General features: G+C 59.6%; 52 protein-coding genes and 1 pseudogene. 31 read left to right on the top strand and 22 right to left on the bottom strand.

Going from position 1 to position 56,943, the window contains the following annotated elements:
• Positions 1 to 88 precede the first annotated feature (88 nt).
• The 16 genes from mraZ (at position 89) to lpxC (ending at position 17,887) form a co-directional block, all read left to right on the top strand.
• Positions 89 to 544, top strand: coding sequence for a division/cell wall cluster transcriptional repressor MraZ (gene mraZ / locus ACCC96_RS14380; protein ID WP_003205355.1), 456 nt, complete (start codon positions 89 to 91; stop codon positions 542 to 544).
• Positions 541 to 1,488, top strand: a complete 948-nt coding sequence (gene rsmH, locus ACCC96_RS14375) for a 16S rRNA (cytosine(1402)-N(4))-methyltransferase RsmH (protein ID WP_007939834.1) — start codon at positions 541 to 543, stop codon at positions 1,486 to 1,488. The genes mraZ and rsmH overlap by 4 nt, the downstream gene beginning before the upstream one ends.
• Positions 1,485 to 1,778: a cell division protein FtsL gene (gene ftsL, locus ACCC96_RS14370; RefSeq protein WP_003205353.1), complete on the top strand. Its 294-nt coding sequence runs from the start codon at positions 1,485 to 1,487 to the stop codon at positions 1,776 to 1,778. The genes rsmH and ftsL overlap by 4 nt, the downstream gene beginning before the upstream one ends.
• Positions 1,778 to 3,517 (top strand): peptidoglycan D,D-transpeptidase FtsI family protein, encoded by a 1,740-nt coding sequence (locus ACCC96_RS14365; RefSeq protein ID WP_019651807.1) that lies wholly within the window; start codon positions 1,778 to 1,780, stop codon positions 3,515 to 3,517. Before ftsL ends, ACCC96_RS14365 begins: the two co-directional genes overlap by 1 nt.
• Positions 3,517 to 4,980: a UDP-N-acetylmuramoyl-L-alanyl-D-glutamate--2,6-diaminopimelate ligase gene (locus ACCC96_RS14360; RefSeq protein ID WP_413696168.1), complete on the top strand. Its 1,464-nt coding sequence runs from the start codon at positions 3,517 to 3,519 to the stop codon at positions 4,978 to 4,980. Before ACCC96_RS14365 ends, ACCC96_RS14360 begins: the two co-directional genes overlap by 1 nt.
• Entirely contained in the window at positions 4,973 to 6,340 is a 1,368-nt protein-coding gene (locus tag ACCC96_RS14355; protein ID WP_413696167.1) for a UDP-N-acetylmuramoyl-tripeptide--D-alanyl-D-alanine ligase, read from the top strand. The genes ACCC96_RS14360 and ACCC96_RS14355 overlap by 8 nt, the downstream gene beginning before the upstream one ends.
• Positions 6,340 to 7,422, top strand: a complete 1,083-nt coding sequence (mraY, locus tag ACCC96_RS14350; protein WP_008016698.1) for a phospho-N-acetylmuramoyl-pentapeptide-transferase — start codon at positions 6,340 to 6,342, stop codon at positions 7,420 to 7,422. Before ACCC96_RS14355 ends, mraY begins: the two co-directional genes overlap by 1 nt.
• Positions 7,423 to 7,427: 5 nt before the next feature.
• Entirely contained in the window at positions 7,428 to 8,774 is a 1,347-nt protein-coding gene (gene murD, locus ACCC96_RS14345; RefSeq protein WP_258672398.1) for a UDP-N-acetylmuramoyl-L-alanine--D-glutamate ligase, read from the top strand.
• Positions 8,771 to 9,988 (top strand): putative lipid II flippase FtsW, encoded by a 1,218-nt coding sequence (ftsW, locus tag ACCC96_RS14340; protein WP_019651803.1) that lies wholly within the window; start codon positions 8,771 to 8,773, stop codon positions 9,986 to 9,988. Before murD ends, ftsW begins: the two co-directional genes overlap by 4 nt.
• Positions 9,978 to 11,048 carry an undecaprenyldiphospho-muramoylpentapeptide beta-N-acetylglucosaminyltransferase gene (gene murG / locus ACCC96_RS14335; protein ID WP_018930134.1) on the top strand — a complete coding sequence of 357 codons (1,071 nt, stop codon included), beginning with the start codon at positions 9,978 to 9,980 and terminating at the stop codon, positions 11,046 to 11,048. The genes ftsW and murG overlap by 11 nt, the downstream gene beginning before the upstream one ends.
• Positions 11,041 to 12,501 carry a UDP-N-acetylmuramate--L-alanine ligase gene (gene murC, locus ACCC96_RS14330; protein WP_018930135.1) on the top strand — a complete coding sequence of 487 codons (1,461 nt, stop codon included), beginning with the start codon at positions 11,041 to 11,043 and terminating at the stop codon, positions 12,499 to 12,501. The genes murG and murC overlap by 8 nt, the downstream gene beginning before the upstream one ends.
• Complete coding sequence (locus tag ACCC96_RS14325; protein ID WP_413696166.1) at positions 12,498 to 13,454, top strand: D-alanine--D-alanine ligase; 957 nt, start codon at positions 12,498 to 12,500, stop codon at positions 13,452 to 13,454. Before murC ends, ACCC96_RS14325 begins: the two co-directional genes overlap by 4 nt.
• Positions 13,455 to 13,458: 4 nt before the next feature.
• On the top strand, positions 13,459 to 14,328 hold the full coding sequence (locus ACCC96_RS14320; protein ID WP_007939848.1) for a cell division protein FtsQ/DivIB: 870 nt from the start codon (positions 13,459 to 13,461) through the stop codon (positions 14,326 to 14,328).
• Between the two features lie 15 nt (positions 14,329 to 14,343).
• The gene (gene ftsA / locus ACCC96_RS14315; protein ID WP_007939849.1) at positions 14,344 to 15,603 is read left to right on the top strand and encodes a cell division protein FtsA; all 1,260 of its coding nucleotides are present in this window, start codon (positions 14,344 to 14,346) and stop codon (positions 15,601 to 15,603) included.
• A 66-nt stretch (positions 15,604 to 15,669) separates the two neighbouring features.
• Positions 15,670 to 16,863: a cell division protein FtsZ gene (ftsZ, locus tag ACCC96_RS14310; protein ID WP_413696165.1), complete on the top strand. Its 1,194-nt coding sequence runs from the start codon at positions 15,670 to 15,672 to the stop codon at positions 16,861 to 16,863.
• A gap of 112 nt (positions 16,864 to 16,975) precedes the next feature.
• Positions 16,976 to 17,887, top strand: a complete 912-nt coding sequence (gene lpxC / locus ACCC96_RS14305; RefSeq protein ID WP_007939852.1) for a UDP-3-O-acyl-N-acetylglucosamine deacetylase — start codon at positions 16,976 to 16,978, stop codon at positions 17,885 to 17,887.
• Positions 17,888 to 18,083: 196 nt separating this feature from the next.
• Here lpxC and ACCC96_RS14300 read toward each other — a convergent pair whose 3' ends face one another.
• The 7 genes from ACCC96_RS14300 to ACCC96_RS14270 all read right to left on the bottom strand — a co-directional run bounded on the left by ACCC96_RS14300 (position 18,084) and on the right by ACCC96_RS14270 (position 28,064).
• A complete protein-coding gene (locus ACCC96_RS14300) occupies positions 18,084 to 19,580 on the bottom strand; it encodes a diguanylate cyclase (RefSeq protein WP_413696164.1) in 1,497 nt (498 codons plus the stop codon).
• 149 nt (positions 19,581 to 19,729) lie between these two features.
• Positions 19,730 to 21,049, bottom strand: a complete 1,320-nt coding sequence (locus ACCC96_RS14295; protein WP_413696163.1) for an OprD family porin — start codon at positions 21,047 to 21,049, stop codon at positions 19,730 to 19,732.
• Positions 21,050 to 21,243: 194 nt separating this feature from the next.
• Entirely contained in the window at positions 21,244 to 21,468 is a 225-nt protein-coding gene (locus ACCC96_RS14290; RefSeq protein WP_413696192.1) for a hypothetical protein, read from the bottom strand.
• Positions 21,469 to 21,764: 296 nt separating this feature from the next.
• Positions 21,765 to 23,129, bottom strand: coding sequence for a heavy metal sensor histidine kinase (locus ACCC96_RS14285; protein WP_413696162.1), 1,365 nt, complete (start codon positions 23,127 to 23,129; stop codon positions 21,765 to 21,767).
• On the bottom strand, positions 23,119 to 23,796 hold the full coding sequence (locus ACCC96_RS14280) for a heavy metal response regulator transcription factor (protein ID WP_007943491.1): 678 nt from the start codon (positions 23,794 to 23,796) through the stop codon (positions 23,119 to 23,121). Before ACCC96_RS14280 ends, ACCC96_RS14285 begins: the two co-directional genes overlap by 11 nt.
• 9 nt (positions 23,797 to 23,805) lie before the next feature.
• Positions 23,806 to 26,907 carry a multidrug efflux RND transporter permease subunit gene (locus tag ACCC96_RS14275; protein ID WP_413696161.1) on the bottom strand — a complete coding sequence of 1,034 codons (3,102 nt, stop codon included), beginning with the start codon at positions 26,905 to 26,907 and terminating at the stop codon, positions 23,806 to 23,808.
• Positions 26,904 to 28,064 carry an efflux RND transporter periplasmic adaptor subunit gene (locus ACCC96_RS14270; RefSeq protein ID WP_413696160.1) on the bottom strand — a complete coding sequence of 387 codons (1,161 nt, stop codon included), beginning with the start codon at positions 28,062 to 28,064 and terminating at the stop codon, positions 26,904 to 26,906. The genes ACCC96_RS14275 and ACCC96_RS14270 overlap by 4 nt, the downstream gene beginning before the upstream one ends.
• A 427-nt stretch (positions 28,065 to 28,491) precedes the next feature.
• Between ACCC96_RS14270 and ACCC96_RS14265 the strand changes: the two genes are divergently transcribed.
• The 3 genes and pseudogenes from ACCC96_RS14265 to ACCC96_RS14255 form a co-directional block, all read left to right on the top strand.
• Positions 28,492 to 28,860, top strand: coding sequence for a DUF6124 family protein (locus ACCC96_RS14265; RefSeq protein WP_413696159.1), 369 nt, complete (start codon positions 28,492 to 28,494; stop codon positions 28,858 to 28,860).
• Positions 28,861 to 29,021: 161 nt separating this feature from the next.
• Positions 29,022 to 29,279, top strand: coding sequence for a hypothetical protein (locus ACCC96_RS14260; protein ID WP_018930146.1), 258 nt, complete (start codon positions 29,022 to 29,024; stop codon positions 29,277 to 29,279).
• Positions 29,280 to 29,418: 139 nt separating this feature from the next.
• A pseudogene (locus tag ACCC96_RS14255) lies at positions 29,419 to 30,174 on the top strand (transporter substrate-binding domain-containing protein); the annotation flags it as partial.
• A gap of 55 nt (positions 30,175 to 30,229) precedes the next feature.
• Here the strand turns inward: ACCC96_RS14255 and ACCC96_RS14250 are convergent.
• The 5 genes from ACCC96_RS14250 to norR all read right to left on the bottom strand — a co-directional run bounded on the left by ACCC96_RS14250 (position 30,230) and on the right by norR (position 34,689).
• Complete coding sequence (locus ACCC96_RS14250) at positions 30,230 to 30,979, bottom strand: YkgJ family cysteine cluster protein (protein ID WP_413696158.1); 750 nt, start codon at positions 30,977 to 30,979, stop codon at positions 30,230 to 30,232.
• Positions 30,980 to 31,062: 83 nt separating this feature from the next.
• Positions 31,063 to 31,389: a hypothetical protein gene (locus tag ACCC96_RS14245; RefSeq protein ID WP_413696157.1), complete on the bottom strand. Its 327-nt coding sequence runs from the start codon at positions 31,387 to 31,389 to the stop codon at positions 31,063 to 31,065.
• Positions 31,390 to 31,460: 71 nt separating this feature from the next.
• A complete protein-coding gene (locus tag ACCC96_RS14240) occupies positions 31,461 to 31,919 on the bottom strand; it encodes a GNAT family N-acetyltransferase (protein WP_026346085.1) in 459 nt (152 codons plus the stop codon).
• Between the two features lie 27 nt (positions 31,920 to 31,946).
• Positions 31,947 to 32,849 (bottom strand): chemotaxis protein CheV, encoded by a 903-nt coding sequence (locus ACCC96_RS14235; protein WP_018930150.1) that lies wholly within the window; start codon positions 32,847 to 32,849, stop codon positions 31,947 to 31,949.
• 286 nt (positions 32,850 to 33,135) lie between these two features.
• Positions 33,136 to 34,689, bottom strand: coding sequence for a nitric oxide reductase transcriptional regulator NorR (norR, locus tag ACCC96_RS14230; RefSeq protein ID WP_413696156.1), 1,554 nt, complete (start codon positions 34,687 to 34,689; stop codon positions 33,136 to 33,138).
• 147 nt (positions 34,690 to 34,836) lie between these two features.
• On the opposite strand from norR, the gene hmpA reads away from it, so the two are divergent.
• From hmpA to cyoE, 8 genes are all read left to right on the top strand, one after another.
• Positions 34,837 to 36,018, top strand: coding sequence for an NO-inducible flavohemoprotein (hmpA, locus tag ACCC96_RS14225; RefSeq protein ID WP_413696155.1), 1,182 nt, complete (start codon positions 34,837 to 34,839; stop codon positions 36,016 to 36,018).
• Between the two features lie 249 nt (positions 36,019 to 36,267).
• Complete coding sequence (locus ACCC96_RS14220) at positions 36,268 to 36,828, top strand: ester cyclase (protein WP_019651788.1); 561 nt, start codon at positions 36,268 to 36,270, stop codon at positions 36,826 to 36,828.
• A 25-nt stretch (positions 36,829 to 36,853) separates the two neighbouring features.
• Entirely contained in the window at positions 36,854 to 37,363 is a 510-nt protein-coding gene (locus ACCC96_RS14215; RefSeq protein ID WP_019582334.1) for a disulfide bond formation protein B, read from the top strand.
• Between the two features lie 827 nt (positions 37,364 to 38,190).
• The gene (cyoA, locus tag ACCC96_RS14210; RefSeq protein WP_026286728.1) at positions 38,191 to 39,135 is read left to right on the top strand and encodes a ubiquinol oxidase subunit II; all 945 of its coding nucleotides are present in this window, start codon (positions 38,191 to 38,193) and stop codon (positions 39,133 to 39,135) included.
• 3 nt (positions 39,136 to 39,138) lie between these two features.
• On the top strand, positions 39,139 to 41,169 hold the full coding sequence (cyoB, locus tag ACCC96_RS14205) for a cytochrome o ubiquinol oxidase subunit I (protein ID WP_018930157.1): 2,031 nt from the start codon (positions 39,139 to 39,141) through the stop codon (positions 41,167 to 41,169).
• Positions 41,170 to 41,172: 3 nt separating this feature from the next.
• Positions 41,173 to 41,799, top strand: coding sequence for a cytochrome o ubiquinol oxidase subunit III (locus tag ACCC96_RS14200; protein WP_258672415.1), 627 nt, complete (start codon positions 41,173 to 41,175; stop codon positions 41,797 to 41,799).
• On the top strand, positions 41,800 to 42,129 hold the full coding sequence (gene cyoD, locus ACCC96_RS14195) for a cytochrome o ubiquinol oxidase subunit IV (protein WP_007941629.1): 330 nt from the start codon (positions 41,800 to 41,802) through the stop codon (positions 42,127 to 42,129). It begins immediately after the preceding gene.
• A gap of 11 nt (positions 42,130 to 42,140) precedes the next feature.
• A complete protein-coding gene (gene cyoE, locus ACCC96_RS14190) occupies positions 42,141 to 43,028 on the top strand; it encodes a heme o synthase (protein ID WP_007941628.1) in 888 nt (295 codons plus the stop codon).
• Positions 43,029 to 43,160: 132 nt separating this feature from the next.
• Here cyoE and ACCC96_RS14185 read toward each other — a convergent pair whose 3' ends face one another.
• The 4 genes from ACCC96_RS14185 to ACCC96_RS14170 form a co-directional block, all read right to left on the bottom strand.
• Positions 43,161 to 43,865 carry a hypothetical protein gene (locus ACCC96_RS14185; RefSeq protein ID WP_258672416.1) on the bottom strand — a complete coding sequence of 235 codons (705 nt, stop codon included), beginning with the start codon at positions 43,863 to 43,865 and terminating at the stop codon, positions 43,161 to 43,163.
• Between the two features lie 136 nt (positions 43,866 to 44,001).
• Positions 44,002 to 44,517, bottom strand: coding sequence for a hypothetical protein (locus tag ACCC96_RS14180; protein WP_258672417.1), 516 nt, complete (start codon positions 44,515 to 44,517; stop codon positions 44,002 to 44,004).
• A gap of 66 nt (positions 44,518 to 44,583) precedes the next feature.
• On the bottom strand, positions 44,584 to 46,107 hold the full coding sequence (locus ACCC96_RS14175) for a sensor histidine kinase (protein ID WP_413696154.1): 1,524 nt from the start codon (positions 46,105 to 46,107) through the stop codon (positions 44,584 to 44,586).
• Positions 46,104 to 46,820, bottom strand: a complete 717-nt coding sequence (locus ACCC96_RS14170) for a response regulator transcription factor (protein WP_018930163.1) — start codon at positions 46,818 to 46,820, stop codon at positions 46,104 to 46,106. Before ACCC96_RS14170 ends, ACCC96_RS14175 begins: the two co-directional genes overlap by 4 nt.
• Before the next feature lie 152 nt (positions 46,821 to 46,972).
• Here ACCC96_RS14170 and msrB point away from each other — a divergent pair, with 152 nt between their 5' ends.
• From msrB to msrA, 3 genes are read left to right on the top strand one after another with little or no spacing between them, the layout of a single operon-like run.
• The gene (gene msrB, locus ACCC96_RS14165) at positions 46,973 to 47,488 is read left to right on the top strand and encodes a peptide-methionine (R)-S-oxide reductase MsrB (protein ID WP_019651784.1); all 516 of its coding nucleotides are present in this window, start codon (positions 46,973 to 46,975) and stop codon (positions 47,486 to 47,488) included.
• Positions 47,489 to 47,531: 43 nt separating this feature from the next.
• The gene (locus tag ACCC96_RS14160; RefSeq protein ID WP_413696153.1) at positions 47,532 to 49,340 is read left to right on the top strand and encodes a cytochrome c biogenesis protein DipZ; all 1,809 of its coding nucleotides are present in this window, start codon (positions 47,532 to 47,534) and stop codon (positions 49,338 to 49,340) included.
• 28 nt (positions 49,341 to 49,368) lie between these two features.
• On the top strand, positions 49,369 to 50,085 hold the full coding sequence (gene msrA / locus ACCC96_RS14155) for a peptide-methionine (S)-S-oxide reductase MsrA (RefSeq protein ID WP_413696152.1): 717 nt from the start codon (positions 49,369 to 49,371) through the stop codon (positions 50,083 to 50,085).
• A gap of 15 nt (positions 50,086 to 50,100) precedes the next feature.
• Here the strand turns inward: msrA and ACCC96_RS14150 are convergent, their stop codons facing one another.
• Entirely contained in the window at positions 50,101 to 51,114 is a 1,014-nt protein-coding gene (locus ACCC96_RS14150) for a sensor domain-containing diguanylate cyclase (protein WP_064616222.1), read from the bottom strand.
• 75 nt (positions 51,115 to 51,189) lie between these two features.
• A complete protein-coding gene (locus ACCC96_RS14145; RefSeq protein ID WP_138866847.1) occupies positions 51,190 to 52,095 on the bottom strand; it encodes a LysR family transcriptional regulator in 906 nt (301 codons plus the stop codon).
• A gap of 102 nt (positions 52,096 to 52,197) precedes the next feature.
• Here ACCC96_RS14145 and ACCC96_RS14140 point away from each other — a divergent pair, with 102 nt between their 5' ends.
• A complete protein-coding gene (locus ACCC96_RS14140) occupies positions 52,198 to 53,373 on the top strand; it encodes an aspartate aminotransferase family protein (protein ID WP_413696151.1) in 1,176 nt (391 codons plus the stop codon).
• 6 nt (positions 53,374 to 53,379) lie between these two features.
• On the opposite strand, the gene ACCC96_RS14135 is transcribed toward ACCC96_RS14140, so the two are convergent.
• The 4 genes from ACCC96_RS14135 to ACCC96_RS14120 all read right to left on the bottom strand — a co-directional run bounded on the left by ACCC96_RS14135 (position 53,380) and on the right by ACCC96_RS14120 (position 56,595).
• A complete protein-coding gene (locus tag ACCC96_RS14135; RefSeq protein ID WP_007940443.1) occupies positions 53,380 to 53,634 on the bottom strand; it encodes a Txe/YoeB family addiction module toxin in 255 nt (84 codons plus the stop codon).
• Complete coding sequence (locus ACCC96_RS14130) at positions 53,631 to 53,885, bottom strand: type II toxin-antitoxin system prevent-host-death family antitoxin (protein ID WP_007940444.1); 255 nt, start codon at positions 53,883 to 53,885, stop codon at positions 53,631 to 53,633. The genes ACCC96_RS14135 and ACCC96_RS14130 overlap by 4 nt, the downstream gene beginning before the upstream one ends.
• Positions 53,886 to 54,113: 228 nt before the next feature.
• Complete coding sequence (locus ACCC96_RS14125) at positions 54,114 to 54,641, bottom strand: adenylate kinase (RefSeq protein ID WP_413696150.1); 528 nt, start codon at positions 54,639 to 54,641, stop codon at positions 54,114 to 54,116.
• A gap of 16 nt (positions 54,642 to 54,657) precedes the next feature.
• A complete protein-coding gene (locus tag ACCC96_RS14120; protein WP_413696149.1) occupies positions 54,658 to 56,595 on the bottom strand; it encodes an alkaline phosphatase D family protein in 1,938 nt (645 codons plus the stop codon).
• Positions 56,596 to 56,943: the final 348 nt, after the last annotated feature.

Genomic DNA, 56,943 nt, shown 5'->3' with positions numbered 1-56,943 from the left:
CGCATTCCTATAGTGTGCGCAAGTGGCGGAAAGTGGCATGAAGTGGGTTTTTTGAGCGCAAAACGCTAATATTTGGAGAAACGCTGACGTGTTTCGCGGAGCTAACGCTATCAGTCTCGATGCAAAGGGCCGTCTCGCCATGCCGAGCCGGTACCGTGACGAGCTCGTTTCGCGTAGTTCCGGTCAATTAATCGTCACCATCGATGCCGTTGATCCGTGTTTGTGTGTTTATCCCCTCGATGAGTGGGAAATTATCGAAACCAAACTGCGCGCACTGCCTTCGCTTCGCGAAGAAAACCGCCGCCTGCAACGTTTACTGATTGGTAATGCCGTCGACCTCGAGCTCGATGGCAGTGGTCGTTTTCTGGTCCCGCCGCGTCTTCGCGAATATGCCAAGTTGGATAAGCGCGCAATGTTGGTAGGCCAACTGAACAAGTTCCAATTGTGGGACGAGGATGCCTGGAATGCGGTTTCTGCCGCTGACCTGGCTGCTATTCAACAACCGGGCGCCATGCCTGATGAACTGCGTGATTTGATCCTGTGACTATTGATAGCGGCTTTAACCACATCACCGTACTGCTTGACGAAGCCGTCGAGGCTCTCGCCGTACGTCCTGATGGCTGCTATCTGGACGGCACGTTCGGACGCGGCGGACATAGCCGGTTGATCCTCAGCAAGCTCGGGCCCGATGGTCGGTTGCTCGGGTTCGACAAAGATCCTCAAGCGATTGCCACCGGGCAAACGCTAGCGGCCGAAGACGGCCGCTTTGTCGTTGTACAGCGCAGCTTTGCCGAGCTCGGTTCGGAAGTCGCCGAACGCGGTCTGGCCGGCAAGGTCAGCGGTGTTCTGCTTGACCTGGGCGTGTCTTCGCCTCAGCTCGACGACCCTGAGCGCGGCTTCAGTTTTCTCAACGACGGCCCGTTGGACATGCGCATGGATCCGTCCCGCGGGATCAGCGCCGCCGAGTTCGTCAATACCGCGCCGGTGGAAGAAATCGCCCGGGTGTTCAAGGAATACGGCGAAGAGCGTTTCTCCGGCCGCATGGCGCGTGCCGTGGCCGAACGTCGTGACATCAAGCCGTTCGAGCGCACTGCCGATCTGGCAGAAGTGCTGAAAGTCGCCAACCCTGCATGGGAAAAGGGCAAGAACCCGGCGACCCGTGCATTCCAGGGGCTGCGTATTCACGTCAACAACGAACTGGGCGATCTGGAAACCGGTCTCGAAGCCGCGCTGGAGTGCCTGGAAGTCGGCGGTCGTCTGGTAGTGATCAGCTTCCACTCGCTGGAAGACCGCATCGTCAAACTGTTCATGCGCAAACTGGTGAAAGGCGAGGCTGATAACCTGCCGCGCAATTTGCCGGTCCGTCACGTCGCCTTCGAACCGAAAATCAAAGTCCATGGCAAAGCGCAGTCCGCCTCCGAGGCCGAACTCAAAGCCAACCCACGTTCTCGTAGCGCCATCATGCGCGTCGCGGAGAAGTTGCGGTGAGCAAGCTTTTCGCCAAACCACTTCCCGGCGGAAGCTTTTTCATGCTGCTGCTGTTTATCGGTGTGCTCGTATCGGCCATCGGCGTGTCCTATAGCGCCCACTGGAACCGTCAGCTGTTGAATTCGCTGTACAACGAATTGAGCGTGCGCGACAAGGCGCAGGCGGAGTGGGGCCGGTTGATTCTCGAACAAAGCACCTGGACCGCCCACAGCCGTATCGAAGTGTTGGCGACCGAGCAGCTGAAGATGCGCATTCCTGGCGCTGCTGAAGTGCAGATGGTGGCGCCATGATGAAACTCGAAGGCGCACTCTTCCCGTGGCGGTTCCGTCTGGTGCTGGGCTTGCTCGGCATCATGGTGGCGGCGATTTCCTGGCGCATCATTGATCTGCAAGTGGTCGACCGTGACTTCCTTAAAGGTCAGGGCGACGCGCGCAGTGTTCGTCATATTCCGATTCCGGCTCACCGTGGTCTGATCACCGACCGTAACGGCGAGCCGTTGGCCGTGAGTACCCCGGTCACCACCCTGTGGGCCAACGCCAAGGAAATGCAGCTGGCCAAAGAGAAATGGCCGGCACTGGCGGCTGCCCTGGGGCAGGACCCCAAAGCCCTGGCCGAACGTCTCGAAGCCCAGGCCAACAAAGAATTCATTTACCTGGTGCGCGGGCTGACCCCCGAGCAGGGCCAGGCTGTGCTCGATCTGAAAGTGCCGGGCGTCTATGGCATCGAAGAGTTCCGGCGTTTCTACCCGGCCGGTGAAGTCACTGCCCACATGGTCGGCTTTACCGACATCGACGATCACGGGCGCGAAGGCGTCGAGCTGGCCTACGACGAATGGCTGGCCGGGGTGCCCGGCAAGCGACAGGTCATCAAGGACCGGCGCGGCCGGCTGATCAAAGATGTCCAGGTCACCAAAAACGCCAAGGCCGGCAAGCCCTTGGCGTTGTCCATTGACCTGCGCCTGCAATACCTGGCCAACCGCGAGCTGCGCAACGCGATCATCGAGAACGGCGCCAAGGCCGGTAGCCTGGTGATCATGGACGTGAAGACCGGCGAGATTCTCGCCATGGTCAACCAGCCGACCTACAACCCGAACAACCGTCGCAACCTGCAACCGGCGATGATGCGCAACCGCGCAATGATCGACGTGTTCGAGCCGGGTTCGACCATGAAAGCGATCTCCATGAGCGCCGCGATCGAAACCGGGCGCTGGAAACCGAGCGACACCGTCGAGGTGTACCCGGGCAGCTTGCAGATTGGTAAATACACCATCAAGGACGTATCCAAGACCGAAGGTCCGGTGCTCGACCTGACCGGTATCCTGATCAATTCCAGTAACGTCGGCATGAGTAAGGTCGCGTTCGATATCGGTGGCGAAACGATTTTCCGTCTGGCACAGAAAGTTGGCCTCGGCCAGGACACCGGCTTGGGTTTCCCGGGTGAGCGCGTCGGCAACCTGCCGAACTACCGCGAATGGCGCAAGGCTGAAACCGCCACGCTGTCCTACGGCTACGGTATTTCCGTGACCGCGATCCAGTTGGTCCACGCCTTCTCGGCCCTGGCCAACAATGGTCGCCTCGCGCCGTTGACCCTGATCAAAACCGACAAGGCGCCGCAAACCACTCAGGTGCTGCCGGAAGCCGTCGCGAAAACCATGCAAGGCATGCTGCAACAAGTGATCGAAGCCCCGCGCGGCGTATTCCGTGCGCAGGTGCCGGCGTATCACGTGGGCGGCAAGTCGGGTACTGCGCGTAAGACGTCGGTCGGAACCAAAGGCTACGCCGAGAACTCCTACCGCTCGCTGTTCGCCGGTTTCGGCCCGATGAGCGACCCGCGTTACGCGATCGTGGTGGTGATCGACGAACCGACCAAGGCCGGTTACTTCGGTGGTCTGGTATCGGCGCCGGTGTTCAGCAAAGTGATGTCCGGGACCTTGCGCCTGATGAACATCACCCCGGACAACCTGCCAGCCACTCAACAAGCGAACGCCGCACCGGTCGTTCCGCTGAAAGCTAATGGAGGGCGCGGCTGATGTCGCTGAGCCTGAACAAGATTTTCGCCCACGCCGGCCATGATCTATTGATCCGCGAATTGGCGCTGGACAGCCGTAACGTACGGGCAGGTGATTTGTTCCTTGCGGTCCCTGGTGGCAAGTTCGACGGTCGTGCGCACATCGCCGACGCCTTGCAGCGCGGTGCTGCCGCCGTGGCTTATGAAGTCGAAGGCGCGACCGTGCTGCCGATTACCGACGTGCCGCTGATTCCGGTCAAAGGCCTGGCGGCGCAGCTCTCGGATATCGCCGGGCGCTTTTACGGCGACCCGAGCCGTCACATGAACCTGATCGGCGTGACCGGCACCAACGGTAAAACCAGCGTGACCCAATTGGTCGCGCAAGCCCTCGATTTGCTCGGTCAACACTGCGGTATCGTTGGCACTCTGGGCTCCGGTTTCCATGGCGCGCTGGAAAGCGGCTTGCACACCACGCCGAACCCGATTGCGCTGCAAGCAACCCTCGCCGACCTGAAAAAGGCCGGTGCCAAAGCCGTGGCCATGGAAGTCTCTTCCCATGGGCTGGATCAGGGTCGTGTAACCGCGCTGGCCTTCGATGTGGCGGTGATGACCAACCTGTCGCGCGATCATCTGGATTACCACGGCACCATGCAGGCCTATGGCGAAACAAAGGCCAGGTTGTTTGCCTGGAATGATCTGAAGTGCCGGGTGGTCAACCTCGACGACGATTTTGGCCGGCAACTGGCGGCTGATGAGGGTGAGTCGCGGCTGATCACTTACAGCCTGGAAGACTCCCGCGCTTACCTGTATTGCCGCGAAGCGCAGTTCAGTGACGAAGGCGTGCGCGCCACGCTGGTTACGCCGCAGGGCGAACACCATTTGCGCAGCACCTTGCTCGGCCGTTTCAACCTGAGCAACGTGTTGGCCGCGGTCGGTGCCTTACTCGGTCTCGACTACGCGCTGGACGAAATCCTCAACGTGCTGCCGAAACTCGAAGGCCCGGCCGGTCGCATGCAGCGTCTGGGCGGCGGCACTCAGCCGTTGGTGGTGGTCGATTACGCCCACACACCGGATGCGCTGGAAAAAGTCTTGATGGCCCTGCGTCCTCACGCCAAAGGCCGGTTGCTGTGCCTGTTCGGTTGCGGCGGTGATCGCGATCGCGGCAAGCGTCCGCTGATGGCTGAAGTGGTCGAGCGTCTGGCCGATGGTGTGCTGGTCACCGACGACAACCCGCGCACCGAAGACCCCGCCGCGATTTTCGACGACATCCGTGCCGGTTTCACCGCTGTGGATAAAGTCACCTTCGTCGCCGGTCGTGGCCAGGCGATTGCCCGGTTGATCGCCAGCGCTTCGGCGGATGACGTGATTGTCCTGGCTGGTAAAGGTCATGAGGACTATCAGGAAATCAATGGCGAACGCCTCGCTTTCTCCGATTTGGTCGAGGCCGATCATGCCCTGACCGCGTGGGAGGTAGCCCATGCTTAAAGCCTTGAAACTGAGCGAACTGACCGGCGCACTGAATGCTCGTTTGATTGCCGGTGATGCCAGCTTCGACGGCGTCAGCATCGACAGCCGGGCGATCAAGCCCGGCCAATTGTTTATTGCTCTGGCCGGCCCGCGTTTCGATGGCCATGACTACCTGAATGACGTCGCCGCCAAAGGCGCCGTGGCTGCCCTGGTCGAACGCGAAGTTGCCGACAGCTCGCTGCCGCAACTGCTGGTTAAAGACACCCGCCAGGCCCTCGGCCAGTTGGGTGCGATCAACCGTGCCGCGTTCACTCAGCCGGTCGCGGCCGTTACCGGTTCCAGCGGCAAGACCACGGTCAAGGAAATGCTGGCAAGCATCCTGCGCACGCGCGGTCCGGTGCTGGCGACCCGTGGCAACCTGAACAATGACCTCGGTGCTCCGCTGACCCTGCTCGAACTGGCGCCGGAACACACCGCCGCCGTGATCGAACTCGGCGCTTCGCGCATTGGCGAGATTGCCTACACCGTCGCCATGACCAAACCCCACGTGGCCATCATCAACAACGCCGGGACCGCCCACGTTGGTGAGTTCGGCGGGCCGGAAAAAATCGTCGAAGCCAAGGGCGAGATTCTCGAAGGGCTGGATGCCGATGGCATCGCCGTGCTGAATCTCGACGACAAGGCCTTCGACATCTGGAAGACCCGTGCCGCCGGTCGAAAAGTGCTGACTTTTGCCCTGAGCAACGTCAACGCCGATTTCCATGCCAGCGACCTGGACCGCGATGCCCGCGGTTGCCCGGCGTTCAACCTGCACAGCCCTGAAGGTGTGGAGCGGGTTCAGCTGAATCTGCTCGGCACCCATAACGTCGCCAATGCCATGGCCGCTGCCGCTGCCGCGCATGCTTTGGGTGTGTCGCTGTTCGGCATCGCCACCGGCCTTGGCGCGGTGCAACCGGTCAAGGGACGCACCGTCGCGCAACTGGCGCCTAACGGCATGCGCGTAATCGATGACACATACAACGCGAACCCCACCTCTATGTGCGCCGCCGTTGATATACTCGCCGGCTTTTCCGGCCGCACCGTTTTGGTGCTCGGGGATATCGGCGAGTTGGGCGCGTGGGCAGAGCAGGGGCACCGCGATGTGGGCGAGTACGCCCGCGGCAAGGTTTCCGCGCTTTACGCCGTCGGGCCAATGATGGCTCACGCCGTGAACGCTTTCGGCGAGCAGGCCTTTCACTTCAGCACACAGGCTGAACTGATCAAGGCGCTGGAAGCCGAGCAGGACACAAACACTACCTTTTTGATCAAGGGCTCGCGTAGCGCTGCGATGGAAAACATCGTTGCCGCTTTGTGCGGGACCAGTCTGGAGAAACATTAATGCTGCTGCTGCTAGCGGAGTATCTGCAACAGTTCTACAAAGGCTTCGCGGTCTTTCAGTACCTGACCCTGCGCGGGATTCTCGGTGTACTGACCGCGCTGGTCTTGTCGCTGTGCTATGGCCCGTGGATGATCCGCACTCTGCAGAACCGTCAGATCGGTCAATCCGTTCGCAACGACGGCCCGCAATCGCACCTGTCGAAGTCGGGCACCCCGACCATGGGCGGCGCGCTGATTCTTTCCTCCATCGGCGTCAGCACCTTGCTTTGGGCTGACCTGACCAACCGTTACGTTTGGGTCGTGTTGTTGGTGACCCTGCTGTTCGGCGCCATCGGCTGGGTTGACGACTATCGCAAAGTCATCGAGAAAAACTCCCGCGGCCTTCCGAGCCGCTGGAAATATTTCTGGCAGTCGGTGTTCGGCCTGGGCGCGGCAATCTTCCTTTATATGACTGCCGCGACGCCGGTGGAAACCACCCTGATCCTGCCGATGCTCAAGGACTACAGCATTCCGCTGGGCGCAGGCTTCATCGTCCTGACCTATTTCGTGATTGTCGGCTCGAGCAACGCGGTCAACCTGACCGACGGCCTCGACGGTCTGGCGATCATGCCCACCGTGATGGTCGGCGGCGGCCTGGGGATCTTCTGCTACCTGTCGGGTAACGTGAAGTTCGCCGAATACCTGCTGATTCCTTACGTACCGGGCGCGGGTGAGCTGATTGTGTTCTGCGGCGCCTTGATCGGTGCTGGCCTGGGGTTCCTCTGGTTCAACACCTATCCGGCACAAGTCTTCATGGGCGACGTTGGCGCGCTGGCGCTAGGTGCGGCCCTGGGCACCATCGCAGTGATCGTCCGTCAGGAAATCGTCCTGTTCATCATGGGTGGTGTGTTCGTGATGGAGACCCTGTCAGTCGTCATTCAGGTCGCCTCCTTTAAGCTGACCGGTCGCCGTGTGTTCCGCATGGCACCGATTCACCACCACTTTGAACTCAAGGGCTGGCCCGAGCCGCGCGTGATCGTCCGTTTCTGGATCATCACCGTGATTCTCGTGTTGATCGGCCTTGCCACCCTGAAGCTGAGGTAGAACGAGTGTCTCTGATCGCTTCTGACCACTTCCGCATCGTTGTCGGCCTCGGCAAGAGCGGCATGTCCCTGGTTCGCTTCCTGGCGAACCGGGGCGTGTCGTTTGCTGTCGCCGATACGCGGGAAAATCCACCGGAACTGGCCACGCTCAAGCGTGACTATCCGCACGTGGAAGTGCGTTGTGGCGAGCTGGACGTCGAATTCCTGTGCCGTGCCGACGAGCTCTACGTGAGCCCCGGCCTGGCGCTGGCGACCCCGGCCCTGCAGGCTGCCGCCGCCCGTGGCGTGAAAATGTCCGGAGACATCGAGCTGTTCGCGCGTAACGCGAAAGCGCCGATTGTCGCCATTACCGGTTCCAACGCCAAAAGCACCGTCACCACCCTGGTCGGCGAGATGGCGGCTGCGGCCGGCAAGCGTGTTGCCGTTGGTGGCAACCTCGGCACACCGGCGCTGGATTTGCTCAGCGACGACATCGAGCTGTACGTGATGGAACTGTCGAGCTTCCAGCTCGAAACCACCGATCAGCTCAACGCCGAAGTGGCGACCGTGCTCAACATCAGTGAAGACCACATGGACCGCTACAGCGGTCTGCCGGCCTATCACTTGGCCAAGCACCGGATCTTCCGGGGCGCCAGGCAGTTTGTGGTCAACCGTCAGGACGCCCTGAGCCGTCCGCTGATGGGTGAAGGTCAGCCGTGCTGGACCTTCGGTTTGAACAAACCCGACTTCAAGGCCTTCGGCATTCGGGAAGAGGATGGCGAGAAATACCTGGCCTTCGAATTCCAGAACCTGATGCCGGTGCGCGAGCTGAAAGTTCGTGGTGCGCATAACCAGTCCAACGCCCTCGCGGCATTGGCGCTCGGCCACGCCGTCGGCCTGCCATTCGACGCCATGCTTTCAGCCCTGCGCAATTTCGCCGGGCTCGAGCATCGCTGCCAGTGGGTCCGCGACCTTGATGGCGTGAGCTACTACAACGATTCCAAAGCCACCAACGTCGGCGCCGCATTGGCGGCCATCGAAGGCCTGGGGGCGGACATCGACGGCAAGCTTGTGCTGATCGCCGGTGGCGATGGCAAGGGCGCCGAATTCAAGGATTTGCGTGATCCGGTGGCGGCCAACTGCCGCGCCGTCATTTTGATGGGCCGTGATTCCGACAAGATCGGTGAGGCCATCGGCGATGCCGTGCCACTGATTCGCGTCGGCTCGCTGATCGAAGCGGTCGAGCAATGCCGCGCCATCGCCGAAAAGGGCGACGCGGTGCTGCTGTCGCCGGCTTGCGCCAGCTTCGACATGTTCAAGAACTATGAAGACCGTGGTCACCAGTTCGTCCGCGCCGTGGAGGATCTGGCATGAGCTTGAAGAACATCATCAAGCCGTATCCATCGCCGCTGATCACCGGGCGCGGTATCGACCTCGATTTCCCGATGCTCGCCGGTTGCCTGGCACTGCTCGGCCTGGGGCTGATCATGATTGCCTCGGCATCGACCGAGGTGGGGGCGGTGCAGTCGGGCAGCGCCCTGTACTACATGATTCGCCACCTGATCTACGTTGTGCTGGGCCTGGGTGCCTGCATCGTCACCATGATGATTCCGATTGCCACCTGGCAACGCCTGGGCTGGCTGATGCTGATCGGTGCGTTCGGCTTGCTGGTGATGGTGATCGTCCCGGGGATCGGTCGGGAAGTGAACGGTTCGATGCGCTGGATCGGCTTCAGTTTCTTCAACGTTCAGCCTTCCGAGATCGCCAAGGTGTTCGTGGTGATCTACCTCGCCGGTTATCTGGTGCGCCGTCAGAAAGAAGTGCGTGAAAGCTGGATGGGCTTCTTCAAGCCGTTCATCGTGCTGTTGCCAATGGCAGGGCTGTTGCTGATGGAGCCAGACTTCGGTGCCACCGTCGTGATGATGGGGGCAGCTGCGGCGATGCTGTTCCTCGGCGGGGTCGGGCTGTTCCGGTTTTCCCTGATGGTGGTCCTGGCTGTCGCGGCGGTGGTGTTGTTGATTCAGATGCAGCCGTATCGAATGGCGCGTCTGACCAACTTTGCCGATCCGTGGGCCGACCAGTTCGGTGCCGGCTATCAGCTCTCCCAGGCCTTGATCGCTTTCGGTCGCGGCGAATGGCTGGGCGTCGGCCTGGGCAACAGCGTGCAGAAACAGTTCTACCTGCCGGAAGCCCACACCGACTTCGTGTTTTCGGTGCTGGCTGAAGAGCTGGGGGCCGTGGGCTCCTTGTGCACGGTGGCGCTGTTCGTCTTCGTGTGTATTCGGGGCATGTACATTGGCCTGTGGGCCGAGAAAGCCAAACAGTTTTTTGCCGCCTACGTTGCTTACGGCTTGTCGTTCCTGTGGATCGGCCAGTTCCTGATCAACATCGGCGTGAACGTCGGCCTGCTGCCGACCAAAGGTCTGACCTTGCCATTCCTCAGTTATGGCGGCAGTTCGTTGGTGATCTGCTGTGCCTGTCTTGGCTTGTTGCTGCGCATCGAGTGGGAGAGTCGAACCCATTTGGGCAGTGAAGAGATGGAATTCCATGAGAGCGACTTCGCCGAGGAGCCGAACCATGGGCGCTAACGTACTGATCATGGCTGGCGGCACCGGGGGCCATGTGTTCCCTGCACTTTCCTGTGCGCGTGAGTTCCAGGCCCGCGGCTACACCGTGCACTGGCTCGGCACGCCCCGCGGGATCGAAAACGATCTGGTGCCGGCGGCCGGTATTGAATTGCATCGGATCCACGCCAGCGGTTTGCGCGGCAAGGGTAAATTGTCCCTGCTCAAGGCGCCGGTCATGTTGCTCAAGTCGATCTGGCAGGCGCGGGCGATCATTCGTCAGCTGCGGCCAGTCTGTGTGGTCGGCTTTGGTGGTTTTGTGACTGGCCCTGGCGGCGTTGCAGCCAGATTGGCCGGTGTGCCGGTCATCGTTCACGAGCAGAACGCCGTGGCCGGTACCGCCAATCGGTTGCTGGTGCCGTTGGCCGCCCGAGTCTGTGAAGCGTTCCCCGACACCTTTACCCTGTCGGACAGCCGTCGGACCACCGGTAACCCGGTGCGCACCGAGCTGTTCCTCGAAACACCGCGACCTGCCCTGGCCGGTCGCAAGGCGCGTTTGCTGATCCTGGGCGGAAGCCTGGGCGCAGAGCCGTTGAACAAGTTGCTGCCTGAAGCCCTGTCGCAAGTCGCCCCTGACCTGCGCCCGGACGTGTTCCATCAGGCTGGCAAAAACCACGATGAAGTGACTGCAGAGCGCTATCGCGCGGCTGGCGTCGAGGCGCAAGTGCAGCCTTTCATCAAAGACATGGCCCAAGCCTATGGCTGGGCCGACCTGGTGGTGTGCCGCGCAGGCGCGCTGACCATCAGTGAACTGGCGGCCGCCGGTCTGCCCTCGATGCTGGTGCCTTTGCCCCACGCGATCGACGATCACCAGACCCGCAACGCCGATTATTTGGCCCGTGAAGGCGCTGCCTTCCTGATGCCGCAAAGAACGACTGGCGCAGCGGACCTTGCCGCTCGCCTGACAGAGGTCTTGATGCAACCGCAACGACTCAACGACATGGCCAGCGCGGCACGCCGCCTGGCCAAACCCGATGCCACTCGTAACGTGGTCGATACTTGCCTTGAGGTGGCCCATGGTTGAGAACAAGAAAGCCATGCCACAACCGGAAATGCGCCGCATCCGTCGCATCCACTTCGTCGGAATCGGCGGAGTGGGCATGTGCGGCATCGCCGAAGTGTTGCTGAACCTGGGCTATCAAGTGTCCGGTTCCGACCTGAAGGCTTCGCCGGTGACCGAGCGCCTGGAATCTTTTGGTGCGCATATTTTCATCGGCCACCGTGCCGAGAACGCCGCAGCCGCCGACGTGCTGGTGGTGTCGAGCGCCGTCAACACGTCCAACCCGGAAGTCGCGACCGCGCTGGAACGCCGGATTCCGGTGGTGCCGCGTGCCGAGATGCTCGCCGAACTGATGCGCTACCGCCATGGCATCGCCGTCGCCGGTACTCACGGCAAAACCACCACCACCAGCCTGATCGCTTCGGTGTTCGCCGCTGGTGGCCTGGACCCGACGTTCGTCATCGGTGGCCGTCTGAATGCCGCGGGCACCAATGCCCAGCTTGGCACCAGCCGCTACCTGATTGCCGAAGCCGACGAAAGCGATGCCAGCTTCCTGCACTTGCAGCCGCTGGTGGCCGTGGTCACCAACATCGACGCCGACCACATGGCGACCTACGACGGTGACTTCAACAAGCTGAAGAAAACCTTCGTCGAGTTCCTGCACAACCTGCCGTTCTACGGTTTGGCGGTGGTGTGCCTGGACGATCCGGTGGTGCGTGAAATCCTCCCGCTGGTGAAGCGTCCGACGGTCACTTACGGCTTCGGCGATGACGCCGACGTACGCGCCATCAACGTACGCCAGCAAGGCATGCAGACTTTCTTCACCGTGCTGCGCCCTGATCGCGAGCCGCTGGATGTCTCGGTGAACATGCCGGGCAACCACAACGTGCTGAACGCGCTGGCGACCATTTGCATCGCCACCGACGAAGGCGTCAGCGATGAAGCCATCGTCCAGGGCTTGTCCGGGTTCCAGGGTGTTGGCCGTCGCTTCCAGGTGTACGGCGAACTGCCGGTCGAAGGCGGCAACGTGATGCTGGTGGACGACTACGGTCACCACCCGACCGAAGTCGCGGCCGTGATCAAAGCCGTGCGCGGTGGCTGGCCGGAGCGCCGTCTGGTGATGGTCTACCAGCCGCACCGTTACAGCCGCACCCGCGATCTGTACGACGATTTCGTCAATGTGCTGGCCGATGCCAACGTGCTACTGCTGATGGAAGTCTATCCGGCCGGCGAAGAGCCGATTCCAGGCGCCGACAGCCGCAAGCTGTGCAACAGCATCCGTCAGCGCGGTCAGCTCGACCCGATCTACATCGAGCGCGGCATCGACCTCGCGCCGATCGTCAAGCCGCTGCTGCGTGCCGGCGACATTCTGCTGTGCCAGGGCGCCGGTGATATCGGTGGCCTCGCACCCAAACTGTTGAACAGTCCGTTGTTCGCCGGGGCCGTTGCCGCACCGGTAGAGGGGAAGTTGAAATGACTGCTGCTTACGCCAACCTCGTCTCCACTGTCGCGCCGAAGGATTTCGGTCGCGTTGCCGTGCTGTTCGGCGGCAAGAGTGCCGAGCGTGAAGTGTCCCTGAAGTCGGGTAACGCGGTGCTCGATGCACTGCAAAGCGCCGGTGTGGACGCGTTCGGTATTGATGTGGGCGATGACCTGCTGCAACGCTTGCTGAACGAAAAAATCGACCGCGCCTTCATCATCCTCCACGGTCGTGGCGGTGAAGACGGCAGCATGCAGGGCCTGCTCGAATGTGCAGGGATTCCGTACACCGGCAGCGGCATTCTGGCCTCGGCCCTGGCCATGGACAAACTGCGCACCAAGCAGGTCTGGCACAGCCTCGGCATTCCGACGCCACGCCACGCGGTACTGAGCTCCGAGGCCGATTGTATTTCGGCGGCCACGGAACTGGGCTTCCCGCTGATCGTCAAACCGGCCCATGAAGGTTCCAGTATCGGGATGGCCAAAGTGACTACCGCGCCCGAGTTGATCGAGGCATGGAAAGCGGCCAGTACCTACGATTCGCAAGTGTTGGTCGAGCAATGGATTCACGGTCCGGAGTTCACCATCGCCACCCTGCGTGACCAAGTGTTGCCACCAATTGCCCTGGGCACGACGCACAGTTTCTACGACTACGACGCCAAGTACATCGCCAACGATACCCAGTACCGCATTCCGTGCGGCCTGGACAGCGACAAAGAAAAGGAACTCATGGACCTCACGGCCAAAGCCTGTGAGGCGCTGGGTATCGCCGGTTGGGGCAGGGCGGATGTGATGCAGGACGCCGACGGGCAGTTCTGGTTCCTGGAAGTCAACACCGCACCGGGCATGACCGATCACAGTCTGGTGCCAATGGCGGCCCGTGCCGCCGGCCTGGATTTCCAGCAACTGGTTCTGGCGATTCTGGCCGCAAGCATTGAGCCACGAGGGTAAGACCATGCAAGGCGCACAGCTGAGACATCAGCCCTCCGCACCACCCGGCCGCAAACCGGTGCCGCGGGGTGCCAGCCGAATGGTGGCCAAAGAGCCGATGTCCGTGCGCCTGCCGAAAGCCAACTTCGGTTTTCTGAAAAGCCTGTTCTGGCCCGTGTTGCTGGTGGCGTTGGGGTTCGGTACTTACGAAGGCGCACAGCGTTTGCTGCCGTACGCCGACCGGCCGATCACCAAAATCGCCGTGCAGGGCGACTTGAGTTACATCAGCCAGCAAGCGGTGCAGCAGCGGATCGCCCCGTACGTGGCGTCGAGCTTCTTCACCATCGACCTGGCGAGCATGCGCACCGAGCTGGAACAGATGCCATGGATTGCCCACGCCGAAGTGCGTCGGGTGTGGCCGGATCAGGTCGTGATTCGCCTGGAAGAACAACTGCCGGTGGCCCGTTGGGGCGATGAGTCGCTGTTGAACAACCAGGGGCAGGCGTTCACCCCGCGCGAGCTGGCGAACTACGAACACTTGCCGCAGCTGTTCGGCCCCCAGCGGGCCCAGCAGCAAGTGATGCAGCAATACCAGGTGCTGAGCCAGATGCTCAGGCCATTGGGTTTCTCGATTGCACGCCTGGAGTTGCGTGAACGAGGCAGCTGGTTCCTGACCACCGGCGCAGGCAGCGCCGGTCCCGGAATCGAACTGCTGCTGGGACGCGGCAACCTGGTGGAAAAGATGCGCCGCTTCATTGCCATCTATGACAAGACGCTCAAAGAGCAGATTACGAACATTGCGCGCATCGATCTGCGCTACGCCAACGGCCTCGCCGTTGGCTGGCGGGAACCTGTAGCGCCGACGACAGCCCAACCCGCTGTCGCAAAGAATTAAGAAGAGGCAGGACCCATGGCAAACGTGCAAAGCGGCAAAATGATCGTCGGTCTCGATATCGGCACCTCCAAGGTGGTGGCGCTGGTCGGCGAGGTCGCGGACGACGGCACGCTCGAAATCGTCGGGATCGGTACACATCCGTCCCGCGGCCTGAAAAAAGGCGTAGTGGTGAACATCGAGTCCACCGTCCAGTCGATCCAGCGCGCTATCGAAGAAGCGCAGCTGATGGCCGGTTGCCGGATCCACTCGGCGTTCGTCGGCGTGGCCGGCAATCACATCCGCAGCCTGAACTCCCACGGCATCGTGGCGATTCGTGATCGCGAAGTCAGCTCCGCCGACCTTGAACGCGTCCTCGACGCGGCCCAGGCTGTGGCAATCCCGGCTGACCAGCGCGTGCTGCACACCCTGCCGCAGGATTACGTGATCGATAACCAGGAAGGCGTTCGCGAGCCCCTGGGCATGTCCGGCGTGCGTCTGGAAGCCAAGGTTCACGTGGTCACCTGCGCCGTCAACGCCGCACAGAACATTGAAAAATGCGTGCGTCGCTGCGGCCTGGAAATCGACGACATCATTCTCGAGCAGCTGGCTTCGGCGTATTCGGTGCTGACCGACGACGAGAAAGAACTGGGCGTGTGCCTGGTGGACATCGGTGGCGGCACCACCGATATCGCGATCTTCACCGAAGGCGCGATCCGCCACACCGCAGTGATCCCGATTGCGGGCGACCAGGTGACCAACGACATCGCGATGGCGTTGCGCACCCCGACCCAGTACGCCGAAGAAATCAAGATTCGCTACGCCTGCGCCCTGGCCAAACTGGCCGGTGCCGGCGAAACCATCAAGGTGCCGAGTGTCGGCGACCGTCCACCGCGCGAACTGTCCCGCCAGGCCCTGGCCGAAGTGGTCGAGCCGCGTTACGACGAGCTGTTCACCCTGATCCAGGCCGAACTGCGTCGCAGCGGCTACGAAGACCTGATCCCGGCCGGCATCGTGCTGACCGGCGGTACGTCGAAGATGGAAGGCGCGGTCGAACTGGCCGAAGAGATCTTCCACATGCCGGTTCGCCTGGGCGTGCCCCATGGCGTCAAGGGTCTGGACGACGTGGTCCGCAACCCGATCTATTCCACCGGCGTTGGCCTGTTGATGTACGGCCTGCAGAAGCAGTCCGACGGGATTTCGTTCTCGGGCATCGGCAGCCGCGACAGCTACAGCAATGACGAACCGAAAGCCGCTCTGCTCGATCGCATCAAGAGCTGGGTACAAGGCAATTTCTAAAGCTTTACCGCAACACCGCTTCAAAAGCAGTAGGCGAAAAAACTAGAGAATGTAAGGAGAGGGAAAATGTTCGAACTCGTAGACAACATCCCCGCAAGCCCGGTTATTAAAGTTATCGGTGTTGGCGGAGGCGGCGGCAACGCTGTCAATCACATGGTCAAGAGCAACATTGAAGGCGTTGAATTCATCTGCGCCAACACTGATGCCCAAGCGCTGAAAAGCATCAGCGCGCGGACCATTCTGCAACTGGGCACCAGCGTGACCAAAGGTCTGGGCGCCGGCGCCAACCCTGAAGTAGGTCGTCAGGCCGCTCTCGAAGACCGTGAGCGCATTGCCGAAGTCCTGCAGGGCACCAACATGGTGTTCATCACGACCGGCATGGGCGGCGGTACCGGTACCGGTGCAGCGCCAATCATTGCTGAAGTGGCCAAGGAAATGGGGATCCTCACCGTTGCGGTGGTGACCCGTCCGTTCCCGTTCGAAGGCCGCAAGCGCATGCAGCTCGCCGACGAAGGTATCCGTCTGCTATCTGAAAGCGTCGACTCGTTGATCACCATTCCAAACGAGAAGCTGCTGACCATCCTCGGTAAAGACGCAAGCCTCTTGTCGGCTTTCGCCAAGGCCGACGATGTACTGGCCGGTGCCGTTCGCGGTATCTCCGACATCATCAAGCGTCCGGGCATGATCAACGTCGACTTCGCCGACGTACGTACCGTGATGAGTGAAATGGGCATGGCGATGATGGGCACTGGCTGCGCCAGCGGTCCGAACCGTGCACGTGAAGCGACCGAAGCGGCCATTCGCAACCCGCTGCTCGAAGACGTGAACCTGCAAGGTGCACGCGGCATCCTGGTGAACATCACCGCCGGTCCTGACCTGTCTCTGGGTGAGTACTCCGACGTGGGTAGCATCATCGAAGCCTTCGCATCCGAGCACGCAATGGTCAAGGTCGGTACCGTTATCGATCCGGACATGCGCGACGAGCTGCACGTGACTGTGGTTGCCACAGGTCTGGGCGCTAAAATCGAGAAGCCTGTGAAGGTCATCGACAACACCGTTCACACCTCGATGGCTTCCCAGCCACAACAACAAGCCTCTGTTCGTCAGGAACAGCCTGCGGTGAACTACCGTGACCTGGACCGTCCGACCGTCATGCGCAACCAGGCTCAGGCCGGTGCTGCGACTGCCGCGAAGATGAACCCGCAAGATGATCTGGACTACCTGGACATCCCGGCTTTCCTGCGTCGTCAGGCCGATTGATGAAATGTATCAGGGGTATTAGGGTGATTGGTGTTCAGCAAAGGTCTGGTCTGCTATCATCGCCAGCCTTTGTTGATACCAGTTCGCAATTTGCGCTGAAGCGGCCCATGCCATGATTAAACAACGCACCCTGAAGAATATTATCCGTGCCACAGGTGTCGGCCTGCACTCCGGGGAGAAGGTCTACCTGACCCTCAAGCCAGCGCCTGTCGACACCGGCATTGTGTTTTGTCGTGCTGACCTCGACCCTGTGGTGCAGATTCCTGCCCGCGCGGAAAACGTTGGCGAAACCACTATGTCGACCACGCTTGTTAACGGTGACGTCAAAGTGGACACGGTGGAGCACCTGCTCTCGGCCATGGCTGGCCTGGGCATCGATAACGCCTACGTCGAGCTCTCCGCGTCCGAAGTCCCGATCATGGATGGTAGCGCTGGACCCTTCGTATTCCTGATTCAATCGGCCGGCCTGGAAGAGCAGGACGCCGCCAAGAAGTTCATCCGGATCCTGCGGGAAGTGACAGTGGAAGACGGCGACAAGCGCGCCACTTTCGTCCCTTTCGAAGGTTTCAAAGTGAGCTTCGAGATCGATTTCGATCACCCGGTTTTCCGTGACCGCACACAAAGTGCAAGCGTGGATTTTTCCAGCACTTCGTTCGTAAAAGAAGTCAGCCGCGCGCGTACCTTTGGTTTCATGAGTGATATCGAGTACCTGCGCAAGCACAACCTCGCACTCGGCGGCAGCGTTGAAAACGCAATTGTGGTCGACGCGGATGGTGTACTGAACGAAGACGGCCTTCGCTATGAAGACGAATTCGTGAAGCACAAGATCCTCGATGCGATTGGTGACCTCTACCTGCTGGGCAATAGCCTGATTGGTGAGTTCAAGGGCTTCAAGTCCGGACACGCATTGAACAACCAGCTGCTGCGCAAGTTGATTGAGCAGACAGATGCTTGGGAAGTCGTGACGTTCGAAGACGCCAGCACCGCACCGATCTCTTACATGCGTCCTGTTGCGGCCGTGTAAGCAAAAAACCTCTCTAGTTTTTTAAAGGCTACCTTCGGGTGGCCTTTTTTTATGCCCATTTTAAAAAGCAAAAGATCGCAGCCTTCGGCAGCTCCTACACAGGATTGTGCTCGACCGCGATATTGCGGCGTACATCGAATCTGTAGGAGCTGCCGAAGGTTCGGGCCGCGTTCGGACGATCTTTTGATTCTTGCTTTTAAACCGCGCAAACCACCCGGTTCCGCCCGTTTTCCTTGGCCTGATACAGCGCCTTGTCCGCTGAAAACAGCAACTGTTCCAGGCTGATATCGGTTGCTGTCGTCCAGGTACTGATACCAATACTGACAGTAATCGGTGACACATCACCTCCCACCAACGGCAATTGCTCTACCGCCATACGGATTTTTTCGGCAATCTGCTGAGCTCCAGCGCCGTCGGTTTCAGCCAGGATCACTGAAAACTCCTCGCCACCATACCGGGCGACCAGGTCCGCCGGCCGTCGGACATGGGTGTCGATCACCTTGGCCACCGAGCGCAAGGCATCGTCGCCACCCTGGTGGCCATGGCGATCATTGAACGCCTTGAAGTGATCGATATCGATCATCAACAGCGACAACGGCTGACCGGAACGTTGGGCACGAAACCATTCATGGTGCAGGGCCTGATCCAGGCTTCGGCGATTGGCCAGACCGGTCAAGGGGTCGGTGGCGGCCAGTTGTGCCAGTTCCTGCTCGGCACTTTGGCGTCGACGCAGCTCCCGGCAGAGCAACCAGGTCAGCCACAGCAAGCTAACGCACAGAGCAATGGTCGCAGAGCTGACCACCACTGCAGTGCGCTTCCAGGCCGCGAAGACTTCATCGCTGGACAGCGCAACGATGACGATCAACGGCAAGTTCCCGACCTTGGAGAAAGTGTACAAGCGCTTGTCATGGTATCGATCGGACATGCTGGTGAAGCTGCCGTTGCCTTCTTTGACGATGCGCTGAAAATTGGGGCGATTACTGAAGTTCTTGCCGATCAGTTCTTCGGCCAGACGGGGTTGCTGAGCCAGAAGAGTCCCGTCCTTGCTGATCAGATTGATCGTACTGTCGCGACCGATGCTCAAGCTGTTGAACAACTGATCGAAGTAACTCAAACGCATGGCGGCTTCGGCCACACCGAGGAACTCGCCCTGGGGACCGTTCATCCGGCGGCTGAAACTGATCCGCCAATCCTGTTCCGGCGCCCTGGCCCTGAAGGGGCGACTGATGAACATGCCCGGGTCCGGGTTGTTCACGTGGGACTGGAAGTATTCGCGATCGGCAAAGTTGCTCTTTCTGGGTTCCACCGAGGCCGAGTCGGCGATCACGTCGCCCTTGTTGTCGAGCAACAAGATGTTGCCCTTGTACGGCGCGGCAGTGGCGCGGTCGAAATAGGCCAGATGGCGGATGGCAGGGGAAACGCTCTTGAGGTCTTCACGCTGGGAGGCCGCGATCAAACCCAGCAGGGACACGTCATAGAGTTCGACATTGCGCAGCACGTCGGCGTCGATCAATTGCACGATATTGTTGGCGGCGCGAGCGGCGGACGATTCGGCGTTGGCGCGTTCGCGGATCAGCAGGAACGCGACAATGCTCAGTATTGCGATCACCAACAACACACTACTGAGAACCAGAAGCCGCTCCGAGCGTGTCGAACGGATCGGATCACGGGATTTCGCACTGTTCACACTCATGGTTCTGACTTCTGCAAATTAAGGCGTTATGAAAGTGCTTTTACAAGAATCGGGCAGAGTCCCAGAAACCGGTCGCGTCCAGCGCGCCTATATAAATCCCGGATAAAAAAAAGGCCAGCAAAACATGCTGGCCTTTTGCTAATTGAAGCTTAGAAGACATTCACCGGGTAGTCGACAATTACCCGGTATTCATCCGTGTCCTGATCCAGCGCCCCATAACCATTGCCGCCACGGTTAGACGCCCATTGCAGACGCATCGCCAAATCTTTAGCCTTGCCGCCCTGGACCACGTACTTGAGATCGATGTCTCGCTCCCAATGCCTGGCGTTTCTGCCGTTGGCGCTGTACCACGAGGCGTAACCGCGGCTGTCCGGATCGACCTTGGTCAGGTCCAGTTCACCCCGTGAGTAGGACACCGCCGAGGTCAGGCCGGGCATGTCGAGGCCAGCAAAGTCGTAGGCGTACTTGAGTTTCCACGAGCGCTCATTCGGACCGTTGAAGTCCGAATACTGCTGGGAGTTGTCGAGATAAATGCTGTCGCCCTGGCTGATGTAATCGAACGGCGTGTTGCCGTTGACCCGCTGGTAGGCGGCGGTGACGCTGTGATGGCCCACGCCGACGGTGAAATGCAGGCTGTAGGTGTTGTTGTCGATGTTGCCCAGCAGTGCATCGCCGGTGTCTTGCGTGTGATAGAAGTGCAGGCCCGGGTTGAGGCTGACCAAGTCATTCAGCGCATAGGTGTAATCCAGGTCGTAGTAGTACTGGTTCCAGATGTCCTTGAGTTCGGCCGCATACAGGCTGCTGGTCAGGCCCGGCAGGCCGCTCCAGGCCACGCCGGCCCAATTCAGATGCCGGCTTTCATCGCCATCGGCCAGGCTGCCATAGGACGTGCCGATACGGGTGTGGCCGCTCTGGTTGTAGAGTTTGGTGAAGCTGGCCTGACCACCCTCGATCATCAACCCGTCGACACTGTGGTTGGTCAGGCTGACGCCGCGAAAGGTCTGCGGCAGCATGCGGGTTTCGCCACCGGCGATCACCGGGTTGGCAAGGAACAGATCGCCGGCCTTCAATTCGGTATCGAAGGCCCGCATTTTCAGGGTGCCGCCAGCCGTGGAAAACGAGCCCGGTGCCTTGCCGTTGCCATCGCTGATCGGCAGGATGCTCGACCCGTCGGTGCCACCGCCGCCGTCGAGCTTGAGCCCGAGCATCGCGTGGGCATCAACGCCGAAACCGACGGTGCCCTGGCTGAAGCCCGATTCGAAGCGGCCGAGAAAGCCCTGACCCCATTCGATGTTGTCATCGGCCTTTTGCAGGCGATTGCGGTTCATGTAGTAGTTGCGGGCATTGAGGTTGAGGCTCGATCCATCGACAAAGCCTTCGCGGCTGGATTCGTCGTCGGCCTGCGCGTTGTTGGCCATCGTTGCAGCGATTGCAATGAACAGCGGACTGAATCTGAGAGGGAAACGCACGTGCGGTAAAGCTCCTTGGGTCAACTAAGTATTTCATTGTTTTGAAGTGCGGATGTTTGTTGTCAGGGAAGACGAACTGAAGGGGGTTAAAACCAGCACGAAAAAAAGCCGCTGATAACAGCGGCTTTGAAGACAACTTTTCAAAGGGAAGAGCCGATGAAAAGTGTCGAGGGAAACAGAGCGATACGTATGGATCAGCTGTCTTTCTCAATCCGTGGCTGGGCTTGAGTGCTTGACGCTTGAGGGGTTTGCGCAGCCTCTTGGGCCTTGGCTGTCAGTTCGCTTTGATACTGTTCGTAGGCTTTGGCGCGTTCGGCATTTTGTGCGACGAATGTCTGCGACTCTTCAGCCATGGCGAACGGAGACAGAAGCAAGGACGACAAAACGAAAGCGCTGGCAATACCCATACTGTTGGACATCTTTAAAACCTTCTTGCTTGGCAAGTGCTGTTTGATGGGGCAACGATAAGGGGCTTGGGCGAGGGGAAAAAGAGTGGATTGCATAAAGGACTGTTGCGCTAAAAGTAACAGTCCTTGAGCGCAGAAGGACATCCTGTGGCGAGGGGGCTTGCCCCCGTTCGGCTGCGAAGCAGTCGTAAAACCGGTTTGTGTGGTGTGTATGACGAAATGCGGTTGGATGTTTCAGGGGCCGCTTCGCAGCCCAACGGGGCGATGCGGCGCTCCGACAAGCCCCCTCGCCACAGGGTTCCGTCCTATCAGACTGGAAGGTGAATGCCGAATGTATTCATCCCATGATCACTGCGCACAAACACATCCCCGCCATGCATCAGCGCAATCGCCTTGACGATCGCCAACCCCAGGCCATGGTTGTTGCCGCTGTTACTGCGTGACGCATCGACCCGGTAGAAGCGTTCGAACAGGCGCGGCAGATGTTCATTGGCAATCGGCGATCCCGGGTTGGCGACGCCGATGCTCACTTGGTGCTCTTCGACTTCGATCCGCACCTGAATCACTTGCCTTGGCGCGGTGTGCTGCACCGCGTTGCTCAGCAAGTTGATCAACGCCCGGCGCAGGTGAGCGATCTCTATTCGCACCTGCGCATCGCCACTGACCTCGACCTGAACTTGCGCATCCTCAAGAATGAAATCCAGGTACTCCAGCGTCGTCGCTACTTCGTCAGCCAGCGAGGTGGACGTCAGTTGGGTGGCCTTGCTGCCCTGATCCGCGCTGGCGAGGAACAGCATGTCGTTGATGATCGAGCGCAGCCGTTCAAGCTCTTCGAGGTTCGATTGCAGCACTTCGAAATAGTGTTCGGCTGAACGCCCGCGTGTCAGTGCAACCTGGGTCTGACCGATCAGGTTGGTCAGCGGCGAGCGCAGTTCATGGGCCACGTCGGCATTGAACGATTCCAGCCGCGAGTAGGCCTGTTCCACCCGTTCCAGGGTGGCGTTGAACGAACTGACGAACTGATCGAGCTCCGGGGGCAATGGCGATAATTGCAGGCGCCCGGACAGCCTCGGTGGTGCCAGGCGTTGGGCTTCCTGCGACAACTTGATCAGTGGTTTGAGGCCGATCCGCGCCACCCAATAACCGAGTAGCGAGGCCAGCAATACACCGATGATCGCCAGGCTGATCAGGGCGATCAGCAAGTGGTGCTGTGTCTCGTAAAAGGTTTCGGTGTCGATGCCGATCATGAAGCGCAGTGGTGGGCGCTGGTCCTTGGCCGGCAACTCGGTTAGCAGCACTTTCAGCGGGTACGGATGGTCGGGCAATGCCATGTCGCGCATGCCCAACGGGCCTTGGGCGAACGCGCGGATCGACGCGTCGGGTTGGCCGTATTCATAACCGGGATTACCGCTGACCACCCAAAAGCGAATGCGCTTGTCTTCTTCGCTCAGCAGCTTGAGCTTGGCGTTGATCTTCACCCAATGCTCGGGCGTGCCGTAACGGTTGAGCGCCGATTCGAGCACGCTATAGCGGGCATCGAGCTCGGCTTCGGGCAGCAGGCCCAAACCCTTGTCGACCTGTTGATACAGCGCACCGCCGATCAACAGGAACACCAGCAGCGCCACCAGCGTAAACATCCCGCTCAGGCGCAGCGCGATGGAATTACTGGACACCACGGCTCTCCAGCACATAACCCATGCCACGAATCGTGTGCAGCAATTTCTCGTCGAACGGCCCGTCGAGCTTGGCCCGCAGGCGTTTGATCGCGACTTCGACCACGTTGGCGTCGCTGTCGAAATTAATGTCCCAGACCATCTCGGCGATGGCGGTTTTCGAGAGGATTTCCCCTTGTCGCCGCGCCAGTACGCTGAGCAGCGAGAACTCCTTGGCGGTCAGGTCCAGGCGGGTGCCGGCGCGGGTGGCTTTGCGGCTGATCAAATCTATCCACAGGTCGGCGATGCTCACCTGCACCGGCTCATGGCCACCGCTGCGCCGGGTCAGCGCTTGCAGGCGCGCCACCAGTTCGAGGAAGGAAAACGGTTTGCCAAGGTAATCGTCCGCGCCATCGCGCAGGCCTTTGATGCGGTCTTCTACCCGTTCGCGGGCGGTGAGCATGATCACCGGGGTTTGCTTGCGCGCACGCAATGCGCGCAGCACACCGAAACCGTCGAGGCCCGGCAGCATGACGTCGAGGACAATCACCGCGTAGTCACTTTCCAGCGCCAGGTGCAGGCCTTCAACGCCATCGCGGGCCACGTCCACGGTGTAACCCTGTTCCGTCAGACCGCGGTGCAGATAATCCGCGGTTTTTTCCTCGTCTTCGATAATCAGAACGCGCATGACCCCGCCTCAGTCTGTGGTCGCCAGCACCGGCTGCTGTGCTGGTGTGGGTCTATGAAATATCCGCTCAAGCCACAAGTATATGACCGGCGTAGTGAACAGCGTCAGCGCCTGGCTCACCAGCAAACCGCCGACCACCGCGATGCCCAATGGCTGGCGCAGTTCGGCGCCGGTGCCGTAGCCGATCATCAACGGCAAGGCGCCGAGCAGGGCGGCAAGCGTGGTCATGATGATCGGCCGGAACCGTGTAAGGCAGGCCTCATGGATCGCCTCCAGCGGTGGCAGGCCACGGTTGCGCTGGGCATCCAGCGCGAAGTCGATCATCAGAATCCCGTTCTTCTTGACGATACCGATCAGCAGCACCAGCCCGATCAGCGCCATGATCGAAAAGTCCTGGCCAGAGATCCACAGCATGATCACCGCCCCAAGCCCCGCCGAGGGTAGGGTCGAGATGATCGTCAGTGGATGCACGAAGCTTTCGTACAGCACGCCGAGAATGATGTACACCGCCACCAACGCCGCCAGAATCAACCACGGCTGGCTGGCCAGCGAACTCTGGAACGCCTGGGCCGCGCCCTGGAAGTTGCCGCTGATGGCGGCCGGCATACCGATGTCAGCCTTGGCCTGGTTGAGCATGATCACCGCATCACCCAACGCCACGCCGGACGCCAGGTTGAATGACAGGTTGGCCGCGGGGAACATCCCGTCGTGAGCGATGGACAGCGGGCCGATGGTCGGCGCATCGAATTTCGCCAGGGCCGACAGCGGCACCATTTCCCCACTCAGCGGCGAGCGCAGGTAGAAATAGTTGAGGCTTTCGGCCTTGCCGCGCTGTTTGGTGTCCAGTTCCAGAATCACGTTGTACTGGTTGGTCTGGGTCTGGAATTCATTGATCTGCCGCTGGCCGAAGGCGTCGTACAGCGCTTCGTCGACATCGCTGGCGGTCAGGCCGAAACGCGCCGCCGCGCTGCGGTCGATGCTGATGTGGGTGATGCTGCCGCCCAGTTGCAAGTCGTTGGAAATGTCGCGGAACGCCGGGTTGCTGCGCAGTTTTTCCGTCAAGCGCTGGGTCCAGGTACTCAGGAGGGCACCGTCGTTGCTCTTGAGCACATATTGGTACTGGGCGCGGCTCGGGCCGGAGCTGAGGTTGATGTCTTGCCCGGCGCGCAGGTACAGCACGATGCCCGGGACTTTCATCAGTTGCGGGCGAATCCGGTCGATGAACTGGCTGGCGGACACATCGCGGTCGCCACGTTTTTTCAGCGAAATCCAGAAGCGGCCGTTGGCGATGGTCTGGTTGCTGCCTGAAACGCCGACCGAGTGCGAGAACGTCTCGACGGCGGGGTCGGCGGCGACGATTTCGGCCATCGCCAAGTGTTTTTTCACCATGTCGCCGTAGGAAATATCTGCAGCTGCTTCGGTGGTGCCGAGGACGAATCCGGTGTCCTGTATCGGGAAGAAGCCTTTGGGGATGAAGATGTAACCGGCAATGGCCAGCCCCAGCGACAGGCCGAACACACCGATCATCAATGTCTGATGGGCGAGGGCGCGGCGCAGGCCCTTATCGTACAGCGCCAGCAAGCGCTCGCCGAAACCCGGCTTGCTGTGGGCATGATGCACCGGTGCGCGCATGAACAGCGCGGCCAGCGTCGGTGCCAGGGTCAGGGACACCACCACCGAAATCAGGATGGTCGAGGTCGCGGTCAAGGCGAACTCCTTGAACAGCCGCCCGACCACGCCGCCCATGAACAGCAGCGGAATGAACGCCGCCACCAGCGAGAAACTGATCGAGACCACGGTAAAACCGATCTCGCCGGTGCCTTTGATCGCCGCCTCGCGCATGCCGTCGCCGGCCTCCAGGTGCCGGTGAATGTTTTCCACCACCACAATCGCATCGTCGACCACAAACCCGACGGACACCACGATCGCCACCAGCGTCAGGTTATTCAGGCTGAAGCCCATGATGTACATCAGGGCGAAACTGGCAGTCAGCGACACACCGAGCACCGCTGTCACGATCAGGGTCGCCGACAGTTGCCGCAGGAACAGCGCCATCACCGCCACCACCAGCAGGATCGCGATCAGCAGGGTGACTTCCACTTCATGCAGCGAGGCGCGGATGGTCTGGGTGCGGTCGATCAACACCTTGACCTGCACCGAGGCCGGCAACATGGCATTCAGCGTCGGCAGGGCCGCTTGAATACGATCAACGGTCTCGACGATGTTGGCGCTCGGTTGCCGGAAAATCACCAGGTTCACCCCCGGCTGGCCGTCAGCCCAGGCCTGGATGTAGGCATCTTCTGAACCGTTGACCACTTTGGCCACGTCCTTGAGATGAACTGGGGCACCGTTCTTGTAGGAAACGATGAGTTGGCTGTAATCCTCGGGGTGGAACAACTGGTCGTTGGTGGACAGGGTCGAGATGCTCGACTCGCCGTACAACGCACCTTTGGCCTGGTTGAGGCTGGTTTGCTGGATCGCCAGGCGAATGTCCGCCAGGGTCAGGCCAATGGCGGCGAGTTTGTCCGCCGAGGCCTGCACGCGAATCGCCGGACGTTGCTGACCGGTGATGTTCACTTGGCCTACACCGTCGATCTGACTGATCTGACGGGCGAGCAGGGTTTCTACCAGATCGCTGAGTTCGGTGCCGGGCATTTGCGGTGAATTGATGCTGAGAATCAGCACCGGGCTGTCAGCCGGGTTGACCTTGCGCCAGGTCGGCAGGTTCGGCATGTCTTTGGGCAGTTTGCCGGCGGCGGTGTTGATCGCGGCCTGGACTTCCTGGGCGGCGGTGTCGATGCTTTTGTCGAGGGTGAATTGCAGGGTCAGGATGGTCGAGCCCAGGGCGCTGCTCGAGGTCATCTGGGTCACGCCGGGGATGGCGCTGAATTGCACTTCAAGCGGCGTGGCCACCGACGAGGCCATGGTCTCCGGGTTGGCGCCGGGCAGCTGCGCGGCGACCTGAATGGTCGGGAATTCCGCTTCCGGCAGTGGCGCAATCGACAGTCGCGGGAAGGCGATGACGCCGAGCAATATAAGGGCAAAGGTCAGCAGGACCGTCGCCACCGGATGATCGATGCACCACGCGGAAATGGAACCGTGGCCCTTCATGGTTTTGGCTCCGATTGGACCACTTGCGGTGGCTCGCTCAGTACCTGAACCGTCGAGCCGGGTTTGAGCCTCGATTGGCCGTCGCTGACCAGCACGTCGCCCGGTTTAACGCCTTTGATAATGTCCTGGCCGCTGCCTTGATAGACCATTTGCACCTGCACGGCTTCGACCTTGTCGCCGTTGACCCTGTACACGAAATGTTGATCGAGGCCGCGTTGTACGACCGTGGGCGGTACCACCAGCGCATTTTTATCCAGTGCAGTCTGAATCTTTACCGTTACCAGCAGGCCCGGCCAGAGTTTCTGTGCAGGGTTGGCGAATTCGGCCTTGGCGCGGATGGTGCCGGTGTTGGCGTTGATCTGGTTGTCGATCAGGGTCAGGTGGCCTTCGCCCAGCAGGTTGCCGGTTTCACCGTCAGTGTCGGCGCCGATGTAAGCCTTGACCGGTGCTTGCTGTGGATCGTTGATCAGGCCTTGCAGGGTCGGCAGCATTTGCTGCGGCAGGGAAAACTCCACGGCGATCGGGTCGATCTGGGTCACCGTGAACAGACCTTGGGTGTCGGTCATGCGCAGGAAGTTGCCTTCATCGACTGTGCGAATACCAACGCGACCGGTGACTGGCGAGCGAATCTGTGTGTAAGACAGCTGCACCAGAGCGGCGTCGATCGAGGCCTGATTGCCTTGGGCGGTGGCTTTGAGTTGGTTGACCAGGGCTTGTTGCTGGTCGTAGGTCTGCTTGGACACGCCGTCGTCGACACTGAGCAGTTTGTAGCGCTTGAGGTTGACCTGGGCCACTTGCAGTTGCGCCTGGCTTTCGCCCAGTTGCGCCCGGGCCAGGTCGAGGCTGGCGCGGATCGAGCGGTCATCGAGGGTGGCCAGCAGGTCGCCCTGGTTCACCAGTTGGCCTTCCTTGACCAGCAGTTTGGTGAGGATGCCGTCGATTTGCGGGCGCACGACCACGCTGTGCAAGGACAACACCGAGCCGATGCCGCTGACGTAGCGGGGCACATCTTTTTCGACGACGCTGACCACCCGCACGGGAATGGCGGTGGGGGCGGCCAGTTTGGTCGTGGCGGGTTTGGTGGCGTACCAAACGCCCGTCGCTGCCAGGGCGATCAGAAGGGCGGCGAGCAGGGCGGTTTTTTTCTGAATTCGCATGCGAGTGGGGCGCCGGCTGAGTGGTCTGGTTTTGTCAGGTTTATACCTTCCTTTATAAACCTGTTCGCCGGTCAGGAGCGTGACTGGTAACTGACGGCTCTGTCAGTTTGGACCGGGATCTTGTTTTGATCTTGGCGGCCTTATAGCCGACCAAGCTCTTTCGTCTGTACCTGCATGATCGTTCCCACGCTCCCGCGTGGGAATGCCGCCAGGGACGCTCCACGTTCCGCTTTTGAATGTTTAATGGATGTGCCTGAACGCAGACCTTTCCCACATATCTTTCAGGTTGTCCGTCGGAAGCGGGCTCTCTAGTCTTTGGCTGTCGCTGCACATTCAGCGACCGGGCGTGAGATCCCCGCAATAAGTAGGCGAAAGCCTCACGACCATAACGGTAAGTGATGGCTCCAATTGAGATTAGGAGCTACAGATGGATGACGGTAATTCTGATTCGAACTTCAATAAAACCAACCCTATCGCCGACACCCTGCGCGCCGAAGAATTACTCAAAGACCGCGAAGCCATAAAACGCGCCCTCGACTACTACCTCGATCCCCCAACGCCCTACACCGAAAAAAAACGCCGCCCCAGCACCATGTTCATGGTCGCCCCGAATATGGATACCGAAAGCCTCTTGGCCCACGCCTACGAATCGTTAGCCACGGCGAGTGTCCTGGCCAGCGATTTCTCCAACGACCTGACTGGCCCGCAGCGCTACACGGCGCTGGCGATTCAACAGAGCATCATGCTGGCGGAGCTGGCGGTGAACCGGGCGCTGGATAACGTCGATCCGGCGTAGACTGCGTTATCGTTCATCGCGAGCAGGCTTGCGATGGCGGTTGGTCAGTCGGCACAAAACCCGACTGACCAGCTGCAGCCTGCAGCCTCCGACACAGGTATACTGCCGCCTTTCGTGGCTCGCCTACCGGGCCCGACTCTTTAGCATCACCCGGAGCTTTCATGACTTCCCCGACACAACCGCCGGTTGCCGACGCTTTGCGCGACGACCAGGCAGACCTGCCCGACAGCGTCGACTCCAGCGCCGACAGCGAAACCAAAGCGGCGATCCCGGCGTTCAAGTTTCCGTTCAAGCCGGGCGAACTGGCCGCCGCGAAGAGCGCCAGCCAGCCTTGGTACAAGAATGGCGCCAAGAACGGCCACACCAAGACCCCGGGCGCAGCGCCTCCCGGCACTCGTCGTTCGATGGGCAAACGCTGACCGCCAGGCGTTTTTTGTCGGTAGCAGTTCCTTCTGTCATTGAGACAATTCCCACAAGGATGAGCGATTTGTCCTCTGGGAAGTCGGTGACCACTCATCAAAGATTCATGTCCCTGAATGCTTGATGACGGTCACCGAAATGCCTTTGGTAAAAATCTTCTCCCTGTTGTCGCTGGTGGTCCTGACCGCCGGCTGTGTTTCGTCTGCGGCCAATCCACAGATCCGTTTCGGGGTCGAGGCCCTGGTTCCCCCCTTCGAGAGTCGCAACGACAAAGGTGAGCTGGTCGGATTGAACATCGAACTGGGTAATGCGCTATGCGCCGAACTCAAAAAACGCTGTGTCTGGGTTGATCAGGATTACGCCACCAACATCCCGGCCCTGGAGGCCAACCATTTCGATGTGATCATGCCCATGACGGCAACGCCGGCGCGTCGAGAACGGCTCGACTTCACCGATAATCTTTATCCCTTGAACAGCCGTCTGGTGGCGCGTACAGGGGCGAATCTGCAGCCGGATGCGCAATCGCTCAAAGGCAAGCGTGTCGGCGTTCTGACAGGCACCAGCCGTGAGGCGTTCGCCAAGGCCCGTTGGGCTCCGGCGGGAGTGACGGTGCGCAGTTTCAATTTCAACAGTCAACTGATAGCCAGCCTGCTGGCGGGTGAGATCGACGTGACCCTGCAAGACTCGATTGAAATCACCCAGGCGTTTTTAAGTCAGCCTCAGGGGCAAGGATTTGATTTTTCCGGGCCTGCGCTCAAGGACCCCATGCTGGGCAGTGGCGTGGCGATGGCTGTGCGCCAATCCGACACCGCCTTGCGCGATGAGCTGAATGCGGCCCTTGAGCGTCTCAAGCAGAATGGCCAGTACCAGGCGATTACCGGGCGTTACCTGCCTCGCTAAGAGGTTAAAAAAACCGCTGCGCAAGGACACTGCGCGGCGGTTTGGCGGTTCAGGCTGCACGCAACGAAATAAACGCATAGTTCAGCGGCGCTTCAGTCACCACCTGCGCCCCGGCCGCCAGCACTTGCCCGGCGATATCATCGCCAGACACATGAAACAGCCATTCATCGCTCGACCCCGCCAGCGATTGCTGCGTCACTTGATCGATCACCATGGCAAACGCGGTCATGTCCGGCAGATAAGCGGTAAACCCATCGCCTTTCAGCGCTGTCGTCCGAATCCCCAATAGCGCGCAAATCGCATCCTTGGCCTGAATCTCGTCGCGATCCGCCTGGCGGGAGCGCTGGATCAATCCTGCCAATTCCTGATCGACCAGTTCACCGCCAACAATCAGATCCGGGCCTTTTGCCCATGACTCGGGCGGGCAATCCTTTGTTGCCGGGTTGAGCGGGATATGCGGGTTGATTTCCATCGGATAGATGCGGCACACCAGCGGGCGGCGTTCGTAGATGCGGCAGAGGTTGTCTTCGTCAAGATTCCGGCAGGGGCCGACGTTGTAGGCGGCGAAGGTGATCGCCACGTACGCTTCGCAGGTGCCGCTGCGAACCAGCGCCGAACGGCGTTCGGCGTGTTCGCGTTGTTGTGCTGGCAGGCCCAGGCCGTTGGCGAGAAAGGCTTCCACCAGCACGATCACCTGGCCGCCATCGGCCGCCCACATGCGGGCTTCGGCCAGTGTCAGGGGAACATGGTGGTCGGTGCAGCATTTGCCACAACCGACGCAGGAAAACGGTGTATTCATTGAACGGCCAGTGACCTGTGAGGGCATGAAACGGCGACAGAAAGCCACCGCAAAGGCCTGTGCCAAAGCAAGTTATGCGCCATTCACTGCGCTTTTGTGGTTGGACGGATGGAGTCCCATTCGGTGACGTAGGCGGTTTTGCTTTTCTTGTTGTAGAGGCACAGCTCGGTGCCTTGCTGGCCTTTCATGTGTTTTTGCGGGTACTGGCCTTGCAGCAGGAGTGCGGTATAACCGACCCGGTCATCGAACTGCGCGGCATTGCCGACGGGTTTGGTGTTTTTCAGGCCGCTGGCCTTGGTGCAACTGGCGAGCACGTCTTTGTCGAAGGCGGCCCAGGCATCGGGGCTGGAGGCGTGGGCCTGGGCGGCGAGGGTGGTGAGACAGAGGAAGGTCAGGGTGGTGGCTTTCATGATCGGGCATCCTTGGCGTGTAGTGGTCAAGGTCGGAGTATGCCTGATGGTTTGCTCGCGAAAGCGGTGTGTCAGGCAGGCACAGGCTCCCGCCGGACCACATACATCCCGGCACTTTCATACAAACCCCGCGCCCGAAGGTTGTCTTCCCGCACCTTCAAATCCACAAAACCTTCGCGGCGCTGCGCAAACACCTTGAAAGTATGGAGCAGCAGCGCACGGCCAAGTCCGAGGCCTCGAACACGCGGGTGCACCACCAAATCCTTGATGTAGGCACTGGTCCAGCACTGGGCGACGCCGACGATGCCTTCGGCATCCAGAGCGATGAAGCACAGGGTCGGATCGTATTCAGGATCGGCTTCAAACCGCTGTTGCCAGACTTCCAGCGCCGGTACGCGGCCGCCGCCATCCCGATAACCCAGTTCCATCAAGTGATGAACGGCTTCGGCAAGTTCGGGACGGTACTCGGTCAGCTCAACGCCATTTGGCCAAGTGGAAAGCGGCACATCCTCAGCGAGGTTGCGCCGCATCAGAAAGCAAAATTCCTCGGCCAACACTCAGTGACCTTGTTCGGCGACGACCCTGGCCGCCTCGATCAGGCACTTGGTCAGTTCTGGCGAGGAGAACTTGGTCAGCACCCCGTTGGCCCCGGCCAGTCGAGCCTTCTCGCTGTTCATCGCGCTGTCCAGCGAGGTGTGCAGCAACACGTAGAGGTGCGAGAAGTCCGGGGTTTCGCGCAAGGTGCGGGTGAAGGCATAGCCGTCCATCTCCGACATTTCGATGTCCGAGACGATCAGGTTGATCTGCTGGGCGGTGCCTTGCAGGTCCAGCAGGCAGTCGATGGCTTCCTTGGCGCTGCGGGCGGTGTGGCATTGCAGGCCGAGGTTGCGCAGGGTGTGCACCGATTGTTGCAGTGCGACCTGGCTGTCATCGACCACCAGAATTCGCGCATTGCCCAGTACTTCAGCCTCTTCCATGCTCAGTTCGGTCGGGGCCATTTCGATCTGCGCCGGCGCAATGCCGTGGATGACCTTTTCGATGTCCAGTACTTGCACCAGGGTGCCGTCGACCGACGTCACGCCGGTGATGTACGAGCGCACGCCGCCAGAGCCGAAGGGTGGTGGGCGGATGTCGGTGGTCAGGCAGTGGACGATCTTGCTCACCGCCTGAACGTGCAGGCCCTGCTTGGAGCGGCTGACGTCGGTGACGATCAGGCAGCCACCGTTCGGGTCTTCCAGCGGTCGTTCGCCGATGGCGCGGCTCAGATCGATCACCGACAACGACGCGCCGCGCAGGGTGGCGATGCCTTTGACGTGGGGATGCGACTCCGGCAGCTTGGTCAGCGGCGGGCAGGGGATGATTTCGCTGACTTTCAGCAGGTTGATCGCCATCAGCTTGCCGCTGCGCAAGGTAAACAGCAGAAGCGAAAGTGAATCTGCGCGGGCTTTGTTGGAAGACATAAAAACCTTCTGTGGAAAAGGTGAGGCGATTATGAGCATCGCCAACAGCTATCGATGCCAGGTTATCGACTTGTTGGGGGCTGGCTTTAGGGGAAATGCCCATTGCCAGCCAAACGGTGACCCTGTGGGAGGGAGCTTACCTGTGGCGAGGGGGCTTGCCCCCGTTGGAGCGCGAAGCGATCCCTGGTTTTTCCAGATAAAACTTCATCGCTAATTTCACGACCGCTTCGCGGCCGAACGGGGGCAAGCCCCCTCGCCACAAATACCGCCCAACATAATAACCGCGTTATTTCATACCCAACCGCTTGGCCATCCGCCCCAGGTTCGCCCGATCCAGACCCAACTCCCGCGCCGCGCTGGCCCAGTTGTGGTGGTGCCGTTCCAGGCAAGCGCTGATCAGTTGGCGCTGATAGTGCTCGGTGGCTCCACGCAAATCCCCTGAAACCAACTCAGCTGCCGGCGCAGCAGCCACGGGTTCCGACACGTGCTCAACGCCGCCATTGGGCAAATCCAGATCCGCCGCGCTCAAGCTGAGAATCTTCGGCCGTTGCGTGCAATTACCCAGCGCCTTCAGCGCGCTGCGACCAATCAAGTGCTCCAGTTCCCGCACGTTCCCCGGCCAACCATACCCCAACAACGCCGCTTGGGCATCGCTGGTCAGGCGCAGGCTGTTGAGGCCCATGCGTGAGCGGTTTTGCTCCAGGAAGTAGCCGCTGAGCAACAGCACATCCCGGCCGCGATCCCGCAGCGCAGGCACCAGCAACGGGTAAACGCTCAGACGGTGATAGAAGTCGGCGCGGTAGCGGCCGCTGCGTACTTCCTCGGCCAGGTCGCGGTTGGTCGCTGCGATCAGCCGCACGTCGACCTGATGTTCCTTGTCCGACCCTAGCCGCTGCAATTGCCCGCTCTGCAGCACCCTGAGCAATTTGGCCTGCACCGCCAGCGACAGTTCGCCCACTTCATCGAGGAACAACGTGCCGCCATTGGCCAGTTCGAACTTGCCGCGACGATCGTTCATCGCGCCGGTGAAGGCGCCACGCACATGGCCGAACAGTTCGCTCTCCACCAGGGTGTCCGGCAGGGCGGCGCAGTTGAGGCTGATGATCGGTTTGTCGGCCCGGGGCGACGCGGCGTGGATAGCCTGGGCCACCAGCTCTTTACCGACCCCGGTTTCCCCGGTGATCAACACAGTGAGATCGCTGCCGCCCACCAGGTTGATTTCTTCAACCAGGCGTTTGTAGGCCTTGCTCTGGCCAATCATTTCGCGGTTCTGCTGGCCGCTGGCCTGACGGTAAACCTCGGCGCGCTGATGTTCGTCTTCGGCGCGATTGGCCAGCCGTTCGATGCGCTCGGCGGCGTTTACGGTGGCGGCGGCGAGGCTGGCGAAGGCTTGCAGGGCGTCCAGTTCGATCGGTTCGAAGCGTTCAGGGGCGAGGGCGTCGAGGGTCAGCAAACCCCACGGACGCTCGTCGATAAACAGCGGGCAGCCCATGCAGTCGTGGACTTCCAAATGCTCGTGCAGGCCATCGACCAGGCCGTCATAAGGGTCGGGCAAGTCGCTGTCGGCGGCGAAGCGGGTCGGGCCGGGACTGCTGAGCAGCACTTCGAAGCGCGGGTGTTCGCTGATCTTGAAGCGTCGGCCGAGGGTATCGGTGCTCAACCCGTCCACGGCCAGCGGCACCAGCCATTCGCCGTCGAGTCGCAGCAGGGCGGCGGCGTCGCAAGGGAGCAGGGCGCGCATGGCTTCGAGCAGGCGCCGATAGCGCTCGCCTTCGGGTAGCTCGCGGGACAGGTCGGAGACCAGGGGCAGCAGGGTCGTGAGCAGTAATTTTGCAGTCATAATGACTCCGTGTAGTCGCTATGACTATAAAACGATGTGTGTCTTTATGACTACTTTGTTTTTAACTGTTTGATTTATAAGATTTTAATTGTTGGCATGGAAACTGATAAGCAAAGAGTATTCATATAAAGCCCAGGAGTTGCTCTTATGCTTAGCGTTCAAGACCGTGCCATCGTCAAGTCCACCGTACCGCTGCTGGAAAGCGGTGGCGAAGCGTTGATCACTCACTTCTACCGCATGATGCTCTCTGAATACCCAGAGGTTCGCCCGCTGTTCAACCAGGCTCACCAGGCCAGCGGCGATCAGCCTCGCGCCTTGGCCAATGGCGTGTTGATGTATGCGCGGCACATCGATCAGCTCGATCAGTTGGGCGACCTGGTGGCCAAGATCATCAACAAGCACGTGGCCCTGCAAATCCTCCCGGAACATTACCCGATCGTGGGCAGCTGCCTGTTGCGGGCAATCTCTGAAGTACTGGGCGACGAAATTGCCACGCCTGAAGTGATGAGCGCCTGGGGCGCGGCCTACAACCAACTGGCCGAAATCCTGATCGGTGCCGAAGCCAGTATCTACGACCAGAAAGCCCAGGCACCGGGCGGCTGGCGCGGCGCGCGGGAATTCATCGTGGCGGCCAAAGTCGAGGAAAGTTCGGAAATCACTTCGTTCTACTTCGAACCGGCGGATAAAGGGCCGATTCTCGCGGCCGAGCCCGGCCAGTACATCGGCATGAAACTGATCCTCGACGGCGAAGAAATCCGGCGTAACTATTCGCTGTCGGCGCTGGCTAACAAGGGCCAGTACCGCATCAGCGTCAAGCGCGAAACCGGTGGCCGCGCCTCCAACCATTTGCACGATCAACTGCACGTCGGCGCGAGCATCATGCTGTTCCCGCCAGCGGGCGACTTCACCCTGACCGCCAGCGACAAACCGCTGGTGCTGATCAGTGGCGGTGTCGGCATCACCCCGACGCTGGCAATGCTCGAAGCGGCGCTGGCGACCGAGCGGCCGGTGCATTTTATCCACTGTGCGCGCAATGGCAGCGTGCATGCCTTCCGCGACTGGATCGACGGGCTGGCCGAGCGTCATCCGCAGCTCAAGCGTTTCTATTGCTACGCCGAAGACGATGGCGTCAGCCCGGCGGCAGACAAGATTGGCCTGCTGAGCCAGGAGCAACTCGGCGAGTGGTTGCCGCAGCAGCGCGATGTGGATGCTTACTTCCTGGGGCCTAAAGGCTTCATGTCGGCGATCAAGCGTCACCTCAAGGCCTTGGGTGTGCCGGAGAAACAAAGCCGTTACGAGTTCTTCGGGCCGGCTGCGGCGTTGGAGTAAACGGTTGCGGCGACTCGGGAGACCGAGTCGCCTTCATCGCGGGCAAGCCCGGCTCCCACAGGATTGTTGTCGATCACAAACGTTGTGTACGACATCTATGCTGTGGGAGCCGGGCTTGCCCGCGATAGCGGCACCACGATCCTAATTCGTAAAAAACGCTTAAAGGTTAATCCGTTCTTAACCGGTTTATCGTTTATTCCCCGATGCTGATGATAGGCGCTCGTTCGTTTACATGATCAGGATCGCCCCATGACTCACATCATCTTCTCCTGCCGTTCAACCCTGGCCGGCCTCAGCCTGACCGCTGCGCTGCTGGCGAGTCCCTTTGCTTGCGCCGAGCCAGCCTTGCTCCAGCCGCAATCCCTGATCGTCGATCAGAGCCTGCCCAAGGCGCAGCGCGATTCCATGGAATTGGCCGCCCGGCGTTATGGCAGCTTTTGGAACACCGGGGAGGAGGCGTTGGCCAAGGCGGCGTTGTCAGAGCAGTTCGTCGACAAAACCCCGCCAGAAGGCCGGGTTCAGGGGCCGACCGGGCCGCTGCTGGCGTCGAAGTTCTTTCGCACGGCGGTGCCGGACCTGAGCTGCGAGATCGAACAAATGATCATTGCCGGTGATCGGGTGGTGGTGCATTTGCACTTTCGAGGGCACTTCACCGGCCCGTTCAAGGCTCTCAAAGGTCAGGGCCAGCGTGTAGACTTCCGGGCAACCGATATCTATCAGATCGACAACGGTCGCATCGCGGCCAATTGGCATATCGAAGACAACATCAGCCTGATGCAGCAGCTGCAAGCGCAGCCGCCGGCGAGCTGATCCACGGACACAGAAGGGAAACGCGATGAGCGAGGAAACAATGCGGTTGGGACGTGAACGGCGCTATCTGGTGTTGCTGGGCATCATCTGCCTGGCGCTGATCGGTGGCGCGCTGTACATGCAAGTGGTGCTGGGCGAGGCGCCGTGCCCGCTGTGCATCTTGCAGCGCTACGCATTGTTGCTGATCGCGCTCTTCGCGTTCATCGGCGCGGCGATGCGCACCCGCCGCAGCATCACGCTGTTCGAAGCGCTGGTGGTGATCAGCGCCATCGCAGGCGTCGGGGTGGCCGGGCATCACGTCTATACCCAGCTGTACCCGGAAGTCAGCTGCGGCATCGATGTGCTGCAACCGATCGTCGACGGCCTGCCGCTGGCGAAGATCTTCCCGCTGGGCTTCCAGGTCGACGGTTTCTGCTCCACACCGTACCCGCCGATCCTTGGTTTGTCCCTGGCACAGTGGGCGCTGACGGCGTTCGTGCTGGTCGTGGTGCTGGTGCCGCTGCTCACTTGGCGTAACCGCAAAGCGCTGCGCTGAGGCCGTCCGCCACAGCGTTGCAGGAAACAAAAAACGCCCCGGTCCTCGTTGAGAGACCGGGGCGTTTTGCATGTTCAAAGCTCAAATGAAAAGACCTTGATGCGCGACAATTTTGGATGCGGCATGTGTGCGACATGTTGTCACAGCTCGAGTGTCGCAAGTCATTTCAAGACATGGAATCGGGACACCTCAAGGTACCCAAAACAGGCTCTGCAAGCCACTACCGCTTTCAGTGCCAATCAGCCGAAACAGGCAGTTTTAACAGGGGCTGGCGAATTGCCAAAGCCCTTGTCACATAGGGGGTAGAGCAGGGTCTGAGGCGAGCGCAGAGCCCAGGAAGCTGTCTGAACTTCGCGCGGTACACCTACATTTTTTGGTGTTTTTGTTGAGAATTAATTTCGATACCATGGCCCACTTTTGCAAAAACCGTGAATGATTGTTGCTGGAACGGATAAAAATTATTTCGGGATGAGACATGGTTTATGAATCGCTACATATCTACAATCGCCCGCACTGAATTCCCGGCACTGCTCATCCTGACTCAGGCTTATGAGTAGAACAGGGCGTCGAGAAGCCTGATGGCTTCATGCGACCCCCCATTGTCGGTGCCTTCCGACGATCCGCACCAAATGGAATTGGTCTGTAACAAGGCCCTTGACCACGAATTCGAATAAGAACACACCGCAGGCCCAGCAATTGTCGAACCGCGTCTGACGCGCGACGGGCAGGCCCTTATTCAATCCAAGAAAAATGCCAACCCTTGGCAGGGTGAAGTGTTGGCGATCAAAACCCAACTGCATTGCGCAAGCTGCTTTAGAGGTCGTGAGATGAGTAAAAACAGGTACCCCAGACTACTAGGCTTATTGCCGCTGCTCGGCACGTTGTTGCTGGGAGGCTGCAACATGACCTTGCTCGATCCCAAGGGCCAGGTCGGCCTGGATGAGCGAAACCTGATCATCACCGCAACGCTGCTGATGCTGTTGGTCGTCGTGCCGGTCATCGTCATGACGTTCCTGTTCGCCTGGAAATACCGCGCTTCCAACCAGGACGCCGTCTACACGCCAAAATGGTCCCACTCCACCAAGATCGAAATCGCGGTGTGGACTATTCCGGTACTGATCATCATTGCCCTGGGTTATGTCACCTACAAGTCGACCCACGCACTGGATCCTTACAAGCCGCTGGAATCCGACGTCAAGCCGGTCACCATTGAAGTGGTCGCGCTGGACTGGAAGTGGCTGTTCATCTACCCGGAACAAGGCATCGCCACGGTCAACAAGATCGTGTTCCCGGCGCACACCCCGATCAACTTCAAGATCACTTCCGACGCCGTGATGAACTCGTTCTTCATCCCTGCTCTGGGCGGTCAGATCTACGCGATGGCGGGCATGCAGACCAAACTGCACCTGATCGCCAACCAGAACGCTGAAATGGACGGTATCTCCGCCAACTACAGCGGCGCGGGTTTCACCGGCATGAAATTCAAAGCTATCGCCACTTCTCAGGAAGATTTCGACGCCTGGGTAAGCGAAGTCAAAAAGGCACCTAAACAGCTTGAACAAGCTGAATACGCAGCCCTGTCCAAACAAAGCCAGAACAACCCAGTCGAGCTTTACTCCTCGGTCACGCCGAACCTGTTCCAGATCATCGTCGACAAGTACGAAGGCATGAAACCGGGCAAGCCAGTGCACCACGAGAAGAAAGAGCACGAAGTGGCCGCCATGGAAGGAATGGACATGAGTTCGCATTCAGCTGCCGGGGCAGAGGAGTAAACGATGTTTGGTAAATTAAGTTGGGAAGCGGTCCCGTTCCACGAACCGATCGTAATGGTGACCATCGCCATGATCGCGCTCGGTGGTCTGGCACTGTTCGCTGCAATCACCTACTTCAAGAAGTGGACCTATTTGTGGACCGAGTGGTTGACCTCGGTCGACCACAAGAAAATCGGCGTGATGTACATCGTCGTCGCCATGGTCATGCTGCTGCGCGGCTTTGCCGACGCCATCATGATGCGTACCCAGTTGGCCATGGCCACCGAGGGTTCGCCTGGCTACCTGCCACCTGAACACTATGACCAGATCTTCACCGCCCACGGTGTGATCATGATCATTTTCATGGCGATGCCATTCTTCACCGGCCTGATGAACCTTGCAGTGCCGTTGCAGATCGGCGCGCGTGACGTTGCCTTCCCGTTCCTGAACTCCCTGAGCTTCTGGCTGCTGGTTTCCGGCGTGGTGCTGATCAACCTGTCCCTGGGCGTTGGCGAATTCGCCAAGACTGGTTGGGTTGCCTATCCGCCGCTGTCGGGTCTGCAATACAGTCCGGGCGTGGGGATGGATTACTACATCTGGGCGCTGCAGCTATCCGGGCTAGGTACGACGCTGACGGGGGTCAACTTCCTGGCCACCGTGCTGAAAATGCGTACCCCTGGCATGAAGCTGATGGACATGCCGATCTTCACCTGGACCTGCACCTGGGCCAACGTCCTGATCGTGGCTTCGTTCCCGATCCTGACCGCTACCCTGGCTTTGCTGACGCTTGACCGTTACATGGATTTCCACATTTTCACCAATGAACTTGGTGGTAATCCGATGATGTACGTCAACCTGTTCTGGGCTTGGGGTCACCCTGAGGTTTACATCCTGATCCTGCCGGCGTTCGGTATCTTCTCCGAAGTTATCTCGACCTTCACCGGCAAGAAGCTGTTCGGCCACCATTCGATGATCTACGCTTCGGGCGCGATCTCGATCCTGGGCTTCATGGTTTGGCTGCACCACTTCTTCACCATGGGTTCGGGTGCCAGCGTCAACGCCTTCTTCGGTCTGGCGACGATGCTGATTTCCATCCCGACGGGTGTGAAACTGTTCAACTGGCTGTTCACCATCTACCAGGGCCGTCTGCGCTTCACCAGCCAGGTGATGTGGACCCTGGGCTTCATGGTGACCTTCGCCATCGGCGGCATGACCGGCGTACTGCTGGCCATCCCGGGTGCTGACTTCGTACTGCACAACAGCCTGTTCGTGATCGCGCACTTCCACAACGTGATCATCGGCGGCGCGGTATTCGGTTACATCGCAGGTTTCGCCTTCTACTTCCCGAAAGCGTTCGGCTTCAAGCTGCACGAAGGCTGGGGCAAGGCAGCATTTTGGTTCTGGATCTCCGGCTTCTTCGTCGCGTTCATGCCGCTCTATGTACTGGGCTTCATGGGTATGACCCGTCGCCTGAACGCCACCACCAACCCTGAGTGGGTGCCGTACCTGTACGTTGCCATGTTCGGTGCGGTGATGATCGCAGCCGGTATCGCCTGCCAGCTGATCCAGCTGTACGTGAGTATCCGTGACCGCAAGCTGCCGCAGAACATGTGCGAGCACGGCGACCCATGGAATGCCCACACCCTGGAATGGTCGACCTCCTCGCCACCTCCGTTCTACAACTTCGCCGTGCTGCCAAAAGCCGACGTTGTCGACCCGTTCACCGAAGCCAAGGAAAACGGCACCGCGTACAAGGCTCCGACCAAGTACGAGCCGATCCACATGCCAAACAACACCGCGACCGGTGTGGTCATGGGCGCACTGTTGACCGTATTCGGTTTCGCGATGATCTGGCACATCTGGTGGCTGGCAATCGCCAGCCTGGCAGGCACCGTGATCTACTTCGCGATCCACGCGGCCCGTGATGATCAAGGCTACTACGTGCCGGTCGACGTGATCGAGCGCATCGAAGCCGAGCAGCACAAGCGTCTGGTAGCAGCCGGGAAAGTCCCAGCCACCACCACCCGTGTTGAAACCTCGTTGGAACAGGCTTAAACCATGTCGAACTTAGTGACCAATGCTGGACACACCCATGTCGATGGACATGGGCATGATGACCATCACCACGACTCGGGCGAGATGACCGTATTCGGTTTCTGGCTCTACCTGATGACCGACTGCATTCTGTTTGCGTCGATCTTCGCAGCGTACGCGGTACTGGTTAACAACGTAGCGGGTGGCCCGTCGGGCCACGACATCTTCGAACTGCCATACGTACTGGGCGAAACCGCTCTGCTGCTGTTCAGTTCGATCACCTACGGCTTCGCCATGCTGGCGTTCTTCCGTGGCAACAAGAAGCAGGTCCTGGGCTGGCTGGCCCTGACCTTCATGTTCGGTGCCGGCTTCATCGGCATGGAGATCAACGAGTTCCACATGCTGATCTCCGAGGGCTATGGCCCTAACCGTTCGGGCTTCCTGTCCGGGTTCTTCACCCTGGTCGGCACCCACGGTCTGCACGTGACCAGCGGTCTGATCTGGATGGCGATCATGATGTACCAGGTGCAGAAAAACGGCCTGACGGCGACCAACAAGACCCGTCTGAGCTGCCTGAGCCTGTTCTGGCACTTCCTGGACGTGGTGTGGATCTGCGTATTCACCGTTGTTTATCTGATGGGGACTATGTAAATGGCTAACGCGCACTCTCATGACGACGCCGGTCACGGCAGCGTCAAGTCCTACGTCATTGGCTTCGTTCTGTCGGTAATCCTGACCCTGATCCCGTTCGGTCTGGTGATGTACCCGTCGCTGCCGAAGTCGCTGACCCTGTGGATCGTACTGGCTTTCGCCGTTATCCAGGTGCTGGTGCACCTGGTGTACTTCCTCCACCTCGACCGTTCCGCCGCGCAGCGTAACAACGTGATTGCGTTTGTTTTCGCCGCGATCGTGATTGTCCTGCTGGTTGGCCTGTCGCTGTGGATCATGTTCAGCATCCACACCAACATGATGGCGAAGTGAGGTAAGTCCGGATGTCCTTTAAGCACTTTATCCAAATCACCAAACCGGGGATCATTTTCGGTAACGTGCTTTCTGTGGCAGGCGGATTTTTCCTGGCCTCCAAAGGGCATGTCGATCTGGCCATTTTCCTGGCCGCGATGATCGGCACGTCCCTGGTCGTGGCTTCCGGTTGCGTGTTCAACAACTGCATCGACCGCGACATCGACCTGAAGATGGAACGCACCAAGAACCGGGTGCTGGTCCAGGGCTTAATCTCCCTGAAACTGGCCCTGGCTTATGCGACCGTCCTGGGTGTCGCCGGCGTTGCGTTGTTGTACAAGGTGGCCAACCCGTTGGCCGCGTTGTTCGCGGTGATCGGTTTTGTCATCTACGTCGGCTTCTACAGCCTGTACCTCAAGCGCAAGTCGGTTCACGGCACGCTGGTGGGCAGTCTGTCGGGGGCGATGCCGCCGGTGATCGGTTACGTCGCGGTCAGCAATAACTTCGACATGGCCGCACTGACGTTGCTGGTGATGTTCAGCTTGTGGCAGATGCCGCATTCCTACGCCATCGCAATCTTCCGCTTCAACGATTACCTGGCCGCATCGATTCCGGTGCTGCCAGTGAAGCGCGGCATTGAAGTGGCCAAGAAACACATCCTGCTCTACATCCTGGCCTTCCTCGTGGCGACCTTGATGCTGACCTTCAGCGGCTACGCCGGCATGAGCTACCTCGCCGTCGCCGCGGCCATGGGCATGTACTGGCTGTACATGGCCTGGACCGGCTACAAGGCAGTGGATGACACGGTCTGGGCACGCAAGCTGTTCGTGTTCTCGATCTTCACCATTACCGCGTTGAGCGTGATGATGTCCCTGGACTTCAAAGTGCCGAGCGAGTTGTTGCTGACGTACGCGCCTTAAGCGTCGGATGCTGTAAAGAAAAGCCCCGCCTTTCGAGAGAAAGGCGGGGCTTTTTCGTTTAATTACGATTGGCATACAGGCAATAAAAATCCCCGCTCTGATGGCGGGGATTTTTGTGTGCAGCGTTTAGCGTTATTGCGCAGTGATGCTGTAGCCGTCGAACGCGGTTTGTTGCTGAAGCGCGGTGATGATGTTCTTGCGGTTGACCGCTTGTTCGGCCCCGGCGTTGTCCAGGAACGTTTCGCTTTCCAGCTCCGCTTCTTCGCCTTCACCGACGAAAGTGAAGCCCAGGAATTCCAGCGCTTCACGGTCAACGTTCAGGCGCGAGCGTGGGGTGCGCAGGGGCAGGGTGACGCTGATGCCGTCCTTGCTGATGGTGAACACTTCGACTTCTTTTTTGGCGCGAGCCGCTTTGCTCTTGCCGCTGCTCGGGTTGCTGATGGCTTGGTGAGTCTGGTTCAGCACTTTCAGCGCCAGGCCATAAACGATTTCCTGGAACGCCGGGTCGTCCTTGAAGCTGGACAGAATGCGGCTGATCGGGAATTTGCTGCTCAGGTCTTCCAGGGCGGCAATATCGGCCGCTTCGGCGTCTTTCAATTGCTTGAGTTCGCCCATCAATTCGTAGGCTTTATCGTCATCGAAGCTGTCGTGAGCCTGGCGAATCGCGGCGCGCAGTTCGCGGATCTGGTCGCTTTCCCGGGTGGATTGAAAAGCGTCCAGAACCATCTCGCTGATGGTCTTGGCCTGAGGCACGTGTTGTGAAAGATTGATGGAGTTTTCGTATTCCGCTTTGGACGACAAGGTGACTACGGATTCAGCGGTATTGGAATCGGACATTGAAATTTCACTACTTCTTTAACTTGGATTGAGGCGAGAAAGCACGGGGCTTTTTCAGGCCGCCTAATCTATTGGACCAGCGCTGTGTTGTCACGGATGAACCGGTGGCTGGTCTGCATTTTTGGTGAGAGCGCTTTTAGCCGACTGACATCTGCGGGCGTTTTGCCTGGAGTGTCAGCAGCACCCGATAAAGTTTCAGCGCCCGCCCGCTGATCAGTCCGCAGACAAAACCCGACGCCGTAGCCTTGAGCAGCACCATCTCAACCGTGACGGCGAACTCCGGATGCACCTCATCCTGATAGCCGAAGTAATAGTTCACGGCAAAAAACAGCAGGTAGAGCACCAGTGTTTTAACCGTGCCCGGCACGATCAGCCCGGTTTCCGGATCATCCAGCTCAATACCTTTGCGCGCAAATACAACCAGTGCCGCGAGGCTGCCCAGAATGACGGCGGCCAACCAGCAGCCAATCGATATTTGAGGGCTCAGCGTCAGGTTCAGCGAGTACAACGACCAGCCGAGCAACAGCGGTGGAGTGACAAGCAACGACGTTTTGCTTTCATGGGTGGGGGACAAGGCTTTGACGCCGTAGTAACAGAGCAGCAGAAAGATCGCATAAACCCATAGAGGGGTGTTTTGCAGGGTGTTGAGCATTACATAGCATCCGTGCCGGGAATGAAGAGTCCGGATAATAGCTGCTGCCATGGCCGATGCTATCGACTATTTCCCCGTCGAATTCATATTCATCGAACGAGTCATCCACTGCTCCGCCGTTTGCTCATCCACCGGCAAGGAGAAGCGAAAAGTCGCGCCGCGTCCCGGCACATCGATCAGCTCGATCTCGCGACCGTGCAATTGCAGTATCCGGTGCACGATCCGCAATCCCAGCCCGCCATCGCGCCGTGCGCCGCCAATGTTGAATGGACGCAGAAACAGACCTTCGCGTAATTCGGGGGTTATGCCGGGGCCGGTGTCGCTGACGGTCACTTCGATAAAAGACCCTTGAGGGCGGAGGCTGAGTTCGATTTCTCCACCTTGGGGGGTGTGGCGCAGGGCGTTATCGAACAGGTTGGTCAGCACCCGCTCGATCAGCCCCAGGTCAGCGCAGGCCACGGCGACGTTGGGGGCGAAGGTGGCCTTGAGTTCAATCTGGCGCGCTTCGGCGCTGAGTTCGAACTTCTGAAAAATGTCCTGCACCAGATCGGTCAGGGAGAAACGCTCCAGCACCGGTTGCACGAAACCGTGTTCCAGCCGCACCAGTTCCAGCAGTGATTGCGCCAGGCCGCCAACCTTGCGGCTTTGATCCAGGGCGATTCCCAGATAACGACGGCGATCGGCGGGGGACAAGGTGGCGTCCTTGAGCGACAGGGTTTCCAGGTAACCGTGCAGCGAGGCCAGCGGTGTGCGCAGGTCGTGGGAGATGTTGGCCACCAGTTCGCGACGCTCCTGATCCTGACGGGTCAGCGAGCGCCATTGTTCACCGAGGCGCGCTTGCATCTGCCGAAAGGCCGCGTCGAGTACGGCTATCTCATCATGGCTGGCGGCCTTTTCTATCGGCTCCGGCTCAGGTTCGGGCGAAGCGGTCGGAACACCGTTGATATCAAACTGACTGACTTTCTCGGTCAAACGACGCAATGGCCGGGTGATCAGGGCAAATGCCGTGAGGCCGGCAATCAGGCACAGCAACGCCACCAGCCCAATGGACAACAATGCGGTATTGAGCGCGGCGCTGGTGGCACCGCGTTCGGCGAAGCGGTCATGCGCTTCGCTGAGCAACACCACATATAGATAACCGGCCGGCTGACCGTTGACCCGCAAAGGCGCGGCGCTGAACACCTTGCGACCGTCGACGCTGCGCGGATCGTCGCCGAGAATCGGCAATGCCTCGCCTTTGAGCAACCGCTGGATCGGCGCCAGATCGACCTGCTCCCGGCGTATCCGCCCCTCGGGCGCGGCGCTGCCGACAATTCGGCCCCCGGTATCCAGCAGATAGACTTCTACACTGGGATTGACCAGCATCAGTTGGCTGAACAGTTCGCGCACGGCATTGGGCATCGGGCCATTGCGGTCCATCAGCACGGTGTCGTGGGCAATGTGTTGCGCCAGATCCCGCGACAAGCCTTGCACCACTTCCAGTTCATGCATCTGACTGGAACGCACCTGCATCCATGCCGAGGTGCCGTAGCACACCAGCAACAGCACGGCGAACACCAGGGACAGGCGCTGAGTCAGGGTCAGCCTCATGGCTGCTCTCCGCTTGCTGCGAATTTGTAGCCACGGCCCCACACCGTGAGGATGCGCGCCGGTTGCGCCGGATCGGCCTCGATCTTTGCCCGCAGGCGGTTGATATGAGTGTTGACCGTGTGTTCATAGCCTTCGTGGCTGTAGCCCCACACCGCATTGAGCAGGTCCATGCGCGAGAAGACTTTGCCGGGCTGACGGACAAAGAAGTACAGCAGGTCGAATTCCCGTGGCGTGAGGTCAAGACGCCGACCGTCGAGGGAGACTTCACGGGTGATCGGGTCGATGGACAGGCCATCGCTGATCAGACTGCCAGCATCCATTTTCAGATTGCGAGCCATGGCGTCGACCCGTCGCAGCAGTGCCTTGACCCGTGCCACCAGCTCGAGCATGGAAAAGGGTTTGGCCAGGTAATCGTCGGCGCCCAGCTCCAGTCCCAGAATCCGATGCACTTCGCTGGAGCGCGCACTGGTGATGATGATCGGTGTGTAACGGGCCATGGCCCGGGCGCGGCGGCAGATTTCCAGGCCATCGACGCCGGGCAGCATCAGGTCGAGGATCAGTGCGTCCCAGCTTCCTTGCTGCAACAGACGCATGCCCTCGTCGCCGTCGGCGCAGTGCACTACCTCGAACTGCTCATCGCGCAGATGCAGGCAGATAAGGTCGGCGATGTGCAGGTCGTCCTCGACCACCAGGACGCGTTTGGTCTGTTCCATGGAGCTCAATCCTTTGTGACGCAATGAACACATTGTGCGGGTTTTCCTGAGGTTGAGTTATCACGAATTATTTAACTCCTCGTGAGGATTTGGCGATCAACTCAAGCCTAGGCTGTGTTCCATGCAAGGCACCTGGAATTTTGGAGAAGGCCATGTTTTCACGGCGACAGTTTCTTGTAGCGAGCGGCGGGCTGGGGGCTGCAGCCCTGGTGATCGGTGTATTGCCAAAATTTTCCACAAGCGTTGCGCTGGTCGATGAAGCCCGCGCGCAGGAGGTTTTCGAGGTGACCCACAGCGACAGCGAATGGCGTGCCCGGCTCAGCGCCGAGCAGTACGAAATACTGCGCGAAGAGGGCACCGAACGGGCCTACAGCAGCCCGCTGAACAACGAGCACCGCAAGGGCGTTTTTGCCTGCGCCGGTTGTGATCTGCCGTTGTTTTCTTCCGACACCAAGTTCGACAGTCGTACTGGCTGGCCGAGTTTCTGGGCCCCCCTGGACAACGCGGTGGCCACCCGACAGGACCGCTCCTTCGGTGTATTGCGCGAAGAGGTGCACTGTCGTCGTTGCGGCGGTCATCTGGGGCATGTCTTCGAGGATGGGCCAAAGCCCACCGGTCTGCGCTACTGCATGAACGGCCTGGCGCTGACCTTCAAGCCACAGGCGTGATCCATGGGCACTTCCTTTCACTCACTTCATGCAGGTCGACGATATGTGGCTTCTGGTCCTCGCTTATCTCGGTGGTGTGCTGACGATTGTCAGCCCGTGCATTCTGCCGGTATTGCCCTTTGTCTTCGCTCGTACCGGGCAGCCGTTTATGAAAAGTGGCTTGCCGCTGCTGGCGGGGATGGCGCTGACCTTCGCGCTCGTCGCCTCGTTGGCGGCGGTGGGCGGCGGTTGGGTGGTGCAAGTCAATCAATACGGTCGCTGGCTCGCGTTGCTGTTCGTTGCACTGTTCGGGTTGACGCTGTTGCTGCCGCAGCTGGCCGAACGCCTGACGCGTCCATTGGTGGCGGCCGGCGGTCGGCTGTCGCAAGCCGCGGGCGTAGATTCCCGGCCGCGTCCCGGCGCTTCATTCCTGATCGGCGTCGCCACGGGCCTGCTCTGGGCACCCTGCGCCGGGCCGATTCTGGGTTTGCTGCTGACCGGTGCGGCGCTGCAAGGGGCAAGCATCGCGACCACCCTGTTGTTATTGGCTTACGCGGCCGGCACCGCCACTTCTCTCGCTGCGGCACTGCTGCTGGGCGGTAAGGTCTTCGCCGCAATGAAGCGCTCGATAGGCGCTGGCGAGTGGCTACGTCGTGGCCTGGGCGTCGCGATGCTGGTTGGTGTGGTGGCGATTGCCCTTGGGCTGGATACCGGGATTCTGGCGCGGGTTTCGACGGCGTCCACCGGCGGCATCGAGCAGGTGCTGGTTAACCGATTGGCCAGTAAGACACCGGCCAACAGCGGGACAATGATGGCGCAGATTCCACGGGCCGGCGATCAACCCGCCGGCAGCATGATGGCCGCTGGCGATGCGATGAAAGTGACCGCGAAGGCGCCGAACGCGCTGCCGATTGAGGGCAGCCTTCCATCCCTGGATGGCGCCGTGCAATGGCTCAACTCGCCCCCACTCACCGCCCAGGCGTTGAAGGGCAAGGTCGTGCTGGTGGATTTCTGGACTTACTCCTGCATCAACTGCCTGCGCACCCTGCCGTATGTGAAGGCCTGGGCCGAGAAGTATCGCGATCAGGGTTTGGTGGTGATCGGTGTCCATGCGCCCGAGTTTGCCTTCGAACGGGATGTGGGCAATGTCACCAAAGCCATGAAGGACCTGGGCATCACCTACCCGGTGGCCATTGATAATGACTACAAGATCTGGCGTGCTTTCAACAATGAATACTGGCCGGCCCATTACTTTGCCGATGCTCAGGGACGCATTCGTTATCACCATTTTGGTGAAGGCAAGTACGCCGAATCCGAACAAGTGATTCAGCAACTGTTGCGTGAGGCGGGAGCTGCGAAAGTCGCGCAGGGGCTGATCAATGCCAACGCCCAGGGTGTTCAACTCGCCCCGGACATGAGTGAAGTGCAATCCCCCGAAACCTATGTCGGCTACCGACGGATGGAGCATTTCGCCTCTGAAACCAGCCTGGTGCCGGACAAGGCGACTGCCTATAAGCCACCGTCACAACTGGCCCTCAATGACTGGAGCCTGGATGGTCAATGGGCTGTCGGTCCGGAGCGGGCCGTTTCAAACGCTGCGGCCAGTCGTATCGTCTATCGGTTTCACGCTCGCGACTTGCACTTGGTGTTGGGCCCCGGTGCTGACGGCAAACCGGTGCGTTTCAAAGTGTTGATCGACGGCAAGCCCCCAGGTGATGCCCACGGTATCGACGTCGCGCCTGATGGCAGCGGCAGCGTCACCGAGCAGCGGTTGTATCAACTGGTACGCCAGACCACAGGCGTAATGGACCGGACTTTCAGCATCGAGTTTCTCGACCCGGGTGTGTCGGCGTATGCGTTTACCTTTGGTTGATAGCCCCCATTCATTCAGGAGACAGCCCATGAAAACCCCATTCAACTGGCGTCGCACATTTCTGGGTTTGGCCGCCGCCAGCGTTATCGGTCAGTGCTCTGCATTCTCGTTCGCAGGCGCCGAAGAGGCGGTCATCATCCCGGCGCCGACGCTTGACGAAACCACCCAGGCGCACAGCGAAACGGCGGTTTTTGCCGGTGGTTGCTTCTGGGGCGTCCAAGGCGTGTTTCAGCATGTCAAAGGGGTGAAAAATGCGGTTTCCGGTTATGCCGGTGGCGCAGCCAATACCGCTCAATACGAGCGGGTCAGCGAGGGTGACACCGGCCATGCGGAGGCTGTCGAAGTGACCTTCGATCCTGCTCAGGTCAGTTACGGAAGCCTGCTGCAGATCTATTTCTCGGTGGCCCACAACCCCACCGAACTCAACCGCCAGGGCCCGGACCGAGGCACTCAGTATCGGTCGGCGCTATTCCCGAAAAGCACCGAACAGCAACGCGTCGCCCAGGCCTACATCACCCAGCTCGGTGCTGCCCATTCGTTCAACAAACCGATTGTCACCAAGCTGGAAAGCTACAACGGTTTCTACCCGGCGGAGGAGGAACATCAGGATTTTCTGACCGAGCACCCGACGTACCCCTACATCGTGATCAATGACCTGCCGAAAGTGGCTCAGTTGAAGCAACTGTATCCGGATCGGTATCAGGAAAAACCAGTATTGGTGAAAGCGGGCATGCAGGGCGGCTGACAGGACGGAGTCGCCTCACCCAGAAATCAGGTTCTTGCCCGCGATTTTCGACCGATACAACGCCTGATCGGCCCTGGCCAGCAACCCGGTCTGTTGTTCTTCTTCAAAGCGCTGCACCACGCCAAAACTCATGGTCACTTGATAGTCCCCGACCGGCAGCAGGCTCGCCAGGCCATGACGGATTCTTTCAGCGAGTGACCTGGCGTCGGCCAACAAGGTATTGGGCAAAATCAGGATGAATTCGTCACCGCCCCAGCGCGCCAACAGGTCGCCTTTGCGCACGCAGTGCTTCACACTCTCGATCACTTGCACCAACGCTGCATCTCCCAGGGCGTGACCGTAGTGATCGTTGATGTTTTTGAAGTCATCGAGGTCCATGGCGATCAGCGACAGGGGTTCGCGGAAGCGTTGGGCGCGGTCGCATTCCTTGGGCAGGGTTTTCTCCAGTCGATAACGATTGGCGATGCCGGTCAGCACATCGGTTTCTGCCAATTTGCGATTTTCTTCGAGTTGAATCTGTAACTGCTGATTGACCCGGGACAACTCCCGAGTGCGTTCTTTGACGATGGCTTCCAGGGATTGATTACGCCGCTCCATTTCTTCGATCAGGCGTTTCTTGTCTTCGATGCTGCGGTGCGCGCCGATCATTCGCGCCACCGAGCCGTCGGCATTACGTGCCAGCACGTAGCCGCGATCCTCGATCCAGGTGTAAGTGCCATCGCGCATGCGGCAGCGATACTCGGCCTGATAACCGGGAGCGCGCTGATCCAGGTAGTCATCAAACAACGCCATGACCCGCGAATAATCGTCGGGGTGGATCACGTTTTCCCAGGTCAACACATTGTTATCCAGGGAATGAGGCGTATAGCCGAGCATCTCGTACCACCCGGGGTTGCGATAGACGAACCCGGTGTTGGCGTTCCAGTCCCAGATACCATCGCTGACCAGTTCCAGAATGGTGTGCAGCATGTCTTCGTTAAAATCTGACAGATCGAACTTCAACGGCTCGATTTTCGATGCCTCACCCATCATCGGTCTCCCTGCCGTCCTGATATTAACGTGACTCGTCAGTCGAGAAGATTAGTTCATGGCGTATTGCCCCGGCTAGTGCTTGCCCCACCACTGCAGTGCAAAGTCAACGAAGCTGCGCAATTTCGGCAAACGGTAGCGGTCCTGGGCATACACCAGGTTCATCGGCCGACTTGGCAGTTGGTAGTCCTGCATCAAGGCCACCAGTTTTCCGTCCCGAAGGTCTTGCTCCACCAGCGCATCGGGCACCATCACGATGCCCATGCCGGTTCGCGCCGCTTGATGCAACCCCGCCGAGCTGTTGATCAACATCGGCCCGCTGACCGCCACCATGACTTCACCTTCGGGCCCCTTCAGGCGCCATTGTTTGGCTACCGAGTGCCAGTCATCTCCGGCCGGGTAGGCGAAGGCCAAACAGTCATGGTGTTGCAGGTCGGCGGGTTTCTCCGGTGTGCCTCGACGCTCCAGATAATCCTTCGATGCGCACAGGGTCATCGTGTAGTCGATGAGCGGGCGAGAAATCATGTTGGACAGTTCGGTAGTGCCCAGACGAATCGCCACATCGAAACCGTTGTCGAGCAAGTCCAGGCGCTGGTTGGTCAAAACGACGTCGAGTTTGACTTGCGGACAGCGCAGGGTGAATTCGCTCAGGGCCGGCGCGAGCCGTTCTGTGCCGAAGGTCAGCGGTGCGGTGATGCGCAGAGTGCCGCTCGGCTCATCGAGGGTTTGTTCGGCCAGGCGTTCGGAATCAGCCACCAGCCCCAGCACTTCGAGACACCGCTGATAGTACGCCGTGCCGAATTCCGTCAAACGCTGACGCCGTGTCGTACGGTTGAGCAAGCGCACACCCAGGCGTTGCTCCAGAGCCCGCAGGTGATTACCGACCATGGTCGTGGACATTTCGCACTGCAAAGCGGCGGCGGTCATGCTGCCGGCCTCCACCACTCTTACGTAAACCGTCATTGCCTGGAATAAATCCATTATCAAGCCCAGCTTTAAAATGATTGAAGTGTTGCAGTGTTTATCCAGCTCAGGTGGCTAACCATACTGCAAAAACACCGACCATTGATGGAGCTTGATGTCATGACCGCCACCTGCCTGATGAGCACTTACCAACCACTGGCCCTGAGTTTCAACAAAGGCCTGGGCACGCGCCTGTGGGATCAGGCCGGTCGTGAATACCTGGACGCGGTGGCGGGTGTGGCGGTGACCAACGTCGGCCATTCCCATCCGCGAATCGTGTCGGCCATCAGCGAACAGGCCGGGTTGCTGTTGCACACTTCCAACCTGTACAGCATCGACTGGCAACAGCGGCTGGCGCAGAAACTGGTTCGGCTGTCGGGCATGGAGCGGGCGTTCTTCAATAATTCCGGCGCCGAAGCCAATGAAACCGCGCTGAAACTGGCGCGGCTTTACGGCTGGCACAAAGGCATCGAGCAGCCGCTGGTAGTGGTCATGGAGAACGCTTTCCACGGCCGGACCCTCGGCACCTTGTCGGCCAGTGATGGCCCGGCGGTGCGCCTGGGGTTTAACGAGTTACCGGGGGATTTCATCAAAGTGCCGTTCGGCGACCTCGCCGCCCTGGAGAAGGCGCAGAAAGCCCACGGCCCACGCATTGTGGCGATTCTGATGGAGCCGATTCAGGGCGAAAGTGGTGTGCAAGTGGCGCCGCCCGGTTATCTCAAAGCGGTGCGCGAGCTCTGTGACCGGCGCGCCTGGTTAATGATGCTCGACGAAATCCAGACCGGCATCGGCCGTACCGGCCAGTGGTTTGCATTCCAGCACGAAGGCATCATCCCGGACGTCATGACCTTGGCCAAAGGCCTGGGTAACGGAGTGCCCATCGGCGCCTGCCTGGCCCGGGGCAGAGCCGCAGATTTGTTCACACCCGGCAGCCACGGCAGTACATTCGGCGGCAATCCGCTGGCATGTCGGGTGGGTTGCACCGTGCTGGAGATCATCGAGGAACAAGGCCTGCTGGAAAACGCCAGACTTCAGGGCGAACGCCTGCTTGCCAGATTGCGCGTCGAACTGGCCGACGACCCGAACGTCCTGGCGATCCGCGGCCAGGGCTTGATGATCGGCATCGAACTCGCCCAACCAATCCGCGACCTGACCCTGATCGCCGCACGGGATCACGGTTTGCTGATCAACGTGACACGGGGCAAGACCATTCGCCTGCTGCCACCGCTGACGATCGATGAGCGGGAAGTGGAAATGATTGTCAGAGGGGTGGGGCGGGCGGTGAAAGCGGCCTGAATGTGCTCAGTAGTGATACCTGCAAAGCACGATGCGCACCTCACCATTCTCGATTGCATAAACCAGACGATGCTCGGAGGTGATTCGGCGTGACCAGAGGCCGCTCAGGTTGTGTTTGAGCGGTTCAGGTTTGCCCAATCCTTCGAAGGGCTCACGCAGGATCGCCTTGATCAGCAGGTTGATTCGTTTGAGCCCGGCCTTATCGTTTTGCTGAAACCACAAATAGTCGTCCCAGCCTTCAGGAGTGAACTCGATATTCATTCTTCGATGAGTTGCCTGACTTTGGTTTTCCCTGCTCGTAGGTTGCCGATTGATTTGATCAGTCGCTCGGCATTGGCTGGAGAACGGAGCAGATAGGCTGTCTCTTCGAGAGCGTTGTACTCCGCCAGAGACATCATCACCACAGGTTCGCCTTTCTGGCGGGTAACCAGCAATGGGGCACGGTCTTCGTTGACCCGATCCATGGTTTCGGCCAGATGTGCACGTGCGGTGGTGTAGTTGATGGTTTGCATGTTGTAGTCCTCGCTCAATGCAAAGAACGTACAGAAATGAGTACATGATGACAAGGCGACACCTACGAGTGGTCATTCCGCAGATGACATATCCACGCTTGGGTTAAAGTATCGCTGAAGCTTCTTCAAGACGTTTCTGCGAACGATGTAATCCCATTCTGACAATCTCGCCAGCTAGTCGTGGCCAATGTAGGAGTCCGATTCGCACGCAGAAAACGGCAGGGACGATCAGTCGGTTGGTTGCACCGCACTGACGAAAGCCGAGACTTCAGCCTGATTCATCAGTTGGCGTTTCGAACCGCTAAACCCTTCAAACAAACGCTGATGCGCGGCAAACCCACTGGAGTCTTCGCGAGTACGGTAGCTACCGGCCCAATCGAGTAACGCAATCATCAACTCTTCCTTCTCGTCCCGCGTCGCTTCTCGCTGGCGAATGTTGCTCACGCAATCTTCGTCCTCCAGACACAGCCAGATCAGCGCAGTGGCCTGCTCCACAAGTTCGCTGACCATCCAGCCGTAAACACCCTCGATAATCCAACGCTCTTCACTCGCCGCCACCCGCGCCATTCCCAATGCCTCGGCGCGGGGACGGGCGATGCTGTGTTCATCAGATGCCCAGTGCATCAGGTCGAGATCAATCCAGGGCACTTGCAGATGCTCGGCCAGTCGTTTGGCCAGCCAGCTCTTGCCCGAGCCGGAGTTGCCGATGATCAGGGTTCGAGTGAGGTTCAGGGTGGCCGGGTAATGATTGCTCATGGTCATTCGTGCAACGTCAGTCGGCTGTTTCGGACATTTCTGGCGCAATCATTCGCGTCTTCGGCGATCCATCCGCGTTAAATTGATAAATATCCTGTGGCTGGCCCTTTTCATTGAAGAACACTTGGCCAATTCCTGCCGAGTTCCACAGCCGTTCCCCAGCTTCGGCGTGTTCGGGAATGTGCGGAACAATGCGCATGCGTCGGCGTTTGGTCAGCCAGTTAAGCGGTGAGCGGGGCGAGTAGAGCCAACGGTTGAGGCGGTCGAACCATTCGAGCAGGGCGGGTGGGAATTCGTTTTTGATGCCGCTGCTGGTGATCTGCCAGATACGCGGACCGGCCTTGCGGTGTCGGATCAATACTTCATAGACGAAGGAATAATGCACATCACCGGACAGCACCACGTAGTTACCGGGGGTGCGGGAGTGTCGGAAAATGTTCAGGATCACCTGCGCCGCGCCGCGGTGGGCCATCCAGTTTTCGGCGTCCACCAGCAGTGGGTAACCGCACCAGCTAAACACTCGCTGCACCGTTTCGATCAGTTTGACGCCGAAGATCGGCGCCGGTGAAACGATGATCGCCGAAGGATGATCGAGCAATTCCTGTTGCAGCTCACTGAGCGCTTCCCAATCCAGCAGGCCCGACGGCTGTTTGAGGTTGATCTCGCTGCGCCAGCGCCGGGTGCGGGTGTCGAGCACCACCAGCGCCGGGCGGGTGGGCAGCACGTAATGCCACTGCTGAAAACTCAGCAGTTCATCGATCAATTCGTCCTGGACCTCGCTGTCGAGGTGATGGTCTTGCCCCGTGACGCTCAATAACCGGGCTTTTTCCAGTACTCTGTCAAACGCATCCGGGTTGTTACCCCAACCCTGACACAACATATAAGCAAGCAGCGCGTTGCCGATGATGCGCTTGGAGAACGGATGGTTGTAGGCCGTTTCCTCCCATTGCGCGGAAAGATTCCAGTCATCGGTAATATCGTGGTCGTCGAAAATCATCAGGCATGGCAAATGCGCCATCGTCCGCGCGACGCCACCCAACCCCGCCTTGAACCCATCGATGCGCGTCTGCTCCAGGGCATAACGCTTGCGTCGTTCGGGCGTCAGTGTCGGTGGTTGCGGCGCGATCAGCGTCCAGGACGTTGGCGACCACACCAGCAGGTACATCGCCATGACTTCGGCGAAGGTCACCAAATGATTGTCGGCGCTGCTGCTGGTGAAAATCGGCTTACGCGCCCCACCGAAAAATCGCTCGCGCAGGGTTTCGTTGCTCTCAAGCACCGGTAACAAATCCGCGCGATGGTAGTAACTGGCAGGATGTTCGTAGAGTCTGGCACTGTCGTTGACCACCGCACCGTCGAGGTGTTCGTCGAACAGCCCCAGGCGTTCGATCAAGGCATGAATCGCACGCAGCATTGGCCCCGCGACATCATCTGCATACACCTGATCGCCGCTCATCATTAATAGAGCAGGACGCTTGCTTGCGTCCGGCTCTGACGCGAGCAACCGGTCGACACACAGCAAGCCATCGGCCGCCGGATGGTGAGGTTTACGGCAGGAGCCATGCAGCAACTGATCGATCTGTGAGCGCAACACAAAGTTCGGGCAGCGCGCTTCGCCATATAGTAGGTGAGGTGCCCACTCGGCGATGCCCGACGGAGCGCCATCCGCCTCGGTGATCAGCAGGTCGTACTCGATCAGCGTGTCGCAGGGCAGGGCGGTGTTCAGTGGTACATCTAGAAGATGAATAAAGGCATGAGTGCCGACGGGAATGATCGTGCATTGATCCGCATCGAGGCGGATATCGATGCCCTGCAGGCGCAGCGTCAGCGCCAGCGCACGCGACCCGACCAGCCAGAGCACCAGCCGCGCTGGTTCCAGGCGCCGCAATAACGGGCCGGCGAGTACGGGTGGTAGTGATTGATGAGCGTCAGCTAGTGGCAAAGACATAGACATCCCGTTCAAGACTCTTGGCGCAGAGGGGCGCGATCATAGCGCAGCTGGTAAAGAGGGCGGGTTTGTCGACGGGGAATGCAAGCAAAGCCTGGATTGCTCATGAGGCAGAAGTCGGTACTGCGCCTAAGCCGCATGGATTAGGTAAAAATAATTACAACAGGTGGTTGACCACCGAATAAAACACTGTATTATTCGCCTCCCGCTAACGAGGAGTTTGAAACTGAGTTGGCGGCAAGTAGTTGAATTTCATGAAGAAAATTTGAAATTTACTGCTTGACAGCAACAGAGGCTGCTGTAGAATGCGCGCCTCGGTTGAGACGAAAGATCTTAACCAACCGCTCTTTAACA

This window comes from Pseudomonas sp. Pseusp11 (assembly GCF_047304405.1).
Classification (GTDB): Bacteria; Pseudomonadota; Gammaproteobacteria; order Pseudomonadales; family Pseudomonadaceae; genus Aquipseudomonas.
This window is presented reverse-complemented; position numbering and strand designations above follow the sequence as displayed.

Coding starts and splice junctions, on each gene's coding strand:
- murC (WP_018930135.1), top strand. CDS start 11,041: ATGGTTGAGAACAAGAAAGCCATGCCACAACCGGAAATGCGCCGCATC.
- ACCC96_RS14245 (WP_413696157.1), bottom strand. CDS start 31,389: ATGAAAGCCACCACCCTGACCTTCCTCTGTCTCACCACCCTCGCCGCC.
- ACCC96_RS14365 (WP_019651807.1), top strand. CDS start 1,778: ATGAAACTCGAAGGCGCACTCTTCCCGTGGCGGTTCCGTCTGGTGCTG.
- ACCC96_RS14240 (WP_026346085.1), bottom strand. CDS start 31,919: ATGCGGCGCAACCTCGCTGAGGATGTGCCGCTTTCCACTTGGCCAAAT.
- lpxC (WP_007939852.1), top strand. CDS start 16,976: ATGATTAAACAACGCACCCTGAAGAATATTATCCGTGCCACAGGTGTC.
- cyoE (WP_007941628.1), top strand. CDS start 42,141: ATGTCCTTTAAGCACTTTATCCAAATCACCAAACCGGGGATCATTTTC.
- ftsW (WP_019651803.1), top strand. CDS start 8,771: ATGAGCTTGAAGAACATCATCAAGCCGTATCCATCGCCGCTGATCACC.
- ACCC96_RS14360 (WP_413696168.1), top strand. CDS start 3,517: ATGTCGCTGAGCCTGAACAAGATTTTCGCCCACGCCGGCCATGATCTA.
- ACCC96_RS14170 (WP_018930163.1), bottom strand. CDS start 46,820: ATGGAACAGACCAAACGCGTCCTGGTGGTCGAGGACGACCTGCACATC.
- ACCC96_RS14200 (WP_258672415.1), top strand. CDS start 41,173: ATGTCGAACTTAGTGACCAATGCTGGACACACCCATGTCGATGGACAT.
- ACCC96_RS14235 (WP_018930150.1), bottom strand. CDS start 32,849: ATGTCTTCCAACAAAGCCCGCGCAGATTCACTTTCGCTTCTGCTGTTT.
- ACCC96_RS14145 (WP_138866847.1), bottom strand. CDS start 52,095: ATGGATTTATTCCAGGCAATGACGGTTTACGTAAGAGTGGTGGAGGCC.
- ACCC96_RS14265 (WP_413696159.1), top strand. CDS start 28,492: ATGGATGACGGTAATTCTGATTCGAACTTCAATAAAACCAACCCTATC.
- ACCC96_RS14300 (WP_413696164.1), bottom strand. CDS start 19,580: ATGAGTGTGAACAGTGCGAAATCCCGTGATCCGATCCGTTCGACACGC.
- ACCC96_RS14275 (WP_413696161.1), bottom strand. CDS start 26,907: ATGAAGGGCCACGGTTCCATTTCCGCGTGGTGCATCGATCATCCGGTG.
- ACCC96_RS14215 (WP_019582334.1), top strand. CDS start 36,854: ATGAGCGAGGAAACAATGCGGTTGGGACGTGAACGGCGCTATCTGGTG.
- ACCC96_RS14140 (WP_413696151.1), top strand. CDS start 52,198: ATGACCGCCACCTGCCTGATGAGCACTTACCAACCACTGGCCCTGAGT.
- ACCC96_RS14160 (WP_413696153.1), top strand. CDS start 47,532: ATGTGGCTTCTGGTCCTCGCTTATCTCGGTGGTGTGCTGACGATTGTC.
- hmpA (WP_413696155.1), top strand. CDS start 34,837: ATGCTTAGCGTTCAAGACCGTGCCATCGTCAAGTCCACCGTACCGCTG.
- ACCC96_RS14250 (WP_413696158.1), bottom strand. CDS start 30,979: ATGAATACACCGTTTTCCTGCGTCGGTTGTGGCAAATGCTGCACCGAC.
- ftsZ (WP_413696165.1), top strand. CDS start 15,670: ATGTTCGAACTCGTAGACAACATCCCCGCAAGCCCGGTTATTAAAGTT.
- ACCC96_RS14185 (WP_258672416.1), bottom strand. CDS start 43,865: ATGTCCGATTCCAATACCGCTGAATCCGTAGTCACCTTGTCGTCCAAA.
- norR (WP_413696156.1), bottom strand. CDS start 34,689: ATGACTGCAAAATTACTGCTCACGACCCTGCTGCCCCTGGTCTCCGAC.
- ACCC96_RS14320 (WP_007939848.1), top strand. CDS start 13,459: ATGCAAGGCGCACAGCTGAGACATCAGCCCTCCGCACCACCCGGCCGC.
- ACCC96_RS14270 (WP_413696160.1), bottom strand. CDS start 28,064: ATGCGAATTCAGAAAAAAACCGCCCTGCTCGCCGCCCTTCTGATCGCC.
- ACCC96_RS14325 (WP_413696166.1), top strand. CDS start 12,498: ATGACTGCTGCTTACGCCAACCTCGTCTCCACTGTCGCGCCGAAGGAT.
- msrA (WP_413696152.1), top strand. CDS start 49,369: ATGAAAACCCCATTCAACTGGCGTCGCACATTTCTGGGTTTGGCCGCC.
- mraY (WP_008016698.1), top strand. CDS start 6,340: ATGCTGCTGCTGCTAGCGGAGTATCTGCAACAGTTCTACAAAGGCTTC.
- ACCC96_RS14135 (WP_007940443.1), bottom strand. CDS start 53,634: ATGAATATCGAGTTCACTCCTGAAGGCTGGGACGACTATTTGTGGTTT.
- ACCC96_RS14120 (WP_413696149.1), bottom strand. CDS start 56,595: ATGTCTATGTCTTTGCCACTAGCTGACGCTCATCAATCACTACCACCC.
- ACCC96_RS14175 (WP_413696154.1), bottom strand. CDS start 46,107: ATGAGGCTGACCCTGACTCAGCGCCTGTCCCTGGTGTTCGCCGTGCTG.
- murG (WP_018930134.1), top strand. CDS start 9,978: ATGGGCGCTAACGTACTGATCATGGCTGGCGGCACCGGGGGCCATGTG.
- ACCC96_RS14180 (WP_258672417.1), bottom strand. CDS start 44,517: ATGCTCAACACCCTGCAAAACACCCCTCTATGGGTTTATGCGATCTTT.
- cyoB (WP_018930157.1), top strand. CDS start 39,139: ATGTTTGGTAAATTAAGTTGGGAAGCGGTCCCGTTCCACGAACCGATC.
- cyoD (WP_007941629.1), top strand. CDS start 41,800: ATGGCTAACGCGCACTCTCATGACGACGCCGGTCACGGCAGCGTCAAG.
- ftsA (WP_007939849.1), top strand. CDS start 14,344: ATGGCAAACGTGCAAAGCGGCAAAATGATCGTCGGTCTCGATATCGGC.
- ACCC96_RS14280 (WP_007943491.1), bottom strand. CDS start 23,796: ATGCGCGTTCTGATTATCGAAGACGAGGAAAAAACCGCGGATTATCTG.
- msrB (WP_019651784.1), top strand. CDS start 46,973: ATGTTTTCACGGCGACAGTTTCTTGTAGCGAGCGGCGGGCTGGGGGCT.
- ACCC96_RS14290 (WP_413696192.1), bottom strand. CDS start 21,468: ATGTCCAACAGTATGGGTATTGCCAGCGCTTTCGTTTTGTCGTCCTTG.
- ACCC96_RS14130 (WP_007940444.1), bottom strand. CDS start 53,885: ATGCAAACCATCAACTACACCACCGCACGTGCACATCTGGCCGAAACC.
- ACCC96_RS14260 (WP_018930146.1), top strand. CDS start 29,022: ATGACTTCCCCGACACAACCGCCGGTTGCCGACGCTTTGCGCGACGAC.
- ACCC96_RS14355 (WP_413696167.1), top strand. CDS start 4,973: ATGCTTAAAGCCTTGAAACTGAGCGAACTGACCGGCGCACTGAATGCT.
- ACCC96_RS14220 (WP_019651788.1), top strand. CDS start 36,268: ATGACTCACATCATCTTCTCCTGCCGTTCAACCCTGGCCGGCCTCAGC.
- cyoA (WP_026286728.1), top strand. CDS start 38,191: ATGAGTAAAAACAGGTACCCCAGACTACTAGGCTTATTGCCGCTGCTC.
- ACCC96_RS14125 (WP_413696150.1), bottom strand. CDS start 54,641: ATGAGCAATCATTACCCGGCCACCCTGAACCTCACTCGAACCCTGATC.
- ACCC96_RS14150 (WP_064616222.1), bottom strand. CDS start 51,114: ATGGGTGAGGCATCGAAAATCGAGCCGTTGAAGTTCGATCTGTCAGAT.